The following is a 55,082-nucleotide window of genomic DNA, read 5'->3' as shown; positions in this document are numbered from 1 at the left end:
GATGTGCTGACGACGCTGCCCGCGCGTGAACTGAGCGCCGGGCTCGCCGAAATCATCAAATACGGTCCGATTGCCGACATGGCATTTCTAGACTGGATAGAAGCCAACCTGGATGCGCTGCTGGCCAAGGAGCCCGCCGCGCTGGCGCACGCCATCCGCCGCAGTTGCGAGATCAAGGCTTCTGTCGTGGCGCAGGACGAGCGCGAATCGGGCCTGCGGGCCATTTTGAATTTCGGCCATACCTTCGGGCATGCCATCGAATCCGGGCTGGGCTATGGCGAGTGGCTGCACGGTGAGGGCGTGGGTTGCGGCATGGTGATGGCGGCGCAGCTGTCGCAGCGCCTGGGGCTGGTTGATCAACCCTTTGTCGAGCGTCTGACCCGGCTGATCCAGCGCGCCGGCCTGCCTGTTCGGGCGCCGCTGCTTTCGCCCACGGACAACGCCGGGCGCTACCTGGCGCTCATGCGTGTCGACAAGAAATCCGAAGCCGGGGAGATTCGCTTCGTGCTGATAACCGAACCGGGCAAGGCGGCGCTGCGCAGCGCGCCCGAGGCGCTGGTGCGCGCGGTCATCGATGGCTGCTGCGCCTGACCAACAAGCAGGACGTCCTTTAATTTGCTATGAAATAAATAGCTGCTTGTGCCCGTATTCATTGGGCTAGAGGCTTATTTGGCATGCAGACTCAGGAATAAGTCGCTTTTCCCCGCGGCTGGCGGCCAATTCAAGGCCATTTCACGCCAGCCGGCCCTGGCTGCGCTATCTGCGCCGTAGCGTCTCGACCGGGATGCCCCAGATGCCAATCCCCCTGGACTGGGCGATTTTCTCCAGCGTGCGGTATTCAAAAGGCGCGTCAGGCAGCGCCACGGCCCAGCCGCGCTGCAGCATCCATGCGCTCAGGTCTTCCTTGTCCACCGTGCAACTGGCCGTGATGCTGTCGTCAGGGTGGGTCACCCGGGGCAGGCAGTGTACGAAAGCGCCCGATATCTTGAAGTCCAGTGCCAGCGACGCCCGGGTTCCGCATGGCATAGGTCGGATGAAGGTGTTGCAGGTCTGATCGGTCGGGGGAATGTAAATACCGTAGAGCCGGACCAGCGAGCCCGAGATCCTCATCGAGCCGTCTTCCTGCACGTTAGCGAAGCTTGAAATCTCTGATTGCGCCTCTGCCCTCGGCAGGCTTGCCAGTGTGGCCCATACGGCCAATATGGCCAATATCGCGAACAAGATTTTGCGCATCTGCTTGCCGGTGTTCACTGGGTCGCCTCGCTGGGTGGATGTTAACTGTCGGAGGATTTATGTTAGCCGGTATTCACGGCGCAGGGGATGTCCTAGTCAATGCCCAAAATTAGCCACGGGCGGCCTCAAAACTGGTCCGCCCTGCCGCAGGGTATGCCGGCCTGGAAAAGTTGCTAAAAACAGGCTCTATGCCAATGAATACGGGCACAAGCTGCTATTAATAGCTAATGAAGGCGCTGACTCGGCACCGCCTGCAGTTTGAATGGCCCGAGGGCGCCGGCCTTGTCAGGGCGCTTTTTTCAGGGGGCGAGTTGAGCGTCTCCATCACAAAGGCTGGCACCGTTGGCGGTTTGGCGTCAGTTTGGTGCAAGCTCGTCAAACGTTGATAACTTTTCCACTGTCTTGCACAATGCCAAAAAAACAGCAGGCATTCATTTTTGCGGAACAAGGTACTTCAAGAAAGGGAAAGCAAAATGGTCGACGATCTTCACGAGATGGACGTGCGCGTGGTGGAGGCGCCTGGCATTCTTGATCTTGGCGTGCTGCTGACGGAAAACGCGTGGAGAGTTATAGGCGGTGCGCTGGTCGGCGCCATTCGGGCTTTCTTTTTGGCGCTGGTGCTCCGGCGAACCCACAAGAGCACGCCGCTCTTAAAGTTCACGGAAGCGGAAATGTAAAAATCACTATCACCGTGTAATTTGAGTTGCCACATAAAAGAATATGTCACAACTGACTCAGCTTGTTTATATCAGCCGCTCTAGCTTCGCCGGGCCGGAAAACTTCAAGGGCGGGATAGAGCCGCATGCTGGAAAAATCCTCTTCCAGTCTCGTGGAAATAACAGGAACAGCGGCCTGACCGGCGTCCTTTGTTTTGGAGATGGTTGCTTTATGCAATGCCTTGAAGGCGAGGAAGCGACACTAAACAATCTTCTTTTAAAGCTCAAAACGGATTCCCGGCATAGCCGCTTCACCGTGCTTTGGAAAAAACCAATCGAGACACGTTCTTTCGGGCGCTGGGAGATGAAGTTTGTGGCGGTCAAAGGCCCCATGATGAAATGGCTTGAGTCGCAGGGGTACGAGCGGTTTGACCCTTACCTGTTTGACGGGCAGATGGTTGATCGTGTGATGAATTTCCTGGGTTCCATTGAAGGTATGCGGAATTTTCAGGTCCCCGCAGTTGTCGGGCAGCAAGTAAAAAAAAGTTGAGCTTGTGCTCAGGGTTTGCTGATGCCGCCGGGCAGCGCTGTCCGTGCGCTTGGCATAGAGCTCGGCCAGTGGTCAGAGGCACCCAAAAAAATCTGAAGAAATTGATGGAAATAGGCTCTAGCACACGAAGAATAGGTGTTAGCTGCTATCAAAATCATAGTAATTCAGCGGGCTTCACCGCCCTCATTAAGAATACTCAAATAAGCGTCGAGTAACACTGGTTGCGGCGCTGGCCGGAGAGCCTGAGCGCAATGCCAGTGCAACCGGCGCTACCGGCGCTACCAGCGCGCCCAAGGCTTTGGAGCCAGTCAAGAAGGTGACACCGGCGCCCGGGGCGCATGGTGCGAAGGAGCCGCTCGCGCAACAGGTCCAGCACGCACGACACGCATTTGAAGGCGTGCGGATTGGCACGCCGGCGGGAGCTTCCGTCGAAGCTGTAAAAGGTTGGCAGGGTTGCATCGTCGAAAAAAGCGACCTGCTGATCCGTGACAAAAGTTACCTGGATAACGCGACGCTAAGTGCTGCAACGTACAAACATAATTTGCAGCAGAGCTAACACTACGCGGCTGCGTGTTTAAGTTTTGCTGTCCGAAGCCGCGCGTTACCTTTTAGGATCAATCCAATGAAAACATTCGAGTTCGACTATTCCAGGGGCCGGATATGGTTCATGGCTTTTCTGCTTACCGCTGTGACGGTGGTATGCGGCGCTACCGAGAGGGACGACGGCCGAGATCTTGGCAAGCGAGGCATCAAGAATCTGGCCTCGCCCAAGGTAAGTGCCGTCATACCACTCAATAGAGGTACCGGTGTTCCGGTTACGACGAAAATAATCTCGGTCGCGTTCAGTAAGGCGATGGATCCCGCTACGCTGACGCCGGCAAGCTTTACGCTGGCATGTCCTGCACGAACCGGTTTATCGGGAGCGATCAGCTACCTGGCAGCAGGCAACGTGGCGACCATGACACTTCCGGCCGCACACAATCTCCCGGCGGGTATTGAATGTACTGCGACGGTGACCTCCGCAGCCAAGGACAGCACCGGCACTGCACTGGCCAGAAACTTTGTGTGGAAATTTACAACGGGATTAACGGCAGACACTAGCGCCCCTTCCGTTAGTTCGACAGCTCCGGTTTCCGATGCCACCGGTGTGGAGCCCAACACACGGGTCACCGCCAGCTTCAGTGAGGCAATGGATCCGCACACCATCACAGCCGCTAATTTTGCACTCGCATGCCCTGCCGGCACGCCTGTCGCAGGCGACGTGAGCTACGCCGTGAGCGGCAATGCGGCGATCTTTGCGCCAGCGAGCGTTCTCCCGGCCAACACCACCTGTACCGCCACTATTTCCAAGGGCGTCAAGGATGCAGTCGGTAATGCACTTGCCAGCGCTTTCGTCTGGAGCTTTGCAACCGGAGCGGCCAAAGACACCACCGCACCTACCGTGACCTCCACAGTTCCTGCGAATTTGGCCACGGGCGTAGCGCTAGGCGGGAACATCGCTGCCACCTTTAGCAAGGCGATGAACCCTTCAAGCATTACCACCGCGACTATGACCTTAAAGCAGGGCGTCACCCCGGTTACGGGCACCGTGACCTTCGCTGGAACCACCGCGACCTTCAACCCGACCGACAATCTCGCAGCGAATTCCACCTATACGGCCACCATGGTTGGCGGCGCCAGCGGGTCCAAAGACCTGGCAGGCAACGCGCTCGCAAGCGACTTCACTTGGACCTTCACGACCGGAGTGAGCGCAGACCTTACAGCGCCAACGGTGACTTCCACAGTCCCTGTGCATTTGGCCACTGGCGTGCCTGTCAACCAGAATATCAACGCCAGTTTCAGCGAGCCGATGAATCCTTTGAGCATTACCCGCAGGACGTTTACCCTAACGCAAGGAATGACGCCGGTTGCAGGCTTGGTGAGCTACGTGGGGACCACCGCGACCTTCAACCCGACGGCCAATCTTGCGGCCAACACCACCTACACGGCTGCAATTGTTGGCGGCGCCAGAGGGGCCAAAGACCTGGCGGGCAATCCACTGGCAAGTGGCACTGCACCGAATCCATGGACCTTTACAACAGGCGCTTCAGCGCTGCCAGCCCCAGGCCCAGCGCTGGTGAACCTTGATTGCGCCGCCAGCTTCGCGGTGCTGGCAGGCTCCACTGTTACCAACACGGGTCCTACCATCGTTAATGGCGATCTTGGTTTGAGCCCGGGCTCCGCCGTAACCGGGTTTCCGCCGGGAACGGTAGTTGGGGGGGCGATACACGTCAACGACACCCTTGCAAACGCCGCCAAGCTTTGCTTGACGACCGCGTACAACGCCGCCGCCGGGCGCACCACAGCCCCGATCACCGTGTCCGGCAACATCGGCGGCCAAACCCTCGCCCCCGGCCTCTACAAATCCACCTCCACGCTGGCGATCTCGTCAGGCGATCTCACGCTTGCAGGTCCTGCTGACGGAGTCTGGATCTTCCAGGTGGCATCCACGCTAACCACCACCGCCGGTCGCCGGATTATCCTGACTGGCGGCGCCCAGGCTAAAAATGTCTTCTGGCAGGTCGGTACGTCGGCGACTTTGGGAACCACCTCTGTCTTCCAGGGCAACATCCTGGCTGACCAGTCGATCACGCTAAATACCGGCGCGGTTTCGAACGGCAGAGCATTGACGCGGATTGGTGCAGTGACACTGGACAGCAGTATCGTTACAAGGCCTGCACCCTAGGCCTGCGGCAATCGGCGTGATCGCGCTCCGGGCGCGGGGTGCGATCAGCTGCGCTGGGCGGCTGCCGAGTTCTTTGGTCATTCAGGGCTGTAGCCAATCTAGGACGGGCGCGAGCAGCTATCAAAATGATAGTATTTATGCGCCCGAAAAGCGCTACAGCGCTGGTACAAATACTGCTGAAACCCGACAAATGCCCGTCTGATCTGCTCCGGGCTTTTGAGATGACCTGCACCATGGCTCTGCCCAGCTTTCCCAGCGGTAGGCGTCGTCAAGAATGGCGTTGTACTTTTTGCCGTCCAGCGCGTGCTCCATGGCCTTGTCGGTTTCGAGCGCTTCGAGGTATTTGAGAAACAGCAGCCAGGATGACTGCTCGGTGTAGTCGGGTTAGCTGTTGCAGCCGGCGTCCTTGTGCAGGATGTCGTCGATATTCTTGAAGGTCTGTTCGAACATGCGCTGATTCTTCTTCTGGTGCGGGAGGCAAGAAAACACCCGTCTTCAACCACTGGAAATAATCGGGGCGGAATTTGGCGCCGCCGGAGTGCAAGGCGGTCCGAAACCTTTTTTTTGATGGTCTTTTAGGCCTCTAGACCATATGCCACGGGCGCAAGCAGCTATTAAAATAATACCAAATGACCAACAGGAACCAAAAATTAGGCTGTAACCCGCATGAATGCTGGTTTATTGATTTGTGATTTCGAAAAATACCGCCAAAAGTACCGTCAAAACTTTTTGTGTCTCGTTAGTAACAATGTACAAAGGGTCGTACCGCTGTGTGTCTCGCGCACGCGCACGACGGCGTTTTGTGCGTTAGCGTTGAATCAAAGGGAACTGCCGGTTTCCCGGAAGTCGAAGTGCCAGACTTGTTGCCCGCCCCAGACTGCAGATTTCTCGGCCACGCGTTGTACAGCCGGTCAGCGCTTACGGGTACCCGTCGGCACGTTTGAAGCGCCACCAGATGTTCTTGCCCGTCAGAGTGCCTCAATAAGGCTTGTCAAAATCTTTGGCCGGTATCAAGCGCTGGCCCTTGGCCCGAGGTCGCCGGCAACTTCACGTCGTGATCATGCCGCTTGAGCGGCAATTGTTAATGCTCATGCGCTTGCCGTCCGAGCGGGTCGGGCTCATTGTTTTGGAGGCGTCAGGGATCAGCGCCCATTGCCCGACTTGCGCCTGACCGCAGGCCACATACACACCTTGACTGAGCGGACCCCGGGCCAGCTTGTAAAACTGTAGCGGCAGTTCCACCTGAAAGTGGCTGGATATGTCCTGGGGCTCGGCGTCCTGCAGCAGTTGCACATGGAACTGTTTTAGCGCGGGTTGCGGGCAACGTTTTGCAAGATGCTTGGGCAATGCAAGCGGACTTTTGCGAACCTGAGGCGAGCCAGATCCGTGTGGACTGACGTAATGCTTGTGATTTTTTGGTGCTGGACGTTAACTGAGTGATTGATGAAACCGAATTACCCAGCGCGCGTCAACTTGGGTGCGAGTCTTTCAATCGGTGCCTCTTGAACATGGCGACCAGCACGCTTACAAATCCAGGCAAAGCGCGGTACACCCTGCAAGCCTAACTTGTACATTTGCTGTCCCGGAAAACTCATGTTCTTAACCTAAGAGCAGTCCTACAACGATGTTGGCAAGCGCCGTACCTTTGTGTTGCGCGGTTTTCTAAATACTTTGGGAAGAGACCGCGTTGCAACTGCAATGTGCGCTGTGATGAAAGCAGACTTGTTGGTTTAGTTCCTTTTTTAGGAGACTTCATGTGCAGCCGTTTTCAGTCCGTAACCGACGCAGTAGCATTCAAAAGCTCATTTGGCATCGCTATGCCTCTACGCGAGCAGCACAAGAATGTTCTTGCAGGCACAGAAGGCGTTTTTATAAAAAAACCAACTGGTTCATCTTCTCAAGACGGCGACTCCCTTAAAAAAAATGTGGGTTTTGGTTTTTTCGGCTTGTCACCAGAGTGGGTCGACATAACTTCAGACCACGCCACGTACAACACTCCTTATGAGGCCATCCATAAAAGTGTTGTTTTTGCCCAAGCTTGGGACACCGGTAAGCGCTGCATTATTCCCGCAAGTGCAATCTTCGAACCAGACTTGAAAAGCGGACGAATACAGGAAGCTTGTATTTCTCGGGTAGACGGAACCCCTTTAGGCATCGCAGGAATTTGGTGGTCAATTCCTTCGCCTGACGGCAGATCTGTTCAGTGTTTCACGATGTTGACTGTCGACGCCGAAGACTACCCACTCATGCAGTCTCTATTGATGCCAAATGACGAAAAAAGAATGGTTGTAATTCTGGATCAAGATGATTACATCAACTGGTTAGAGGCAGACGTGAGCGAAGTGGCAAAATTTGTGCAGCTGTACCCTGCTACCCAACTCCAAATCACGTAACAAAAATGAATCTTGCGATAGGGAATGCTTGCGTCAAACTTCCTAACCGCTTTCGCTACAAAAATCAGCTTTTACAATCCGATGCTTTTGTGCTGCGGCCGTATTACCTCATTCATTTCACTAATAGCCTTGCGTAGCATTAGCCAATGGCCGCCCGTCCAAGAGTTGCGCGCCACAGCAGCTCTACCCTCTGCGCTTTTTGGCCCGGTGGACTGATTCCACGGTTTCCACCGCCTGATAGCTTCGCTCTGCTTTTTGCGCCGCTCTGGTGTCCATCCTTTGCCGTTGTTGCCCATGATTCGCATCCAATAGTTTGTTTTGCTCGGGTTCGATTTCTTTTCCGTGCGCGCACGCGCGCGCGTTTTGCGGGGTAGACCCGTTGGGCGCATCGCCGTTGTTCACCTGTTGCGGCCCCTGCGCAATGTTTGTCTGTTTCACAAACATGGCTTGCCGTGGGTGCTTCAGGTTCACCAGCGCCGATATGGTCGCCCGGCTTTGCGCCTGCGCTTTCAGGGCCAGCCCTAGGAAAGTTTGATATTGCGGCAAACGATCCTGAGTGCTCGCACGCCGTGCCAGGCTGGTGAAAATGGTTTGCAATGCCGTGGCCTGACCAAGCAGCATGGCCTCCAGGTTGTGCAGGTCGCCGCCCTTGACTTCGGTGAAGGTGTTGCGCAACCGCTCGATCAAACCGCCCATGTCGGTATCTTTTCCCATCACGTTGCCTTGATAGGCTTCGATCACCGCCGCACCGTTGACCGATGGCAGCAAGGCCATGCGCGCCTTGTCCGCTGTGGTCGGTGCAGGCGGCTTTGGGGCCTCAGGTTTTCTTAGGTTTTTTGAGGTTTTTTTAACCGTTGCCATGCTGGCCTTTCAAAGTTGCGCCGCGAAGCTGTCGCAGCGTTGCAGGACTGTAGAAACGGGCTCAATGGGCTTGCCGCCGGTGGTGACGGCTTTGCATAGTCCGTTGCGCGCCAGGTGAACGCACTCCAGGCATAGCCGCCGCTCGTCTGCTTCACGGTCCCGCGTCACCAGCTTGTCCGCCAGTGCTTCGCCGTCGATCAGTGATAGCCCCTTGTCGGTGAAGCGCGCCAGCCGCGCCGCGAAGGTGTCAATCTCCCGGCCTGTCATGGCTTGGCTGTGTGGCCATGCCCAGCGGTCTAGGTCGGCAATTAACGCCGCTGGGCTGACAACCTGCGTGGAAACCTCGCTACTGGCAACTAGCGCCAACACTTGCGCCGCATCGTTCGCTGCCGGTGAATCACGCCCTGCTTTTTGCATGGGGGCCATCCCCGGGGCTACAGAAACTACAGAAACCCTTTTTGTAGTTTTTGTAGCGTCCTTTTCGGGGGCTGTATCAATTTTCTTGAGTCGTGCCAGCCACGTCATGCCGTGCCCCTTGCCATCGGATTGGTGGTGTAGCGGTCGCTGGGTCTGCCCCGGCCCAATGCGTCGCCAGACTGCACCACGTCCCGTCGCAGCCAGTCGTAATCAGCCAGCACCTCCGCTGCCTTGCGCACGGCGTCCGGCGTGCCCAGCCCGGCCCAATGCTTCAAGGCCATCAGCCGGGGCGTGAAGCTGTCCAACATCACGCCGTCCCTGTCCACCAGCTTGCCCGCCTTGATTCTGGACAGCAGCGTCACCGCGTCCGTGGTCTCAGGCGTCACCGCTGCCGCGTACAGCCGGTTTGCGTGGGTGCGCAGGTAGTCGCCAAAAGACAGCGCCCGGATCAGCTCGCGTTCATGGATCAGGCCGCCGCTGTCCGGCGTGTCGATCAAGGCAAACACCAGCGCTAGCGCCGGAATCAGCTTGCGGTATTTGGACAGGTGCGAAACCATCGCCGGGTGCAAGTCATCGCCGCGAATCTCGGTTTCAAAGGGAACCAGCCACTCGACAAACAAGGCTTGCGCAGCATCATCAAAGCGCCAGACCTGCGGGTCGGTGTCGTTGGCTGGCTGCAGTTCTGCAAGGCGTTCAAACACCGCCCAGGCGGTTTGCTTCGCGGGCGTGTCAGGCCATTGGTCAACATGCACAAACTCCCCGGTGATGTCAGGCCAAACAGCCAACCCGAAGCGCTGCAACAGCCCGTCATCAGCGCTGCCACCGGCCACCGCACCGCGCACATATTCCTGAATGCGGCCCGGCTGAATGCCGCCAATCATCGCCAGGCAGACGCGCGGAATATGCACCGTCCCGCGTCCAATGCGGTCAAAGGTGTAGCCCTGATTGCCGTCATAGCTTTGCAGGTAAAACGCCCTCGATCCCTCTTGTCCTTGCTTGTCCAGTCCGGTCAGCAGCCCGTACAGTTCATCCCGATAGCTCAAGGTGCCCCAGGGGTTTTGCTGCATCAGCTCGCCCAGCTTTTCCACTGTGGCATCGTTGACGATATAGCGCCGCGCCACGGGTTCCGCCGGGGTGTCCACTGGCTCAAGCAAGGCACGCGCCGCCGCCGGGTCTTTGCCTGCCAGCCCCTTGGCTTTTTTCTCGTTCGCATCGTCCTGCATCGCCATGACCTTGCAGTCCAGAGCCCAGGCATCGTGTTCGAGTTGCCAGCGTTCAAACTCGTCAGCTTGCAGCCGGTTCAATGGCTTCAATGCTTCACTGAGCGCCGGGGACTTTTTCACGCCCGGCCTGCCGACTACCGCGCCCCACAGATTCGGCACAACCTGCCAGTCGTCCCGCGCCTTGGGTTGCACCACGGCACGCGCACCAATCAGGCTGCTCAAGGCCACCAGCGCCGCCACCGCCGGAAAGTCCGCCGGGCATTGCATCCGGTGCGCAATGTCCATCACCCAGGCGCGCAATGCCACGGGCAATAGCTCTGCGTCGAACGGGTCCACCGGGGGCAAGGCGTTGGGCAACGGCGTGGGCTCTGCCCATGCATCATTTATGCCTGTAGCCCAATCGGGACGAGCGCAAGCAGCTATCGAATTAATAGCGCCATCAATGCACGCCTTCACCGCATCTGCCCCGGCCAGCAGGTAGAGGTCGTTAAAGTCGGTCGCCTTGTCAGGTCTGCCGTCCTCCGATGTGGGGAATACGGGCACAGCGAGCACCCCGCCGACTGCCAGCGCCGCCGCCGTGGCTTTACTCATGCCCGGATTGCCGTCTGTCAGGTGGTCATCATCGGCTGCAATGATGATTTTCAGCGCCGGGTACTTGGCACGCAAGGCCAGCGCCACGGCGTGCAGGTTGCCCGCGTTGAAGGCCACCGCCACCGCGTGCCCGGTTGCTTCATGAATGCTTGCGCCGGTCGCGTAGCCCTCGCAGACGATCAGCACGCCCGCCGGCTTGCCTATCGAGTGGTAGCAGCCCTTCACGCGCCCGCCGGGGTGAAAGCGCTTGTCACCATCGGGCGCAATGGTTTGCAGGCTGTGCAGCGTGCCTGCCGTGTCGCGCAGGGGGATCAGCAGCTTGTCCGCAAACATGCGCAGGCCGTGGGTCTGTACGCCCTTGCTGCTCAGGTACGGATGCGCTGTCACCGCATCGGCTTGGCCCCACAATGCCGCCGCTGTCTGGCTGGCCTGTAGCTGGGTTGCCAGCAGGTCGGCTTCGCGCTGCGCCTGCATAGCCTTGACGCGCTGCCGGTGGTCGGACAGTTCTGCCGCCGTCATGGTGCTATCTGACTTGGCGCACCAGCTCGATTGCAGGCCAGTGCGCCAGCAGCCAAACGCGCCAGCAGCTGTGCCGTCGGTGTGCGCTATGTACCAGCCCGAATCATCACCGCGCCTGCCGTTGGTACTGAAGCGGTGGATTGCGCCGTCTGCGCTGATGCTGTCCGGCGGGCTCAAGCCAGCCGCTGCAATCGCGGATACGAACTGCTCAGCAAGGTCGCCGCTCATGCTACGGCCCCCGCGTTCGGCCGCAGGGTGTAGACCCCGACACGGTGGCGTTCACCGGCCTCCGTAATGACGGTCTGCCAGTGCGTATCAATCGCGTCGCCTGCATTGCGCAGTTGCATCACCCGCGCCCGGGGGTCGTACACGTCTAGGTAACGCATGGCCTCAAACGTGGTGATGCTGAACCGGCTCAGTGCATTCCGAATGCGGGCGCATTGAACCTCGCTGCTCACGCCCGGGTGAAGATCCCGCAGCAGGTGCAGCGCTTTGATTTTGTCGGGCTCGCTCATGGTTTGCCCCCGATCTGCGCCAGGAAGTGCGCCGCCGCCTGCAGATCGGGCAGGGCACGCGACAAGCCCCAGCGCCCCGCCGTCTGCCAGGTCGCTGCGTGTCAGGGTGTGACCTGCCAGGGCAAAGCGTGCGGCCAGTGCAGCAAAGCGCTTGCCGGTGTCATCCGCAGCCGCTACGATCCGGCGGTCTGTGTGGCCTGCCGGGTAGTTTGCGCTCCCGGTGGGCTTTTCTTTTGGGGTGGTGTCTGTGTGCATGACCGCCCCTTTACACCGTGGCCTGTGCCAGCATCCACGCCCGCACTTCACCGACATTGAACGCGGTGACCCTTTGTGAAAGTTTGGTCGGTTTTGGGAACGTGCCCGCCTTCACCTTGCGCCACAGCGTCGGCGCAGAAAAGGGCAGGGGGGCTGGGGTGTCTGGCCTTTTGGGGCTTTGCACCAATTGGGCTTCTCGAATGAATGCGCTGTTTGGCAGTGCGTCGAAAATCGATTGATGGATGGTTGCCTTTTGCGCCGGGATGCTGGATGCAATGGGCGTTGTATGGGTTGTGATTTTGTTTGACATTGCGTGAATCCTTTTGAGTAAGGCTTCAATGTCGCTTTTGAGCTTGACGGATTCCCGGCAATCTAACTCAACAAAATGGCCCGCCGCTTTCCACCATCGGGATCAGCCGATAGCTAGGCGTGGCTTAAAACAGTCTTTTTTACTTTGCCGCTGGGCGAAGCTGGATCACGTCGGCACCGATGCGCAGCTTGTCCAGGTAGTCCGCCCAGGTCTGCATCATCACGCGCCGGGCTGGCAGGTGTGCGGTGCGGTTGTAGGCCCGGCCGTTGGCATCCTTCACCGTGTGGGCTAATTGGTGCTCTATCAGGTCCACCCGCTCGCCAAGCACTTCATCCAGGATGGTTCTGGCCGTGGCCCGGAACCCGTGGGCGGTGTGAACCTCTTTGCTGTAGCCCATGGCCCGCACAGCGCCGTTTATCGTGTTTTCGCTCATGGGCCGTTCACCCGTGCGCAAGCTGGGGAACACGTAGCGTCCGTGGCCGGTAAGGGGCTGCACGCTGCGCAACAACGCCACCGCCTGCGTGCAAAGTGGCACAAGGTGTTCTGTCTTCATTTTCATTTTGCTGCCGGGAATGCGCCACTCTGCCGCATCCAGGTCCAGTTCTGCCCATTCCATCGTGCGCAGTTCGCCCGGCCGAACAAAAACCAAAGGCGTCAATTTGAGCGCTGCCAGCGTAGTGGGGTGCCCGGTGTAGGCGAATATCGAGCGCATCAGGTCACCTACCTGCTTGGGTTCTGTGATCGCTGCATGGTGCTTTTGCGTTTTCGTTACCAGGGCTTCGCGTAGATCAGTGGTCACGTCCCTTTCTGCCAGCCCCGTCACGACTGCGTAGCGGAACACCTGCCCGCAAAGCTGCTTGAGCCGGTGGGCCGTGTCAATAGCGCCGCGTGCCTCGACCTTGCCTACTACCTTGTCCAGCACGTCACGCGGCCCAATGGTGGAGATAGGCATATTGCCAATGAAGGGGAAAGCGTCTTTTTCTAACCAGGTGGCCACCTTCAAGTGGGTGATGGCCGCCCGCTTGGCTTTGGTCTTGATCAGCCAGTCCCGGGCCACGGCTTCAAAGGTGTTTGCCGCCGCGTCTGCTTTGGCCTGTTTATCCTCTTGCTTGGCTGTGCTGGGGTCTATGCCGTCTGCCAGCAGTTCACGCGCCTTGTCGCGCCGCTGGCGGGCTTTCAGTAGCGATACCGCCGGATACACGCCGAGCGCCAGCGTTTTTTGCTTGCCCGCAAAGCGGTAGTTCATGCGCCAGTACTTCCCGGCCTCCTTGACGTTCAGATACAAGCCCAGCCCATCGGCGTGTTTTTGGCCAGCAGCCCCCGGGCCGGGCTTGATGTTCTTCACGAAGGTGTCTGTCAGCGCCATGATCTGCCCTTTTGTTGGTATCTCGGTTGCTGGTATTTCTGGATACCATCATGAATACCATGATTTTGATGGTATTTCATGTTGGCCGGTGAAACCGCGTGAGACAACAAAAAAACCCGCTATGCCAGTAAACATGCGGGTTTTGAGAGGTTCTGACATGATCTGATTTGATCAAATGGTGCCACCAACAGGAATCGAACCTGTATCTAGCGCTTAGGAGGCACTCGTTCTATCCGTTGAACTATGGCGGCGGGCGTCGCAGTGGCTGCGAGGAGTGGGAATTGTATGCGCTGGCCGGTACAGCCAAGGCAAAGCCGCTCAGTCGTAGGGCACGGTGAAGATCAGGTCCACGGCGCTTTGCTGGCCGGCCTGGGCGCGCACGGTGAAGCGCCGCGACAGGTCATAGAAAACATACAGTGTGCCCAGGGCGCCTGAAATACTGCGTTCGTAGGCGGCGTAGAAGTTGCGCGAAAAGCGCTTGCCTAGCGTGACGGCGCCTTCGCTGGTGCCCCCGTTGGCATTGCTGGCGGCGCCGCGAAACGACAGCTCGTCCAGCCCCAGCGACGCGGCCAGGCCGCCCGACATGCCGCCGCCTTTGCCGCCCAGCAGTGCCAGTGCGGCCTGTTGCAGCAGCGCGGCTTCGGCGCCGCCGGCGGCTGAGGGCCGGCCAATCACCAGCCACGACAGCTTTTCAGCTTCGGGCAGTTCAGGCTGGGCGTACAGGCGCACGCGCGGCAGCAGGGCGGTGCCGGTGATCTGCACGCCGATGCGCTGCCCGGTCTGAATACTGTTGGGGCGAATCGCCAGGATGTCGAGGGCCGGGTTGTCGATGGCCCCGGTAAAGCGCAGCGCGCCTTGCTCGACATCCAGGCGCTGGCCGTAGGCGCGGTATTGCCCGCCGAAGGTGTTGACGGTGCCGGTCAGTCGCGGACCGGCCAGCGAGTCGCCGTAGAGGGCGAGCGTGCCGCGCACCCGCGTGTCAAGGCCTTTGCCCTGGATGCGGAAGTCGCGGCCCAGATCAAGCTGAACCGCCAGCTTGACGGGGCGGTTTGGTCTGGCCGCCGGTGCGCTGGTCTCGGCGGGCGCCTTTTGCCCGACGGCGGCGCCACGGTTGGTGCGCACCACCACGTCATCGCCCAGTTGCGGCGTGCCTTCGTCGGGCAAGATGATGCGTGCCTGGTCGACCTCCAGCTTGCCAGTCAGTTCGGCCTGCTCGCCTTTGAGGCTGGCCTGCAGCTGGCCCGACACGGTGAGCTGCCGGTCGGTGCGCAGGCTGGCGCGCAGCCGCTCCAGCTTGGCGTCGAGCTGTACCTGCGGTTTGCCGTCTACCCAGCCGGCTTCGCCCTGGGCCGTCAGGACGCCGCCGGTCCCCTTGTCGCCGGCGCCCTGCAAAGTGAATTCGCTGATGCGCATGCGGCTGCCGTCGAGCCGGGCGCGCAGCCGGCCGTTTGCAAATTCGATGCCATCGACCACCGAGCGCAAGGCCAGGTCGTTGGCCTGCAAATCGCCCGTCAGCAGCGGCGCGGCGCGAGTTCCGCTTATGGCCAGGTCGGCCGCGAGCGAGCCGCGCAAGCGCCAGCCCGGCGGCGCCAACAGCGACCAGACGCCGATGCGCGGCAATTGCGCGCGCAACTGGCCGTTGAGCGGCGCGTCTGGCGACCAGAGCCAGCCGCCTACGCCTTGGCCGGCTGGCGCGCGTGTCAGGCGGGTCTGCAGCTGGCCGTCGGCCGTGCCGGCGCGTTCGCTGTCCCAGCGCAGGGCCAGCGTCAGGGCGTCGCCGTTGCTGACCAGGGATAGTTGCACCTGTTTAAGCCCGGCCGCCAAGCGCGCGTTGCTGCCCTGCACGTTTTGCGCCTGCACCGTGAGGTCGCCACTGCGGCGCGCCAGGCTGGCCTTGAGCTGCAGGCGCTCGCCCAGCGTGGCGTCCCATTGACCATCGAGCAGTAAGTTACCGCCCAGGCCGGCGCCGGCCAGCTGCGGGCCACCGAGCAACTCGATCCAGGCCATGGGCAGGCCGCTAAGCTGGCCGGCGCTGACCAGCTCGCCGGGCCGCCAGCGCACCGGTTGCCAGGCCAGCGTGGCTTGCGCGGGGGTGTTCGCCGAAACACGCGCCGTTGGCGCGCTCAGCAGGGCTTCGCCGGCGCCGCCCTCGAACGTCGCGCCAGCGCCACCGCGCGCTGGCGTCCACTTCAGCGGCAGCGCGCTGCGCGTGGCCAGCCGCCAGGCCCCTGCTCCCCGGGCGGGGTCTTCAACGCTGACGCTGAACTGATTAAGCAGGCCCTGCCAGGCCGCTTCGCCCCAGGCTGCTTGGGCCGCACCGGCTGGCTGGATGCGCCCGCCGGTGGCTGCCAGTTGCAGGGCGTAGCGGCGCTGCTCCACTTCAAGGCGGCCCTGCGCGGCCAGCTGCGCCTGGCTCAATCGGCCTGAGAGTGTGGCTTGCAGCGCGCGGATTTTGAGCTCGCCCGGCGCGCCGCTGGCAGTATCGGCAGGCGTGGCGGCAGCTGCGGCGGCGGTGCGCCAGTCGAGCGAAGGCAGGTCGAGTCGTGCCTGCACTGCCGGATCGGCCCAGCCGCCTTGCCAGTTGGCCTGCAGCTCGGCACTGCCGCTGGCAGCAGCCGTTTGAAGCGCAGCGGGCAGGCCCGGCAGTTGTTGCAGCCAGCGCAAGGCTTGCGCTGCATCGCGGCCGTGCAGGCTGACAGCCCCGCCACCGCTGCTTTGCCGCAGCTCGCCCTGCAGCGTGGCGTCCAGCCCGGGCGCCGTCAAGGCCAGTTGGCCCTTGCCACCGCGTGCGGCGGGCTGGGCTTCAAGCTGGCCCGCCAGTTCGGCGTCGTCGGTGCGCACGCGCAGCGCAGACAGCAGCAGCGTGCCGCCGCCCTGTTTGGGGTTCCAGCTTCCGGTGGCGTTGGCGTCGCGCAGGCGTAGTTGTCCTAATTGGCTCAGGGGATTCTTCTGACGGGAAGCTGTTCTGGCTGCTGGTGCTTGTTTGCCCGCGCTGACAGCCGTCTGCACGCTGGCTTCAAAGCCGGTGGCTTCACCCTGGCTGCGCACGCTGGCCCGGCCGTTCAGCGGCAGCGCGGCAAATCGGCTGTGCAGCTGGGCCGGGTTGACGCGCTGCAGCGTGGCCTGCAGTTTCCAGGCTTGCGCCGCTGCTGCCGTGCCGGCGCTATCGGCTTGCGTCCATTCACCGCTGGCCAGCAGTTCGCCGCCGCCCAGGCGCGCCTTGAGAGTGCGAACCAGCGCCGTGCCATTGCGCCACTCGCCACCGGTTTCCAGCTGCTCCAGCGGCAGCTTTTTGCGGTCCCAGGGGCCAGCCAGGCGGTTGGCCGCCTGCAGCTGTAGCGCCCAGGCCGGGCTGGCCGTGCTGCTGCCTGCAACGGGCCGCACGCTGGCGCTGCCGCTCAGCTGGGTTTGCGGCGCGTCTGGCCACAGCGCGGCCAGGTCCAGGTCACGAAAGCGTGCATCGGCTTGCGGCAGTGGCTGCGCGGCCCAGGGGGTGACGCGGGCCGTGGCAGTTGCCTGCGGTTGCGCAGCGCCGGCGGCGGGCGGGGCAGTCATCTGCAGCTCGGCGTTGACCAGCAGCTCAGTCAGCGGCCCGCGTGCCGTGGCCTGGAAGGCAAGTGGCAGCGCGGTTTTGCTGGCGGGCAGGGTGGTCGTCATGGCGCCTGCCAGGCTGGCGTTCAGCACCAGCGGACCGCTTGAAGTCAGCACGGCGTGCCCGCTGTAGCGGCCACTGGCGACCTGCGCGCCCAGCAGATCGAGCTGATGCTGCAGGCCGTTGAACTGGTAGCGCCCGGAAATGCCAGAGGCGGTCACGCCGGTTAGCGCCGTCGGCCCGGTCCAGCGCAGCTGGGCGACCGAAAATGCATCAAGCGCAACCGGCAGTGGCAGGCTCAGCGTGGTGGGCGGGGCAGGCAATTTGGAAGGCACACGCTGGTCGTCCACCTGCACGCTGACAGCCGTCAGCTGGTTCAGCGTGAGCTTGCCCTGCAGCAGCGACCAGGGCTGCCAGGCTAGGCTGACATCGCGGGCTTCGACGCGCAAGCCGTCCTTTTGCCACAGCAGCTGGTCAACGTGCCCGCCGGCGCGTAGCGAGCCGGTAGCGCGCCCGGCCAGCAGCGGCTGGGATTGGCTTATCCAGCGCAGTGCGCTGGCGAGCGAGCCTTCACTGCCGGCCCACCACCACAGCGCGCTGAGTGATGCCACGACCAGTAGCACCATGCCGCCAGCGGCGAGCGCGGCGGCTTTCAACCAGTGCGACCAGCGCCGGGGCGGCCTGGCAGTCTTGTCGGTGTTGTCAGATTTGGTAAGGTTCACCGGCGCGTCCATCAAAAGACAAAGCCCACGCTGACATGCAAGCGCAGCTGTTTGACTTTGACGCCGTAGGCCAGGTCCATCTGCAAAGGACCAATCGGGCTGCGCCAGCGCACACCGGCGCCCACGCCGACGGCGGGGCGCAGGTCTTGCGGCTTGTCGGCCACGGCGCCGGCATCAAGAAACACAGTGCTTTCGAATTCGCTGGGCAAATCGCCGCGCAGGATGGGGCGCTGCCATTCGATGCTGGCGACGGCCAGGTAGCGCCCCGGGCCAGTCGCACCATTGGCTCGTTTGATGCCGATGTCGCGCAGGCCGTAGCCGCGCACCGTACTGTCGCCGCCGGTGCGAAACAGCTGGGTGGCGGGAATGCTGGCGCTGTCTTTGGCCAGCACGGCGCCGCCTTCTGCCCGCATGGCAATGCGCCCGCGCTGCAGCGGCCGGATGCCGAGCCAGCGGCCCACCGTGCGCGTAAAAGGCTGGCGATTCCCTTCCAGCGTGCTGCCGCCGCCGAGTTCGAAGCCCAGGCCGTAGCCCCTGCCCGGAAAAGGCAGGCTGTCGAAATAGCGGCCGGTCCAGACATAGTTCGCCGTCAAGGCCGAGCCCTCGCCTTCATCGGCGGCTGAGTTGCCCTGCAGGCCGACGCCACTGACGCGCGCCCGGTCGTACTGCAGATAAATGCTGCGGTCTATGCGCTCGCCGGCCTGGGAGCGGCCAAAGCGCAGGCGCTGGGCGCGTGTGATCAGCTCGTTGTCGTCCAGCCGTTCGGCGCGGCCCAAGGCAACCCAGCGCCAGCTGGCCGCGTCGGGGATGGAGGTCCACTCGGTCTGGGCGAACGGGGATTTCTTCTCCAGCTGCAGCTTGGTCACCGCGCGCCAGCCTATGCCGGGCACGCGGTGGTGGGTGTGCTCCACCGAGGCGCGCGGCCCGCTGTCGGTGGTCAGGCCGACGCCCAGAATGATTTTTTGCAGTCTGGCTTCGCTCACCTGTACCTGCACCGGCGCGGCCAGCGGATCGCTTTCGGGGTCGACAAAAATAGAAGCCGAATCAAAGTAACCGCTCGACGCCAGCCGAAACTGCGCTTCCACCAGTTGGTTCTGGTCATACACCGTGCCCGCATTCAGGCGCGCCAGCCGCGGCACCAGCAGCGGGTCGTAGCGTTCCACGCCGCTGACCTGCATGGCGCCGAGCCGGTAGAGCGGGCCGGAGTCGAGTTGCACACGCAAGCTGGCGCGGTGTTCGGGCGCGTCCACGTCGGCCAGGCTATCGGCTAGTTTTCCGGCGGGGTAGCGGCGCGCCACCAGCTCGCGCAGCGCCTGTGTTTTGGCGCCGGCCCAGGCGTCTTGCGTGAAGCGCTGGTTGGCGGGCAGGCGCCAGTCGCGCCGGATGCCTTCGCGTTGCGCCAGTGCATCGGCATCGGTGGATTGGGCAATGTCACCGGCAAAGTTGATGGAGACGGAGTCTATCAAGGTGGCATCTCCCGGATCGACGGCGACAACGATGGTCGGGCGCTGATTGACCTCCCCCTCACGCGTGATGCGGATGTCGGGGCTGAAGTAACCGAGCGTGCCGACGAGGTTGCGCACATTGCGCTCGGCCAGCACGATCAGGCGCGCCAGTTCGGCCTCGTCCAGATCGGTCACCGCGCGGTAGCGTTGCAGTTCAAGGTGCTTTTCGAGCAGCTCGCGCACCACGGTAGGAGCGCGCACGGCAATGTCGAAAGCGCTGACTTCAGGTTCGGCGCCGGCGGGCCCGACCTCGCCTTGCGGCGTGGCAGGCGGTGCTATTTTTGCTGGCGGCGCTGCGGGGGCTGGTGCGGTTTGCGCGGGTAAGGCCATTTGCGCGCCAGCGGCAGGCGCCAGGAAAATTGCCAGAAGGGCGCAAGCAAGGGCCAAGCTTGCAGTGCTGAGTGCTGCCGGGGTGGCCGTCCGTGCATTGACAGTACTGGAATAGGTCACAAGTCCAGTTTACTTGAGCGCTATTTGGACAGCAGCCGCATGGCCTCTTCCAGCCCGCGCAGGGTCAGCGGGAACATGCGCTGGTTGACCAGTTGCTGGATCACGCTGATGCTCTGGCGGTATTGCCAGACGCCCTGCGGTTCCGGGTTGATCCAGGCGAATTTGGGGAAAGCATTGGTCAGCCGCTGCATCCATTGGGCACCGGCTTCTTCGTTGTTGTATTCAACACTGCCGCCGGGCTGGAGTATTTCGTAAGGGCTCATGGTGGCGTCGCCAACAAAGATCAGTTTGTAGTCCTTGTTGTACTTGCGGATGATGTCCCAGGTCGGAAATTTCTCGGCAAAGCGGCGCCGGTTGTTCTTCCACATGAAGTCATAGACGCAGTTGTGAAAGTAATAAAACTCGAGGTGCTTGAACTCGGCCTTGACGGCAGAAAACATTTCCTCGACGCGGTGAATATGGTCGTCCATGGTGCCGCCCACGTCCATCAGCAACAACACTTTCACATTGTTGTGGCGCTCGGGCACCATCTTGATGTCAAGCCAGCCGGCATTGGCTGCGGTACTTCGGATGGTGTCGTCCAGGTCGAGCTCTTCCTGGTTGCCCTGGCGCGCAAACTTGCGCAGCCGGCGCAGCGCAACCTTGATGTTGCGCGTGCCGAGCTCCTGCGTGTCGTCGTAGTCCTTGTAGGCGCGCTGGTCCCAGACTTTGACCGCGCTTCTGTTGCGACTTTTTTCCTGGCCTATGCGTATGCCCTGCGGGTTGTAGCCATTGGCGCCAAAGGGCGAGGTGCCGCCGGTACCAATCCATTTGCTGCCGCCTTCGTGGCGCTCTTTTTGTTCTTCAAAACGTTTTTTAAGCGTTTCCATGAGCTCGTCCCAGCCCATTTTTTCGATTTTGGCCTTGTCCTCGGCGCTGAGCTGCAGTTCGAGGTTTTTGCGCAGCCAGTCGAGCGGAATCTCTTTCGTGAAGTCAGCGACCATCTCCACGCCCTTGAAGTAGGCCGCGAAGGCGCGGTCAAACTTGTCGTAGTGCTTTTCGTCCTTCACCAGCACGGTGCGGCTCAGGTAATAGAAGTCGTCAATCTTGTAAGCGCCTTCGCCGGGCTCGTCAGGCTTGCCGCTGTTGGGTCCGACCACACCGGCTTCCAGCGCTTCGAGCAGCACCAAAAATTCCTTGACCGAAACCGGCAATTTGGCCGAGCGCAGGGTGTAGAAAAAGTCAATCAGCATGGTGTGTGCAATCTCAGGGGCGCGGTTTGTCCAGCAGGTACAGCAACTGCGCCTTGACCTCTGGCCATTCGCCGGCGCGCAGGCTGTACAGGACGGTGTCGCGGATGGTGCCGTCGCGCCGCAGCGCATGACCGCGAATCACGCCATCTTTGCGCGCGCCCAGCTGTTCGATGGCGCGCTGCGAGGCGTGGTTGAAATTGTCGGTCCGCCAGCCGACGACATGGCAGCCCAGGGTTTCAAACGCGTGCGTCAGCATCAACAGCTTGCAGGTGGTGTTGACGTGGCTGCGCTGGCAGCGCAGGGCGTACCAGGTGTAGCCAATCTCCAGGCGTTTGACCGCCGGCAGTATGTCGTGGTAACTGGTGCTGCCCAGCACCGTGCCGCTGGAATGGTCGCGCACCGCAAAGGCGAAACGGTTGCCGTCCTGGCGGGCTGCCAGCGCGGCTTCAATGTAGGCGCGCGTTTGTTCCGGCTCGGGCACCGAGGTGACGCGCAGCTTCCAGAGTTCACCGTCGGCGGCCGCGGCGCGCAGACCGGCTTCATGCTCAAGCGCCAACGGCACCAGTTCTACACCGCGCGCGGCCAGCGTGACGGCTTCTACAAAACTCATGGTGCTTGCTTCCGTTTTTCCAGCTGACGTTCAGCGTGTACGCGGCGCCAGCGCCGTGCTTGCCGCAGGCCCAGGCTGCCACCCAGAATAAGCAGTGCCACGCCAACCATTCGGCTGGCGCTGTAGCCCTCGGTGGCGACTTCGAAACCCAGCAGGCTGGCCAGCCACCAGCCCAACAACGCGCCGCCCAGGAAGCCGGCGGCGTCGCTCAGCCCCTCAATCAACAATGACTTGCCCATGGTGCTCTAGCTCTGCGTTCGAAGGTTTTGATGGTTGGCTTTTGAAGCGAAGGGACTAGCGGTTGTTGCGCTGCATGAAGACGAGCTTTTCAAACAGGGTCACGTCCTGCTCGTTTTTGAGCAGTGCGCCGACCAGCGGCGGCACGGTCACCTTGTCGTCGCGGCTTTGCAGGGCTTCCAGCGGAATGTCTTCAGCCAGCAGCAGCTTGAGCCAGTCGAGCAGCTCGCTGGTGGAGGGCTTCTTCTTTAGGCCGGGCAGGTTGCGGACTTCATAAAAAGTCTTCATGGCGGCCGCCAGCAATTCCTTTTTGAGGCCGGGAAAATGCACGTCGACGATTTGCTTCATGGTGTCGGCGTCGGGGAACTTGATGTAGTGAAAAAAGCAGCGGCGCAAAAAGGCGTCGGGCAGTTCTTTTTCATTGTTGGACGTGATGAACACCAGCGGCCGGTGCCTGGCCTTGATGAGTTCGCGCGTCTCGTAGACGTAAAACTCCATGCGGTCGATCTCGCGCAGCAGGTCGTTCGGAAATTCAATGTCGGCCTTGTCGATCTCGTCGATCAGCAGGGCGACCGGCTGCTCTGCCGTGAAGGCTTGCCACAACACACCCTTGACGATGTAGTTATGAATGTCCTTCACCTTTTCATCGCCCAGTTGGGAATCGCGCAGGCGCGAGACGGCGTCGTATTCATACAGGCCCTGCTGCGCCTTGGTGGTGGACTTGATGTGCCACTGCAGCAGCGGAAGACTCAAGGCCTGCGCCACTTCCTCGGCCAGCATGGTTTTGCCGGTGCCGGGCTCGCCCTTGACCAACAACGGCCTTTTCAGGGTGGCTGCGGCATTGACGGCCAGCATCAGGTCCGGCGTGGCGACGTAGTTTTGTGAGCCTTGGAATTTCATGTGCTTGGGGAGTCAGAAGTGTGGAAGGGCTGTTGCTGGGGCGTTGAAAGAGCTTGATGGTTGAGGCAGCTCTGGCGCTGGCAACCGGCAAGCGGTGTCTGAAATCCGTCAGGCCCAGATATAATCCAAAGCTGTTCTAAACGATGAATTTTCACTTGATTGTGCGCGAAAAATGAATAAGCTGTTGACCACGATATTCGCTCTGGCTGTCTCCTGTGTGACGGCTTCCAGCCTCGCACAGGAGCTTAAAGGCGACGCCAAAGCAGGCGAAACCAAGAACGCCATGTGTATTGGTTGCCACGGCATCAAGGGCTACCAGGCCTCTTTCCCCGAGGTCTACAAGGTCCCCATGATTTCCGGCCAGAGCGCCAAGTACATCGCGTCGTCGCTGCATGCATACAAAAAAGGCGAGCGCAAGCACCCGACCATGCGCGGCATTGCCGAGTCGCTGAGCGATCAGGACATGGTCGATCTGGCCGCTTATTACAGCGTGCATGGCGTGGTGGTGGGCGCGACGCTTCCGGTCAAGCCATCCAGGGAACCGAGCGCCGAGGTGCAGGCCCTGCTCAGCAAGGCCAATTGCGCGTCCTGCCATGGCGCCAACTTCGGCCAGCCGATTGACCCGTCTTACCCCAAAATTGGTGGTCAGCATGCGGATTACCTGTTTGTGGCTCTCAAGTCGTACAAGATAGAGAACAACGCCAAGGTGGGTCGCGGCAACGCCATCATGGCGGGCATGGCCAAGCAGTACACCAATGCCGAGCTCAAGATGCTGGCTAACTATGTGTCGTCGGTCGAAGGTGAACTCAAGGTGGTTCCGCAGAGCAAATTCCGCTGAAGCGCAAGCACCCCGCCAAAAAAAAGCCGCTGTTTCAGTGGTTTTTTTTTGGCGGGGTGGCGCATACGGCAGAAAATTTTCCGCCGGGCCGCGCCAAGGGAAATTAGTTTCCTCGGGAGGCGGCGTGTTAAACAAAGTGAAAGCCTGGGGCTAAATCTAGTCTCGGGTGGCACGGCGTTGCACGCAGTCGATATAAGCGGCGCCGTCGGGGGGGCGGCCGGCGCGCTGGCTTTCCCAAACCATCTGGCCCAGACAGTCCATGGCCTCGTGGTGCGCGTCGTGCAGCGAGTCACGCCTGGCAGTCAGAAGCTCCACGGCCTGGCGGATACCGCGCGGCTGGTCGATGGAGCATTGCTCGCTGATCGACAGATGCATGGACAGGTGCAGGAAGGGGTTGGTTTTGCCGTCTTCCACGTCGTACATTTTTTGCAGCGCGGCATCGACATCGGAAAAATCCGTTTGGTACTCGGGGTGCTCTTCCAGCCACTGGCTTGCTATGGTTTCTATAGCTTCCAGCGGTTGCCCAGCAAGGCCTTTGGCATAAACAGAGCAGAAAAACCGGCGGACATCGGCTTGCGAGGGGGTAAACATGGGCAAAGCGTAGCACGGGCGCACCTTGCCCTGAAGGCGGCGGGAAATGAAACCGGATCTTGTCCTACGCGAACTTGGCGCGCTGCCTTCTATAGTTGGGCGGTAGCGTGGCGACTTGAAGCCGCCTGTTTTGTCAATCCCTATATAAGAAGGAAATTTCCAATGAAAGCAACCACCATCACAGGCATCGTGTTAATCGTTCTGGGCCTTGTTGGCTTCTTGACTGGCGGCTTCAGCTTTACCAAAGACACGACGACCGCCAAGATCGGCCCGCTGGAGCTTTCGGTCAAGGAAAAAGAGACCGTCAACTTCCCTCAGTGGCTCAGTCTGGGCGCCATCGCCCTGGGCGCTATCGTGCTGGTTGCTGGCACCCGCAAGGGCTGAGGCAAGCCACAGCGCAGCCGTCAGTCCGGCTTGACCGCCAGCAGCCGCGAAATGGTCTGGGCTGACGCCAGCAGGGCCGGCAACATGCTGTCCTGCATGACCCTGGCGCTGCTGCGGTTGGCCTGGCCGCTGATGTTCATCGCGGCGACGGTGTGGCCGGCCCGGTTGGTCACGGGTGCGGCGAGCGACACCAGGCCTTCTTCCAGTTCTTGATTGACCAGGCACCAGCCCTGCTTTCGCACCGCGCGGATTCGCGCCAGCAAGTCGTCAATTTCGGTCACCGTGTGCCGCGTCAGTGCCATGCGCTCCGAAGACTGCAGCCGGCTCATAACTTCGTCGTCGTCGAGTCCGGCCAGCAGCACGCGGCCCATCGACGTGCAGTAGGCCGGCAGGCGCGAACCGACACCCAGGCTGATGCTCATGATCTTGTGGGTCGGCACGCGCAGCACGTACACGATGTCGGTGCCGTCCAGCACCGCGGCCGAGCACGACTCCTTGATTTGCGCTACCAGCGCTTCCATTACCGGCTCGGCCAAGCCCCATATCGGCATGGACGAGAGGTAGGCAAAGCCCAAGTCCAGTATGCGCGGCGTCAGGCTGAACAGCTTGCCCTCACTGCGCACATAGCCCAGCGCCGCCAGCGTCAGCAAGATGCGGCGCGCGCCGGCGCGACTCAGGCCGCTGCGTCCGGCCACTTCGCTCAAGGTTTGCCGGGGTGCGCTGGCGCTGAAGGAGCGAATCACTTCGAGCCCGCGTGCAAACGACTGCACGTAGCCGTCGCCGGGCTTGAGGTCTGCAATGAGGGTGGCTGCGGCATTTGCCATGCGGTTAAAAATCTCCTAAAATTCATTATACGAACGTTTGTTCTAATTACAAACAAAATAGGTCCCTCAAAATTAGGCGTTCCCTTTTCTTGTTTCCTGGTTGGAGTTGCTGGAGACCCTTGAATGATCAACAAAATTGCCCTTTCCATCGCCGACGCGCTGGCCGATGTGAAAGACGGCGCCACTGTAATGATTGGCGGCTTTGGCACCGCCGGCATTCCCAATGAACTGATTGACGGCCTGATTGCCCAGGGCGCCAAGGATCTGACCGTGGTTAACAACAACGCGGGCAATGCCGAGGAGGGGCTGGCCGCTTTGCTGAAAGCCGGGCGCGTTCGTAAGATCATCTGCAGCTTTCCGCGCCAGGTCGACAGCCACATCTTTGACGCGCTCTACCGCAGCGGCAAGCTGGATCTCGAATTGGTGCCGCAAGGCAATCTGGCCGAACGCATTCGCGCAGCGGGGGCGGGCATTGGCGCATTTTTCTCTCCTACTGGCTATGGCACGGAGCTGGCCAAAAACGTCGACGGAAGCGCCAAGGAAACCCGTGAAATCAACGGTAGGCATTACGTGCTGGAAATGCCGATTTATGGCGATGTGGCGTTGATCAAGGCCGAGCAGGGGGACCGCTGGGGCAACCTGACGTACCGAATGGCAGCACGCAACTTTGGCCCGGTGATGGCGACTGCCGCCCGGAAAACCGTGGCCACGGTGCATGAAATTGTCGAGCTGGGCGCGCTCAACCCGGAACACATCGTGACCCCCGGCATCTTTGTGCAGCAGATCGTGAAGATAGAGCGCATGGCGACCCAGGCCGGCGGTTTCAGGAAAGCAGCCTAATCATATTCACATGCTCATGACTTACCAAAAACGCAGCAAAGAACAGCTCGCCGCCCGCGTGGCGCAAGACATTCACGAAGGCGCCGTCGTCAACCTCGGCATCGGCATGCCCACGCTGGTTGCCAACCACATCCCGGCCAGCCGCGAAGTGATTTTGCACAGCGAAAACGGCATTTTGGGCATGGGCCCGGCGCCGGCCGAGTGCGACGCGGACTACGACCTGATCAACGCCGGCAAGCAGCCGGTGACGTTGCTCAAGGGCGGCTCGTTTTTTCACCATGCCGACAGCTTTGCCATGATGCGCGGCGGCCATCTGGATATCTGCGTGCTGGGCGCGTTTCAGGTCTCGTCTACCGGTGATCTGGCCAACTGGAGCACCGGCGAGGCGGGTGCCATTCCCGCCGTGGGCGGCGCCATGGACCTGGCCATAGGCGCCAGGCAAACTTGGGTGATGATGGACCTGCTGACCAAAAAGGGCGAGAGCAAGGTGGTGGCGCAGTGCAGCTACCCGCTCACCGGCATGGCCTGCGTCAAGCGCATTTACTCCGAACTTGCGACGCTGGCCTGCACACCGCAAGGCCTGCAGCTCATCGACCTGGTCGAGGGGCTGCCGCTTGCCGAGTTGGAAAAGCTCATCGGCCTGCCGATTTCCGCCTGAACATACACATTTACCACCGGGACACCTCATGAACCAGGCTTTTATCTGCGACGCCATCCGTACCCCCTTTGGCCGCTACGGCGGCGCCTTGAGCAGCGTGCGCACCGACGACCTCGGCGCGATTCCGCTCAAGGCCTTGATGGCGCGCAACCCGAATGTGGACTGGATGGCGGTGACCGACGTGATTTATGGTTGCGTCAACCAGGCCGGCGAAGACAACCGCAACGTGGCCCGCATGGCCACGCTGCTTGCCGGTTTGCCGCTTGAGCTGCCCGGCGCCACCATCAACCGGCTGTGCGGCTCAGGCATGGATGCGATCGGCACGGCAGCGCGCGCCATCAAGGCCGGCGAAGCCAGCATGATGATTGCCGGCGGGGTCGAGAGCATGAGCCGCGCGCCTTTTGTGATGGGCAAGGCCGAGAGCGCTTTCAGCCGCGCCGCGCAGATGTATGACACGACGATAGGCTGGCGCTTCGTCAACAAGCTCATGAAAGAAAAGTACGGCGTTGACGCGATGCCCGAGACCGCCGAAAACGTCGCCACCGACTACCGCATCAGCCGGCAAGACCAAGACAAGATGGCGCTGGCCTCGCAGCGCAAGGCGATCGCGGCGCAGAAGTCGGGTTTCTTCGATGCCGAAATAACGCCCGTCACCATCTTGCAGAAAAAGGGCGATCCTCTGGTCGTCAGCCAGGACGAGCACCCGCGCGAAACCTCGCTGGAAGCGCTGGCCAAACTCAAGGGCGCGGTGCGGCCCGACGGCAGTGTCACGGCGGGCAACGCATCGGGCGTCAACGATGGCGCCTGCGCGCTGCTGATCGCCGATGAAGAGGCGGCGAGAAAAAACGGCCTGACGCCGCGCGCCCGCATCGTCGGCATGGCAACGGCCGGCGTACCGCCGCGCATCATGGGCATAGGCCCGGCGCCGGCGACAGAAAAAGTGCTGGCCCTGACGGGGCTGAGCCTGGCGCGGATGGATGTGATCGAGCTCAACGAAGCCTTTGCCGCGCAGGGGCTGGCGGTGCTGCGCCTGCTCGGTCTGCAGGACGATGACCTGCGCGTCAACCCGAATGGCGGCGCGATTGCGCTGGGCCATCCGCTGGGCGCGTCGGGCGCGCGGCTGGTGACCACGGCGGTCAACCAGTTGCACCGCAGCGGAGGGCGTTATGCCCTGTGCACCATGTGCATCGGCGTGGGGCAAGGCATTGCCGTCATCCTGGAGCGGGTATGAGCACGATGGCTGCTCTCTTGCCTGATGCCACCGTCGTCACCGGCGCCAGTTCGGGAATAGGCCGGGCCATTGCTGAGGCCCTGCTGGCGCTAGGCAAAAACGTCGTCAACCTCGACTACGTGTTGCCGGACTGGCGTCATCCCCAATTGGTTTCCTACCAGGCCGACCTGACGAAGGAAGCGTCCACGCGCGAGCGCGCCGCCGAGATTGCGGCCAGGCACCAGGTCACCGCGCTGGTCAACAACGCCGGCGCCACCCGTCCCGGCTCAATCGACACTGCGACCATGCAAACCCTTGACGACGTGGTCGGCCTGCATTTGCGCGCGGTCATCTTGCTGACGCAGGCTTTTCTGCCCAGCCTTCGCGCCTGCGGCCATGGCCGCATCGTCAATATGTCTTCGCGCGCCGCACTGGGCAAGGTCGACCGCATCGTCTATTCGGCCACCAAGGCCGGCATGATAGGCATGACGCGCACGCTGGCGATGGAACTTGGACGCGACGGCATCACTGTCAATGCGATTGGTCCCGGACCGATTGCCACCGAACTGTTCCGCAAAAGCAACCCCGAAGGTGCGCCGCAGACGCAGCGCATCCTGGACGGCATTGTGGTTGGCCGCATGGGCACGGCCCAGGACGTGGCACGCGCCGCGATGTTCTTTCTTTCGCCCGACAACGGCTTTGTCACCGGGCAGGTGCTGTACGTCTGCGGCGGCACCACGCTGGGCACCGCGCCAGTCTGATTTTTTGCCTTGCTTTCATGCCGGCTCTGCCTGCTGGTCCAACCGACCTGCAACTGCGCAGTCCGGATTCCTTCCATTTATCGTCATCAAGGACTTTTGTCATGTCGTATCCATCTTGTTTCATCAGCGCTTCGCGCCGTCATTTCAGCCTTGGCGGGCTGGCCTCTGCCGCCCTGCTGGGTACCGGTCTGCTGGCTGCTGGGCCCGCTGCGGCTCAGGCCGCCTATCCAGCCAAAACCATCACCATCGTCGTGCCCTTTGCTGCTGGCGGCACCACCGACATCCTGGCGCGCATCGCCGGCCAGGCGCTGACCGCCGAGCTGGGCCAGACCGTCATTGTTGACAACCGGGCCGGCGCGGGCGGCAACATAGGCGCCCAGGCGGCGGCGCGCGCGCCAGCTGACGGTTACACGCTGTTCATGGGAACGGTCGGCACGCACGCGATCAACGCCAGCCTGTACAAAAAGATGCCGTTTGATCCGATCAAGGATTTCGCGCCGCTGACGCGCGTGGCCAATGTGCCCAACCTGTTGGTCGCCAACCCGGCGCAACCCTTCAAGACCGTCAAGGAACTGATCGCCTACGCCAAGGCTCATCCGGGGCAGCTCAATTTCGGATCGTCAGGCAATGGCAGCTCTATTCACCTGTCGGGCGAGCTGTTCAAGTCGATGGCCAAGATCGATATGCAGCACGTGCCTTACAAGGGCAGCGCGCCAGCCGTGACCGATCTGCTGGGCAACCAGATCGCCATCATGTTCGACAACATGCCTTCGGCCATCCAGCATGTGCGTTCGGGCAAGCTGCGCGCCATTGCCGTGACTACGTCCAAACGTTCCCCTGAACTGCCTGACGTGCCGACCATTGCCGAGGCCGGCGTGCCAGGCTACGAGGCGACCTCGTGGTTTGGCCTGTTTGCGCCAGCGGCCACGCCGCCGGCCGTGATCAGCCGACTCAATGCCGCCATCGTCAAGGTGCTGGCCAATCCCGACGTCAAAAAGCAGATCAATGACCAAGGTGCTGAGGTGTACAGCGAAACGCCGCAGCAGTTCGCCGCCTTCATTCAGAAAGAAACCGTGAAGTGGAGCAAGGTGGTGAAGGATTCGGGCGCCAGCATGGACTGATGTGGGCGGGACAATGGCTTTTTCGTTGATCACCGAGCCTTTTTTTTACGTCGTTGCCATTCCGGCAGTGCTGCTGCTCGGCATCAGCAAAAGCGGTTTTGGCGCCGGCTTTGGCTCGCTCGCGGTGCCGGTGATGGCGCTGGCTGTCACGGTGCCGCAGGCCGCCGCTATTTTGATGCCGGTGCTGCTGCTGATGGACCTGCTGGGCGTGGCGGCCTTCCGCAAGAACTTCGACCTGCCGTTTCTGAAATTTCTGGTGCCCTTCGGTCTGGTCGGCACGCTGCTGGGGGCGCTGCTGTTCAGTGTGCTTGATGCCAAAGTGGTGGCGGGTCTGGTGGGTGTCTTTACCCTGCTGTTTCTGGCGCAGCGCCTGCTGTTTCCGCCCCGGCCTGACAGCGCGCCGCCGCCAAAATGGCTGGGCGCGATCCTGACGGTGACCGCGGGGTTCACCAGCTTTGTGGCCCATGCCGGTGGCCCGCCGCTGAGCGCTTACGTGATTCCGCTGCGGCTGAGTCCAATCAAATTTACCGCCACCATGGCGTTTTTCTTCTTTGTAATCAACCTCTCCAAGTGGCTCCCCTATGCCTGGCTAGGCCTGCTGGACCTGCGTAATATGACGACCTCGCTGGCTCTGCTGCCGCTGGCGCCGCTGGGCGTGTGGCTGGGTCTGCGGCTGGCCAAAAGCATTAGCCCAATGTTGTTTTACCGCCTCCTGTATCTCGGCATGCTGCTGACCGGCTGCAAGCTGGTTTGGGACGCTCTTCGCTAGGCGGCGCTGCGCTGTGACCGCCCCGAAGCGGCGATTCGTCGGTAAAAACCCCGCGTTTCAACTGGCAGATGACGGCTAGAATTACTTTTTTTGTTTCAATTAGTGTCGATCTGTATCAAGATTGAGCCAAGGCTGCCGCCACTCCGTCCCTATCAATGTTTCTTGCCCTATGAGTCTTACCAAGCTAGGTCGCTACGACCTCATCCGCGTGCTCGGCAAGGGCGCGATGGGGTTGGTATATGAAGGGCGTGACCCCAATCTTGAGCGCCGCGTGGCGATCAAGACCATACGGGTTGAAAACCTGTCGGTAGAGGCTGCAGCTGAATACGAGGTGCGCTTTCGCACCGAAGCGCGCTCGGCGGCACGTCTGCAGCACCCGAATATCGTCAGCGTGTACGACTCCGATCGCGACGGCGACACCGCCTTTTTGGTGATGGAGTTCATCCAGGGCGATGACCTTAAATACCACCTGGATCGGGGTGAGCGCTACAGCCTGCAGCAGACGCTGGCCATCATGAGCGACCTGCTGTCGGCACTGGACTACGCGCACCGGCACGGCATCGTGCACCGTGACATCAAGCCGGCCAACCTGCTGATAGAGCCGGGCGGGCGCGTCAAGCTGACGGATTTTGGCGTGGCGCGCATCCATGACTCGGGCGATGCCACGCGGACCCAGGGCACCATGGTGGGCACCCTCAAATACATGTCGCCCGAGCAGGTGCAGGGTCTGCCGGTGGACGCGCGGGCCGACCTGTTTGCCGCCGGCATCGTGCTGTACCAACTGCTGACCGGCAAGCGGCCCTTCGATGGCGAGACCGACTTCGCCATCATCCAGCAAATCGTCGGGTACGCCCCGGCCGCGCCGACCTCCTTTAATTCCCAATTGCCCCCCGCCATCGACGCGGTGATGGCGCGGGCGCTGGTCAAGTCGCGTGACCAGCGCTTTGCCACGGCGCAGGAATTTTCCCTGGCGCTGCAGGCGGCCAGCCAGGACGCGGCCGACCCCACGGTGGTTTCGCCGTCGAGCCCGGTCCGGCCCGGCAGCAGTTCCACCTGGACCGGCACCATGCGTGACAGTGAGCTGCTGGTGGGCCTGCAGTCGGGCAACCACGCCGGCATCTCCGTCGTGACGCAAGAGCTCGAACTGGTCTACTGGAAAGACATCAAGGACTCCAACGACGTGGAAGACCTACAGGTCTTTCTCGCCAAATTTCCTCACGGTATCTATGCCACGCTAGCGCGCCGGCGCCTGCGCATGCTGGGCGTACTGGCGGGCGAGGACACGGATATTGCAACGGCAGTGGCAGTGGCATCTACAACGGCCACCGACACACTAGTCATGCCGCGTTCTGTCAGCCAGCTGGAAAAGACCGTGCTGCTGTCCAGAATCAGTAGCCCGGCCGAAACCGAAGCCAGCAGCGGCCCTGTCGACCTGAGCTGGATGGCGCCTGAACTGGCCGACGTGCAAGTGCAGACCTCGCTTCCAGTTCTGGCGGCAGCGCTGGCGGGCGCCGCGCCCGCGCCCGCTGCCGCACCTTCTGCCCTTTTCGATGCGACCGTGTTGCTGCCAGTTCAGGCCGGCGTGTTGCCAGAAACCCCCGCTATCCCTCAGACCCGGCCTTCCCAGCCTTCCACAATGCCCGAAGTGGTCCCCCCGCAACGCGCTGTTTCGAGATGGTTGACCCGGCGACTCAGCTGGGCGCTGGCCAGCGTCGTGGCACTGGTAGGCGTCGGCCTGGGCCTGGGTTTGTCGGACCCATCGGTCGCGCCGCCGCCAACCGTGCCCGCCTTGGCCGCCATTTCAGCGCCGGGCACTGCCGACGCAAGCGCAACCGCGCTCCCAGCGCTGACGCCCTCGGCATCTTTGACGACGCCGCAAGCTGACGCAGCACTGCCTGTAGCAGCGCGGGCTGCAGTCCCGGTCGTTGTCGCCGATACCCTTGCCGCCGCCACCGGTGCAGCGCCAAAGGCCGCAGCGCTGACAGCGGCCAAGAAATCAGCGAGCGACAAGGACAAGCCAGTTAAAGCCGCGCCGTCAACGGTCGCGATTAACGCAGTGCCGCAGGCCGCTGCGCGCGCGCCTGCCGCGCCTGCCGTCCCTGACGAAGCTGTCGCGTTGGCGGCTCCCCGCAGTGCAGCCGCCACCAATCCGCGCCAAGCCTGCGAAGACCGCATATTGATCGGCTTTCAGATCTGCATGGCGGAGCAGTGCGCCAAGCCGGCCTTCAGTCGGCACCCGGTGTGCCTGGAGCGCCTCGCCATGGAACAGCGACGGCGCGATGCCGAGCAATCGCTGCGCTAGTGAATTGCTATAAAAATAATAGCTGCTTACGCCCGCCTTTATTGGGCTAGAGCCCTATTTGACTAATTTTTTTTAATCGTTCCAGCCGGGCGGCCGGCGCTGCGCCAGTTGTTCGCGCTCTTGCGCCATTTGCGCTTCCAGCTGCTGGCGGCCCTGGGTGGCCAGGGCGATGGCCTTGGCGCGGTCTTTGCGGTGCGGGTACATCTGCTTGAATAGCGCGAGGTTGTGCTGGCGAAAGCGCATGGCGCTTTGCCGGGCCTCGTGCGGTGGCTGGCCCAGCAGTTCCAGCACGCTGCGGGCGCTGCGCAAACTGGACTCAAACAGCTCGCGCTCGACCCGCATCACGCCGCGGTCGCGCAAGGCGTTCCAGTGCGGCACATCGCGGGCGCGCGCCACAATCTGCAACTGCGGAAAGTGATCTTTGACCAGGTCGACGATTTTTAGCGACTGCTCCACGTCGTCTACTGCCAGTACGAAAATTTTGGCGCTGGCGGCGCCCGCCGTGCGCAGCAGGTCCAGCCGGGTGGCGTCGCCGTAAAACACCCGGTAACCAAAAGCGCGTATGGTTTCAATCATCTCGGCATCGTGGTCCAGCACGGTGGGCGCAATGCCTTGCGCCAGCAGCATGCGGCCAACGATCTGGCCGTAGCGGCCAAAGCCGGCAATGATGACAGGTGCCTGCTGCGGTTCGGAGATTTCATCGAGCTGCGGCGTGTTGCAATTGGCATAACGCGGCAGCAGCAGCTTGTCCACGGCCAGCAGCAGTAGCGGCGTCAGTAGCATCGACAGTGCCACCGCGCCTATCAGCAGCGATGCGGTTTCAGCCGAAAACACCCGCGCGCCGGCCGCCGCCTGAAACACCACAAAGGCAAACTCGCCGCCCTGCGCCAGCAGCAGCGCAAACACCGGGCGCTCCTGAAAAGGCAGTTTCATTAGATACGCCAGCCCGTAAATCAGCGCCAGCTTCAGGCTGAGAAAGCCCAGCACGATGGCGGCCATCAGGCCAGGGGACTGCCACAGCACGCCAAAGTCGATGCTCATGCCGACGGCGATGAAAAACAGGCCGAGCAGCAAGCCCTTGAAGGGCTCAATGTCAGTTTCCAGCTCGCGCCGGTATTCGCTTTCCGCCAGCAGAACGCCCGCCAGAAAGGCCCCCAGTGCCATCGACAGGCCGACCAGCTGCATCAGAGCGGCGATGCCGACCACCAGCAGCAGCGCGGCGGCGGTGAAGATTTCGGGCGTGCCGCTGTTGGCGATCCAGCGCAGCAGCGGGCGCAGCAGCAGCCGTCCGCCGAGGATGATGCCGCCTATGACTGCTATTATTTTGATAGCTTCTAGCGCCCGGTTGGTATAGGCTACAGCCTCATTTTGGCCTGAAACCGTGGCCGCGGCGCCAAGCAGCGGCAGCAGCGCCAGAATCGGAATGGCGGCGACATCCTGAAACAGCAAAATGGAAAAGCCCGCCTGGCCGCTAGAGGTCGGCATCAGGTTGCGCTCGCTGATGGCCTGCAGGGCAATCGCGGTGGACGACAGCGCCAGGCCGAGGCCGGCCACCAGCGCGGTTTGCCAGTTCACGCCAAACGCCATGGCGGCGCCCGTCAGCAGGGCGGCGCAGGCCAGCACCTGGGCGCTGCCCCAGCCGAAGATCGGCCGGCGCAAGGTCCACAGGCGTTTGGGTTCGAGCTCCAGGCCGATCAGGAACAGCATCAGCACCACGCCGAATTCGGCGAAGTGAAGAATGTCCTGCACGTTGGTGACCAGGCCCAGGCCCCAGGGGCCAATCGCGATACCAGCGGCCAGGTAGCCGATGATGGAACCGAGGCCGAGTTTTTTGGCCAGCGGCACGGCAATCACGGCCGCCGCGAGGTAGATGAAGCTGTTGACGAGCCAGGCTGGAGCATCTGACATCATTTGTGCCCCAGGTTGGACTCTTCGATGGCCGGTCGATCTTTCATGGGCACCACGCAGGCCGGGCATTGCTCCAGATCTTCGAGCTCTGGCCAGTCCGGGTAGCTTTGCAGGCGCTGGCTGAAGGTGTCCAGATGCCGGGCCAGCGCTGTCTGGTCTATGCTGCGCGCGCCGTGCAGGATCAGCGGCGGTAAAAAGCGCATGCCGCAAAGGGCGGCAGTTTGCTCATAGGGCGGCAGGAAGGCATCGAAAAAATAGCGGTTGTAGCCCTGCGGATGGTAAGAGTCTTCGGGGCCGCCGGTAGTGGCGACCAGCCACAAGTCCTTGCCTTGCAGGGCGCGGCCACGCTGATCTTGGCCCACATCCTGGCCTAGATCCTGGCCCAGATCCTGACCTTCGCCATAAGCCCAGCCATAGGTCAGTACCTCATCGAGCCAGAGCTTTTGCAGCGCGGGCATGGAATACCACTGGATCGGGTGTAGCAGCACCACCAACTTGGCGCGGTCCAGCGCGCTTTGCTCGCTAGCCACGTCAATCGCGTAGTCCGGGTAGCTCGAATACAGGTCTTGCAGCTGCACCCGCGGCAGTGCCCGTGCCGCCTCCATCAGCGGGCGGTTGACGCGCGATTCGCGCCAGGCGGGGTGGGCCGCCAGCACATAAATATCGGCTCTGGTGCCTGCGTCAGGGAGGGTGTCTGTGGTTGTGAGAACGGTGGCCATGCCGTTACCATAGCGGAAAAGCGCTTAAAAAAAGAGGAGGTGCTATGTCCGTGGTCGTCATTGCCAATCCTAAGGGGGGCGTCGGCAAATCGACGCTGGCCACCAATGTGGCCGGATATTTCGCCAGCCAGGGTCATCCGGTCATGCTGGGCGACGCCGACCGGCAGCAGTCGGCGCGGCTCTGGTTAGGCTTGCGGCCACCAGCGGCGCGCCCAATTACCAGCTGGGAAGTGGCTGACGAGCAGCTTGTCAAACCACCCAAAGGCACGACCCACGTGGTACTGGACACGCCCGCCGGCTTGCACGGCCGGCGGTTTAACGAGGTCATGAAGCTGGCCAACAAGGTGATCGTGCCGCTGCAGCCCAGCGTTTTCGACATTTTTGCCACCCGCACGTTTCTCGATCAACTGGCCGAGCACCACCGTGTCAGCAAGGTGAAGGTAGGCATTGTCGGCATGCGGGTGGATGCGCGCACCATCGCGGCTGACCATTTGCGTGAATTTGTGGAAACCCTGGGACTGCCGGTGCTGGGCTACTTGCGCGACACGCAAAACTACATCCACCTGGCGGCCCGTGGACTGACGCTGTTTGACGTGGCGCCCGGCCGGGTCGAAAGGGATCTGGAGCAGTGGCAGGCCGTTTGCAACTGGCTCGATCAGTAGGCTGGCCGCGTCGAGGAGGCTGGCCTGTCGCCCATCTGACAGTTGATTGACAGCCGATCGACACTTGCCTCGGGCGACGGCGCCAAAGTCGTTACAGTCGGCGCATGAAAACCTTTCAAACGCTCTCTGACCTGGCGGCCTGCACCGGTCAGGAAGTTGCCGTCAGCGACTGGATCACCATCACGCAGCAGCAGGTCGACTTGTTCGCCGAGGCCACCGGCGACCGCCAGTGGATTCACGTTGACCCTGAAAAAGCCCGCGCCGGGCCTTTTGGCGGGCCGGTTGCGCACGGCTTCCTGACGTTGTCGCTGCTGCCGAGGTTTTTTGAATCGTCCTTTGAAATTCTCGGCTCGCGGCTGGGCGTGAACTACGGCCTGAACAAGGTGCGTTTCACCGCGCCCGTGCTGGTTGGCAGCCGGCTGCGCGCCCGCATGAAGCTGCTGGCGACCGAGCCCATCGACAACGCCGGCCTGCAGATGACCTGGCAAGTGACGGTGGAACGCGAAGGCGCGGACAAGCCGGTGTGCGTGGCCGAATCGCTGGTGCGCCGTTACCCCTGAGTCTGCAATGCAGCCGGGTCAACCGCCCAGGCCGGCGCGCCAAAGCCGTTCTGCCGCCAGGCCTCGAACACCGTGACCGCGACGCTATTGGACAGGTTCAGGCTGCGCTGGCCGGGCCGCATCGGCACCTTCAGGCGCTGCGCCAGCGGAAAAGATTCGCGCACCGCAGGCGCCAGACCCCGGGTTTCCGCGCCAAACACCAGCCAGTCGCCCGGCAGAAAACGCATGTCGTAGAGGCTGCCGGCGCCTTGCGTCGTCATGGCAAAAAGCCGCCCGACTGGCGGCTGCTGGCTGCCCAGCAGCGCGTGCCAGCTGGCATGGCGCAGCACCTGCGCGTACTCGTGGTAGTCAAGCCCGGCGCGCCGCATGTGCTTGTCCTCCATCGAAAAACCGAGCGGCTCCACCAAGTGCAAGCGGCAGCCGGTATTGGCCGCCAGCCGGATCACATTGCCCGTGTTGGGCGGAATTTCGGGCTCGACGAGAACTATATTGAACATGGCTGGATTGTCGCCCGTGCGCAAACCTGGGAGCGGGCGATGACGCGCAAAGCGTGGGCGATCGGAAGCCGCGCCGGGCCGCCCCCAGCCGGGCCAGCCCCCCGGGGGGGCAGCGTAGTACGCGAAGCGACAAGCGTGGGGGCTTATTGCGTTCTTGCCAGTACCACGGCGGTGATGTGCGCAGCACCCGCGTCGCGCAAAGCCTGCGCTGCCGTGTACAGCGAGGCGCCGCTGGTCATCACGTCATCGACCAGCAGCACGCGCCTACCCCGCAGTTCGGCAACGCGCAGCGGGTCTACCTGAAAAGCGCCCTTGACGTTGGACAACCTGGCCTCGCGCTTTAGCTGGCTCTGCGGACGGGTGTGCCTGACGCGCAGCAGTAGTTGGGCGTCGGCTTGTGCCAATGTGCCGCTTTGCCGCGCCAACGCGCTGGCCAGCGCCCAGGCCTGGTTGAAGCCGCGCGTTTGCAGACGCTGCACTGACAACGGCACTGGCAGCACCCAGTCCTGCGCGTCCAACGCCTCAAAGGCCTGAAGCACGCCAGGCGATTCAAGCAACAAGGCGGCAAAAAAACCGGCCCAACCATGCTGCTCGCCAAATTTGTAGCCTGAAATCAGCATGGACCAAGGGTAGGCGTAGGGCACTGCGGCCAGCGTGCTGTCCAGCGGCGGGCGCTGGCGCGCACACTCGCCACACAGGGGCGGGCCAGTCCTCAGTCCCATCGACAGATCGGCCGGCAAGCCCAGCGCGCAACTGACGCAGCGCGGCTGCACCGCTGTAAAACGCGCCACGCAAGGCTGGCACACCTGGCGCGCCGGCCAGCTGCGGCAGACGGCGCACTGGCTGACCAAGCCAGGCAGCCGGCGCAGCCATAGACCAGGCGTGAAACGAGAGTTGAGCAGCCGTGTAAACACCGTGTCAATATACTTGTTTACCCGGCACTCTCCAGTTGCGGGCGATTGCTGAAAATTGTGCGCAGCGAATACCTTTTCATGAACACCCCCCAAATCCCACCCACGCTGGACCCGCCTGCCGTCAGTCGCTGGCAGCGCAATGCGCCTTTGGCTTCGCCCTGGCTGCACGAAGAAGTGGCGCGCCGCATGCAAGACCGGCTGGAGTGGATCAAGCTGCAGCCACAAACTTGGGCGCATTGGGGTGCCTTGCGCGGTGGCCTGCTGGCCCACGCGCAACTGGCGCGCCGTTACCCGAATTCAGCGTGTTTTGTGGTCGAAGCGCATACAGAACGGGCGCAAGCAGCTATGAAAAGCATAGCAAAGCCGTGGTGGGATCCGAAGCAGTGGCTGAACTCCGCCACGCGCTTTGAGGCGCCGTCGCCCGGCAGTGTCGACATGCTGTGGGCCAACATGGCGCTGCACGAATCGGCTGACCCGCAGGCGCTGCTGGCCAGCTGGCAGCAAGCGCTGAAGGTTGACGGTTTCGTGATGTTTTCATGTTTGGGGCCGGATACCGCCCTAGAGCTGCGCGAGGTTTACGCGCGCATGGGCTGGCCGCCCGCTGGTCATGAGCTGACCGACATGCACGACTGGGGCGACATGCTGGTGCAAGGCGGGTTTGCCGAACCTGTGATGGACATGGAGCGGCTCACGCTGACCTACGACAGCCCGTCACGGCTGCTGCGGGAACTGCGCGAACTGGGCCGCAATTTTCATCCTGCGCGCTTTCCCGCTCTGCGCGGCCGCGGCTGGCAAGCCCGGCTGGAGCAAGCCCTGGGCGAGTACTTGCCGGTTAGCGCCGACGGCCGTCTCTCACTGACGTTTGAAGTGATTTACGGTCATGCGCTGAAAGCCCAGCCCAAAATCAAGGTTAGCGCTCACAGCGCGGTGTCGGTGCAGGACATGCGCGCCATGCTGCAAGGCGGGCGCACCAAGCCTTAAGAGGCCGATGATGACCATTAGTCTGCACGCCCGGTGGGGTTGTGGCGCACCTTGCACGCGCCGACACGCAGGGGTGGTGGTCAAGCGGAAGGCAGGGATCATGACGACAGGCCAGCAACACCCCAACAACCTTCACCTCAAAATCTGGGGGTGCTGTTCTTGCCTATCACGTTGTCCTATTTGGTCAATTACTTCCACTTTCAGGGGGAACCTGCGCTGGAGTCTGATCCTGACTTTCATGCGATAAACGCGGGACTGGTCGTCGCGGCCTTCATACCCACGGCCTGGGAGCGGCTGGCGCTCGTTTATGCCATCTTGCTATCACCCTTGTGCTTGGTCATACTGGTCGTTTTGGTGGCGGCCGAGGCCGATCACTCCTTTGTCACATGATTGTTGTTTTTCCGTTAGCGCCCCGGCTTTTGGGGTCGATGTCTTGGCATTGGGTTGCAGCCTCGCACAAGATAAACGAAACTACGCCCGATGTTGGTTTTAGGTATTTTCCTAAGTTTTCCGCAGTCAATGTTTGGCGTGGCTGCAGATTTTTCAGGGTGGCCACATGTTGCAGCAAACATACGTGTTTCGGTTTGCCACATTGCCCGCGCAGGGCAGTCACAGCCGCGAGGCTGTACAGTGGCTCCTCAAACGTCATTGTTCCATCACTCCAGTCCAATTGGGCTGGTTTTACCTGTCGCTGTGCGTGGTATCTCTGGGTATTGCAGTTCTTTTCTGGCTTCAGGGTGCCACTTTGGTGATCGTTTTCGCGTGGGCTGAATTGCTGGCCGTGGGGCTAGCTTTTCTGGCTTATGCGCGCCATGCGGGAGATGCGGAAAAAATCACGCTGCAAGGCGGGCAACTCGTGGTGGAGTTGGAAATGGCTGGTCTCACGCAGCGGGCAGAGTTCAACCGGGAGTGGGTCCGGGTTGAACCCAGAGGCGGGGACAGATCGTTGATTGAAGTGTCAGGGCAGGGGCAGTCGGTGCGGGTAGGGCGGCATGTACGGCCGGAATTGCGCCCCGCGCTGGCCCGCGAAATACGGTTCGCGCTGCGGGCCCGTTAATTTGGGCTTAAAAGTAGCACATCTTTTTTGCCGACGGCGGATTGACCTGTCGCAAACTTTATAATACTAAGTTGAATTGGTCGGTAATTGAAGTAAAAAAAAGTGATCACGATGAAGCTAAGCAACACCATGAGCAAAAAGTTACGGCTTGGCATGCAGCATGCTGGCTCAATTTTCGTATCTTCCGCTGCCTGGGTCAGCACTACCGCTTACGCTGTGAATGATTTGCCCGGTGGTCCGGCCGTCAACCAGCTCAACTTGCATCCCGCTGTCACCAGGATTGCCCAGGAGCAGCAATGGCTACATTGGTTCATGATGGCCATCTGCCTCGTGATTTTTGTCGCGGTGTTCGGTGTAATGTTCTATTCCATCTTGAAACACCGCAAGTCAGTGGGCCACAAAGCGGCCAATTTTCATGAGTCCACCCTAGTCGAAATTGCCTGGACTATCGTTCCTTTCATCATCGTGATCGCTATGGCGCTGCCCGCAACCAAGGTGCTGGTCGCCCAAAAAGACACCAGCAGCGCCGACCTCACCATCAAAGCCACCGGTATCCAGTGGAAATGGGGTTACGACTACATCAAGGGGGAGGGCGAAGGCATCGCTTTTGTCTCGACGCTGGACAACGCCCATCGCGAGATGTCCAACAATGGCGGTCCGAAAGCGGGTGAAGCGCCTGATGACTATTTGCTCAAGGTCGACAATCCGCTGGTCGTCCCCGTCAATAAAAAAATCCGCGTGATCACCACGGCCAACGACGTAATCCACGCCTTCGCGGTGCCGGCTTTCGGCATCAAGCAGGACGCGATTCCCGGCTTTGTGCGCGACACTTGGTTTCGCGCCGACAAAGTAGGCAACTACTATGGCCAGTGCCAGGAACTTTGCGGCAAGGAGCATGCCTACATGCCGATTCATGTGAAGGTGGTTTCTGCGCAGGATTACAGTGCATGGGTTGCGGCCAAGTCCAAGGAAGCTGCAGCCAAGGCGGACGATCCGGCGAAGGTTTGGACGCTGGCGGACTTGAAGGCGCGAGGCGAGAAAGTCTACGCTGCCAACTGTGCCGCCTGCCACCAGGTCAACGGTAAAGGCGCTGGCCCGATCAAGCCGCTTGACGGCTCGGCCATCGTGCTGAGCGCAGACCACAGCAAGCAAATCATGGTGCTGCTCAACGGCGCAGCCGGTGGTGCGATGCCGCCCTGGAAAGCGTTGAGCGACACGGACCTTGCTGCGGTGATCAGCTTCACCAAAAACAACTGGTCCAACCAGACTGGCCAGCTCGTTCAGCCCGCCGAAGTGCAGGCGGCACGCAAATAAAGCAGTCTGCCTGCCGGCGGGCGAGCAGTCGACAACAACGGCGCCAGCCGCCAAGATAAAGTTACCGGTAAAAGCTACCAAAGGAAGCCAAGATGAGTGTTGTTCTAGATCATCCCGATCATGCGCATGAGGATCACCATGCCCCGACGGGCTGGCGTCGCTGGGTATTTGCCACCAACCACAAAGACATCGGCACGCTGTACCTGCTGTTCAGTTTTACGATGTTGATGTTCGGCGGCGTGTTGGCGCTTTTGATTCGCGCCGAGCTGTTCCAGCCTGGCCTGCAAATCGTCAACCCTGAGTTGTTCAACCAGCTCACCACCATGCACGGCCTGATCATGGTGTTCGGTGCCATCATGCCGGCCTTTGTGGGCTTCGCGAACTGGATGATTCCGCTGCAGATCGGTGCATCCGACATGGCGTTTGCGCGCATGAACAACTTCAGCTTCTGGCTGTTGATTCCGGCTGCGCTGATGCTCGGGACTTCGTTCTTGCTGCCTGGCGGCGCCATGGCGGGCGGCTGGACGATGTATGCCCCGCTGTCCTTGCAGATGGGACCGTCCATGGATGCAGGTATTTTTGCCATCCACCTTCTGGGCGCTTCATCCATCATGGGTTCGATCAACATCATCGTGACCATCCTGAACATGCGCGCGCCGGGCATGACGCTGATGAAAATGCCGATGTTCTGCTGGACCTGGCTCATCACGGCTTACCTCTTAATTGCCGTAATGCCCGTGCTGGCCGGCGCCATCACCATGACGCTGACCGACCGCCACTTTGGCACCACGTTTTTTAATCCCGGCGGCGGCGGCGACCCGGTGATGTTCCAGCACATCTTCTGGTTCTTCGGCCATCCCGAGGTGTACATCATGATTTTGCCGGCCTTCGGCATCATCAGTCATATCATTCCTGCGTTCTCACGCAAACGCCTGTTCGGTTATGCCTCCATGGTCTATGCTACCGGGTCCATCGCGATTCTGAGCTTCGTGGTGTGGGCGCACCACATGTTTACCACCGGCATGCCAGTGACGGGTCAGTTGTTCTTCATGTACTCGACCATGTTGATCGCGGTGCCCACGGGCGTGAAAGTATTCAATTGGATTGCCACCATGTGGAAGGGCTCCATGACATTTGAGACTCCCATGCTGTTTGCGGTCGGTTTCATCTTCGTGTTCACCATTGGTGGACTCACGGGCGTGATCCTGGCGATAGCGCCGATTGACACGCAGTTGCAGGACACCTACTACGTGGTGGCTCACTTTCACTACGTGCTGGTCGCGGGGTCCCTGTACGCCATGTTTGCCGGATATTACTTCTGGTCGCCCAAGTGGACCGGTGTGATGTACAACGAAACTCGCGGAAAAATTCACTTTTGGTGGTCGTTGATTTCCTTCAACGTGACTTTCTTCCCGATGCATTTTCTGGGCCTGGCCGGCATGCCGCGCCGCTATGCCGACTACCCGATGCAGTTTGCCGATTTCAATGCGGTAGCCAGCGTGGGTGCGTTTTTCTTCGGTTTCGCGCAGTTGTATTTCTTCCTCTTCATCGTGGTGCCCGCGATGCGCGGTAAAGGCGCCCCCGCCAGGCAAAATCCTTGGATGGACGAAGGCGGGAAGGGCGCCGAAGGCCTAGAGTGGGAAGTCCCGTCGCCCGCACCCTTTCACACCTTTGAAACCCCACCCAGGCTGGATGCCACGGCAACCCGCGTGATCGGCTGAGGCATAAAGAGGCCGCACCATGACACCCAAGCAAAAGAAACAAAACCTTCGCCTGGCGTTGACACTAGCGTCGGTCGCTCTCGTCTTATTTGCCGGCTTCATGGCGAAGATGATTTTTCTGGGCCGCTAGGCCCGGTTGAACAGACTCAACATTTCAGATCCGGTATTAATTAATGCGAATCAAGCGCGAAAATTTCAGGATGGTGGGCAAGCTGAGCGTTATCGTGCTCGGCATGTTCGCTTTCGGCTACGCGCTCGTGCCCATTTACAAAGCTATTTGCGAGATGACCGGCATTAATGTGCTGGCTCTGTCTGATCGTCAAATCCCTGGTGCGGCGGCCAAACTGCCTGCCAACACCCAGGTGGACCGCACGCGTACCATCACGGTGGAATTTGATGCCAATTCGCGCGGACCCTGGCATTTCAAGCCGGCCCAGAACGCATTGCAGGTGCACCCCGGTGAATTGAATACCGTGATGTACGAATTCCAAAACGTACAGAACCGCACCATGTCGGCGCAGGCGATTCCCAGCTATGCGCCGGCTCAGGCGGCCGCGTATTTCAATAAGCTTGAGTGCTTCTGTTTTAGCCAATACACCTTGGCGCCCGGTGAGAAAAAGCAGTGGCCCGTGGCTTTTGTGATTGATCCCAAGCTGTCCAAGGATGTGACAACGATCACGTTGTCGTACACGTTTTTTGAAGTCGGTGGCAAGACGCCCGCTGCACCGGAAACTTCCAAGCCAACCTCCGCAGCGGCGCTTGGCCAGCAGGCGGGCGCCTGAGCATGGCCGCGAGTCCTCCAAAAAAATCGCTATGGCGTACCGCCAAGACCGTCGCTTGGTCGTTCGTTGGCCTGGGCGGCCGCGGTGCCTACGACGAAGAAGCCAAAAATTTAAATCCCCTCCACATCATCGTGGTCGGGCTGATCGGTGTTTTTTTATTTGTGGCAGCCCTGGTGCTGTTGGTGAACTGGATGGTTGCTCGCTAACAGGCAAAGTACTGAATAGCTAAACGGTTGGATAGCCGGATTGCGCTACGCGCCGAATCCCATCACGGTTTGAATTAATGATTATTGAGAATTCAAGAGAAAAACAGGAGTCGATCGATGTCATCAGCAGCCCACGGGGCAACCCCTTACTACTTTGTGCCCAGCCCTTCCCGGCATCCGGTGATGGCATCCATTGGCCTGTTTTTTGTCATCCTGGGTGCCAGCCAGTGGATCAATGGCGCCGCTTGGGGGGCTTGGTCGCTGGCTGTTGGCATGGTGTGGTGGCTAGGCACGCTGTTTCAGTGGTTCCGCGAGTCCGTCGCCGAAAGCGAAGGCGGTTTGTACGGGCGCAAGATTGACCTGTCTTTTCGCTGGAGCATGAGCTGGTTTATTTTCTCCGAAGTGATGTTCTTCGGCGCCTTCTTTACGGCGCTCTGGTGGGCCCGTTCACACTCGGTGCCGGCATTGGGAAGTCTGGACAATGCGCTGCTCTGGCCCGACTTCAAGGCCGTCTGGCCCAGCCTGGCTGCCGGCGTAACGGCGTCGCCTGCCGACATCATCGAACCCTTCACCACCATGACGCCGTTCTGGTTGCCCACCATCAACACCGCGTTGTTGCTAAGTTCCGGCGTCACCCTGACAATTGCCCACCATGCGTTGCGAGAAAACCACCGTGGCCGGACCATTGCGTTCATGTGGATTACGGTCCTGCTGGGCATTGTCTTTTTGTTGGTGCAAGGCTATGAATATGCGCACGCCTACTCGGAACTCAACCTCAAGCTCACGTCAGGTGTGTATGGTTCGACCTTTTACATGTTGACCGGGTTCCACGGTTTTCACGTGTTTGTCGGCATGCTGATGCTGCTCTTTATTACCCTCCGCCTGCAAAAAGGGCATTTCACGCCCGAGAAACATTTCGGCTTTGAAGGGGCGGCGTGGTACTGGCACTTCGTGGACGTGGTGTGGCTGGGTCTTTACATCCTCGTCTACTGGCTGTGACCTTGAACAGCGAATTAGGCCGAAGCGAGTTATCGGTTCAGCGGCCTAAGGGGGAGTAAAGTCCCAAAGCCGCCCGCGCTGCGCGGGGCGCGCGATAGAAATCAAGGCCGCATAAAGCGGCCTTGATTTTTTAGCCTCTTGTCTTTTTATCTGCCAGCGGGGATGCCGGTGGGTTGTATGTAACCGAGTTTCCACGCAATCAGAATGCAGACAAATAGCAAAATCGAGAAACCGACCCGAAACGCCAGTGCGCGTGCCATGTTGCTGGTTTTGCGCTTGCCGTCGGTCCCGTCCTTGAGCATGAAAAAGAGGGCGGAGCCCAAGCTGGCAATGATGGCGATGAATGCCAGTGCAACGAGGTAAGTCATGAGCCGGATTATCCGCCCATGAGGCCCGCCCTGAACTCTCCCCGCTTTTGGCTGATCACGCTGACGGCCGTGCTGCTCGCGGGCGCCAGCTTCTCGCTGGGTCAGTGGCAGTTGCGCCGCGCTGCGCAGAAAGAGGCGCTGCAAACCGCAATCGAGTCGCGCAGCGGTCTTTCCGTGCTGGATGCGCGCGCGCTGGCCGCTGCGCGAAACGGCAACGATCTCCTGCATCGGCAGGCCACCCTGGCAGGCCACTGGAGCGCCGCACACACAATTTACCTCGACAACCGGCCCATGGACGGAAAAAGCGGTTTCGTGGTGGTCACGCCGCTGCTTCTGGACGGAAGCGCTCAGGTCGTTTTGGTGCAGCGCGGCTGGGTGCCGCGTAATTTCACCGACCGCACGCGACTGCCCGATATTTCGACACCCATGGGTCCTGTCACAGTCCACGGGCGGATAGCCCCGGCACCCTCCAGGCTCTATCAGTTCAAGAATGATGAGAGTGGCCGCATCCGGCAAAATCTTGATATCCCTGCTTTCCGCACAGAAACTGTCTTGCCGCTTCTTGATGTGTCATTGCTGCAGACCGGCGTGGCCAGCGAAGGCCTGCTGCGCAATTGGGCCGCGCCCAATCTGGGTCTGGACAAACACTACGGCTACGCCTTTCAGTGGTTTGCACTTTGCAGCCTGGTGCTGGGCCTTTATGTCTGGTTTCAACTGATTCTTCCCCTACGTACCTCAACAGCTACCCAACACCGCGATCAACTGCCGTGATAAACCATAATTCCGACTCTTACAGCCCTCAAGGCGGCCAACCCGGCAGCGCTGCCGCTGCGCAAGACCAGCCTCTGGGCCTGACCGTGCACGCCATGCCTCAACTGAATCAGCGCAGCACCCGCGCTCCCAACACCAAAGCAGGGCGCTGGAAAATGCTGGCCGTGCTGTTGGTGTGCGCCAGCCCGGTGGTCGCGTCTTACTTCACTTATTACGTGGTGCGGCCCGAGGGGCGCCGCAACTTCGGCGACCTGATTGATCCGCAGCGCCCCTTGCCAGCCCTGGCTACGCAGACGCTCAATGGCCAGCGCGGTAAGCTGACAGACTTAAAGGATCAGTGGTTGCTGATTAGTGTGTCGAGCGGCGCCTGCAATGCGCGCTGCGAGCAAAACCTGTATTTTCAGCGGCAGTTGCGCGAGTCGCTCGGCAAGGAAAAAGACCGCATGGACCGGGTCTGGCTGGTCAGCGATGAAGCACCTGTCTCCACTGCCCTGCAGCCTGCTTTGGCGTCCTCCACGGTGCTGCGCGTGGCGCCTGCTGCCATCGCACAGTGGCTGCAACCAGCCGCCGGCCAGCGCCTGCAAGACCATATTTATGTTGTCGACCCGCTGGGCAACTGGATGATGCGGTTCCCGGCGAACATGGATGCCGCCGCAGCGGCCAGCGCCAAACGCGATCTGGAGCGCTTGATGCGCGCATCGAGCAGTTGGGACAAAGAAGGCAGATAGATATGGCCCCCACGCTTGTCGCTTCGCATATTGCGCTGCCCCCCGAGGGGGCTGAACTTCGCTTGGGGCGGCCCTGCGCTTCTTTCCTGGCCCCCACGCTTGTTACGCTGCCCCCCGGGGGGGGCGCTGCGCCTGCGACCCGGCTAAGCCGGTTCCGCGGCCCCTGCTGGTCCGGAAATCTAGCGCGCATGGCTTCGGCCAGGTCTTTTTAAACATGACAGCGCAAAACCTTTACGATTTGAATCCGGCCCTGCGCCTGATGATGATGGGGCTGGCCGTGGCGCTGGCACCGCTGGCTTGGGTCTGGCTGCGCAATAAAAACGCCTCACTTGCGCAGCGCTTGCGGGTGCTGACGTTGGTCACGCTGTTTTTGACCTTCGATCTGGTCGTTTTCGGCGCTTTTACCCGGCTGACCGATTCTGGCCTGGGTTGCCCCGACTGGCCCGGCTGCTACGGCAGCGCCAGCCCGGTGGGCGCGCAGGTCCACATTGATGCCGCGCAAAGCGCCATGCCCACAGGGCCTGTCACCCATCCCAAGGCCTGGATAGAAATGATCCATCGCTACCTGGCCACAGGCGTGGGCGTAATGATACTCACTCTGACCGTGTTCACCTGGATGGCCTGGCGCGATGAACGGCGCATGAGGCGAGGCGGCCAGCGCGGCGATCAACTTGGGGGCCAGGTCCTCTCGCCCTGGTGGCCCAGCGTCACCCTGCTTTGGGTTTGTCTGCAGGGCGGGTTTGGTGCACTCACGGTCACCATGAAGCTGTTTCCCGCAATTGTCACGCTGCATTTGCTCGGTGGCCTGGTCCTGCTGGCGCTGCTGATGGCGCAGTCGCAACGCTACAGGCTCGCGCATGAAAAGCCCGCCCTTACGGACACGATGGCCTCCTTGAGCCCGCGCATCCGGCGCCTGGTCATGGCCGGGTTTGCCCTGCTATGGCTGCAGATCGCCCTGGGCGGCTGGGTCAGCACCAACTATGCGGTGCTGGCCTGCACCGATTTTCCCACCTGCCAGAATTCACTGTGGCCTGCGATGGACTTCAAACAGGGTTTTACGCTCTGGCGTGAACTCGGCGCCGGCCATGACGGCGCCGTCATCAGCTTTCAGGCGCTCACGGCGATTCACTACCTGCACCGCCTGGCTGCCTACTTCGTGGTCGCATTACTGCTGGCGCTGGCTGTTACGCTGCACCGCAAGCCCGCCTTTCGCCGAGACGCCCGCTGGCTCGCCGGCTTGATCGGGCTGCAGGTGGTCACCGGCGTGAGCAACGTGGTGCTCGGCTGGCCGCTGTTAGCCGCGGTCTTGCACACTGGCGGCGCCGCCGCGCTGGTGGTGCTGCTCACCGGTCTCGTTTTTTCAAGTCACCGCAGCACGGCCACAGCACGTGCGTCAAAATTACCCGCTTCCAGGTCGCCTGCATGAACCCCCTCAACCAGCCACTCGCAGCCGCTTCAGCAGCACATCCCGCCGCCCGGGTACCGTCGCGCCTCGCCCAGTATTACGGTTTGACCAAACCGCGCGTGGTGCAGCTCATCGTCTTCTGCGCGCTGATCGGCATGGCGCTGGCTGTCCCGGGCCTTCCGACCTGGGCCGATCTTAAGCTGGCGCTGTTTGCCAGTGCCGGCATCTGGCTGGTGGCGGGCGCGGCCGCAGCCTTCAATTGCCTGGTTGAGCAACACATTGACGCCAAAATGCGGCGTACCGCCTGGCGGCCCACCGCCAGGGGCGAACTCAGCAATCTACTGACGCTGGCGTTTTCGATCGGCCTGTGTGCTCTGGGCTCGTGGGTTTTGTATGTCTGGGTCAATCCGCTCACCATGTGGCTGACTTTCGCCACCTTTCTCGGTTATGCGGTGGTCTACACCGTGATCCTCAAGCCGCTCACGCCGCAAAACATCGTCATAGGCGGCGCCTCAGGCGCCATGCCACCGGTGTTGGGCTGGGCCGCCATGACGGGCTCTGTTGGCCCTGAAGCACTGATTTTGTTTTTGATTATTTTCCTCTGGACCCCGCCGCACTTTTGGGCGCTGGCGCTGTACCGGGTTGAGGACTACCGCAAGTCGGGCCTGCCCATGCTGCCCGTCACGCACGGCAACGAATTCACGCGCTTGCAGGTGTTTTTGTACACGCTGGTACTGTTCCCCGCGTGCCTGATGCCGTTTATTTTCAAGATGAGCGGTTGGCTTTATCTGCTGGTTGCGGTGGCGCTTAGCGCGGGCTTCAGCTGGTATGGCTGGCGGCTGTGGCGCAATTACTCCGATGCCCTGGCGCGCAAGACCTTCCGCTTTTCACTGATCCATCTGTCGGTGTTGTTTGCCGCACTGTTGCTAGATCACTACCTGGTATAAAACTCGCATGAAATGCTGTTTCCAACTGCCCCTAGTGGCCAGCCGCCGGTGCGCCGTCCAATCCATAGCGGGTGCCGTGGCGCTGGCGCTGAGCACAGTTTTCTTGCAGGCCTGCTCGCCGGATAAGCCGCAGTTCAAAAGCGTCGACCTGACCGGCGCCGACTACGCCTCGGGTTTTTCACTAAGTGACCAAAACGGCCAGACCCGCACGCTGAAGGATTTTGCCGGCAAGATCGTGGTGGTCTTTTTTGGCTTCACCCAGTGCCCCGACGTTTGCCCCACCACCATGACCGAGCTGGCGCAGGTTAAAAAGCTGCTGGGCCCCGATGGCGAAAAGCTGCAGGCAGTCTTCATCACGGTGGACCCCGAGCGCGACACGGCCGAACTGCTCAAAGCCTACATGGGCAATTTTGACTCCTCGTTCATCGCGCTGCGGCCCACCCTGGCCGAGTTGCCCGAACTCGCCAAGGACTTCAAGGTTTTTTACAAGAAAGCCGAGGGCAAGACGCCCGGCAGCTACAGCATGGACCACTCGGCCGGCAGCTACATCTTTGACGCGAAAGGCCGCATCAGGCTGTACACCCGCTATGGCAGTGGCACGGAAAACCTGGTTTCCGACATTCGCCTGCTGCTCAAAAACAGCTGACAAGCCTTTATAGTGACCGGAGAGAGATACGATTAGTTTTGATAAAACTTTGGGAGACGCCATGTTTAACAAACTGACTGCAAGCATCGCCATCGCAATCATTTCTTTGAGTCTTGCGGCTTCGGCCGGCGCCCAGCCGGCCGCGTCAGAATTTCCCAGCAAGCCGATTCGCATCGTCGTCACCTTCACCAGCGGTGGCGCGCCCGACATCATTGCGCGCCTGCTCGGAGAGCGCATGAGCGCCGACTGGGGCCAAGCCGTCATCATTGACAACAAGCCAGGCGCAGGCGGCAATATAGGCGCGGATTTCGTCGCCAAATCCGCAGCAGATGGCTACACCCTCGTCGTCGGCACCGTGGGCACGCATTCAATCAATGGCGCGCTGTACGCCAAATTGCCTTACGACATGGTGAAGGATTTTGCCCCGGTCTCCTTGCTGGCGACCACACCCAACGTGCTGGTCGTGCACAACAGCGTCCCGGCCAAAACCTTGAAGGACTTCATCGATCTGGGCAAGAAAGAAGGCAAAATGTCTTTCGCTTCCTCGGGGCCAGGCACCTCAATTCATGTGTCGGGCGAGCTGTTCAAGACCATGACCGGCATCGACATGACGCACATTCCGTACAAGGGCCGCGCCAGCGCCATTCCCGATTTGCTGGGTGGGCGCGTCACCATGATGTTTGACAACATGCCGTCCAGCCTGGCGCTGGTACGCGAAGGTAAATTGCGCGCGCTTGGCGTGACCAGCCTGACGCGCGCCGCCGCTGCGCCAGACATTCCAACCATCGCTGAAGCGGGCCTGCCCGGCTTCGAAGCCGTCTCCTGGTTTGCCTTGTTCGCGCCCGCCAGCACGCCCAAGCCGGTGCTGGACAAGCTGCAGGCCGAGGTCCACAAAATCCTGAAATCAGCCGACATTTCCAAGCGCCTGCTTGACCTCGGTCTGGAGCCGGTCGGCTCAAGCGCCGAAGAGCTTGCCGCCTACCAGCGCAGCGAAATCACCAAGTGGGCGAAGGTGGTTAAAGATTCGGGCGCGAAAGCCGAGTAAGCGCCCGTCATTATGAAAAAGGCCCGCTCCTTATGACGGGAGCAGGCTTGGTGGCGGGGCGGCGGAGGGGCAAAAGCAGGAAAAGGCTGACTGACGCGAAGCTCAGCCCCTCGCGTCCTCAGGCATAGGCTGCCAGCACCTTTTTCATCTTTTTCATGGCCGCCACTTCAATCTGGCGAATGCGTTCGGCACTGACCTTGTAATCGGCCGCCAGGTCGTGCAGCGTCATGCCGCCCGAGCCATCGTCGTTAACGTTCAACCAGCGTTCTTCGACGATGCGGCGCGCGCGCGGGTCCAGCTCTTCCAGCGCGGCGCTGATGCCGTGGGAGGCCAGGTTGTCACGCTGGCGCGACTCCATCAGCGCCGTCGGCTCTTGCGCGCTATCGGCCAGGTAGGCAATTGGGCCAAAAGCGTCTTCGCCGTCTGCGCTCGGGCTCGGGTCCAGCAACACGTCGCCTCCCGACATGCGCTGCTCCATCTCGATGACTTCTTCGCGCTTGACGTTCAGCGATTTCGCCATCGAGTCAATCTGGCCTTCGGTCAGTGCATCGCGGTGCGTCGCCACATCGACGTCGTCCTTGAAGCCCTGCTTCATCGAGCGCAGGTTGAAAAACAGCTTGCGCTGGGCCTTGGTGGTAGCGACCTTGACCATGCGCCAGTTTTTCAGCACATATTCATGAATCTCGGCCTTGATCCAGTGCATGGCGTAGCTGACCAGACGCACATTGTGCTCGGGGTTAAAGCGCTTGACCGCCTTCATCAGGCCGATATTGCCTTCCTGGATCAAGTCGCCGTGAGGCAGGCCATAGCCCAGATATTTGCGGGAAATCGACACCACCAGCCGCAAGTGCGACAGCACTAGCTTGCCGGCGGCATCCAGATCGTTGTTCTCTTTAAGTTTTTTGGAAAACTCCTGCTCCTGCTCCAAAGTGAGCATGGGCAGACGGTTGACCGCCGAGATGTAGGCGTCGAGGTTGCCCAGCGGGGGCACCATGGACCACGGATTGGCGCTGGCGACGGCTTGGGTAGTAGCGAAAGCCAAATCGGACCTCAGGGCTTGGGGGAAAAGCGCATGTGACACGGCAGAACTCCTTTTTCTCTAAGACTAAATACTAGCACTCGCACTGATCGAGTGCTAAGTGGTAGGTTCAATGGCGCAAATAGCGCAAGGCTAATAAGTACTAACCCTTGATCTCGTTCGAGCAATCCTGTGGGTTTTAGTTCTATTCTCAGGGTTTCCCGGCGGTAAAGATCGAGCCCAGAATGCCGCTACAACGCTCTGAGATTCCTCGCCTAGCGCTGCAACAGACCATAGTTGCTATCGAATTCATAGCTGCTTGCGCCCGCATTGATTGGGCTAGAGGTCTATTTGATGCTAAAAATAGCAGTTTTGAAGACTCACTTTTAGAGTGAAGGTAGTGTGAACTCGCTGCGGTTCGTTTGAGGTAGTCCAATGCCGATGATTCACGTGCATTTTGGCTTCTAGTGAATTACCAAACAGCGAGGCCGGCTTGTGTAGCCTGCCTTCAAACCAATCGCAGACGCCTGTGCCTGAGCACAGACGCCTGGTTTGACAAGGGCCTAGCCTATATCAGACCGTGCGCAGGACGAGTTCGCTATAAATGCGATGGCCCTGGTTATCGCTGACAATCCTGCCACGTCGGCTTGACAGGTGGCCGCGAAAACCAGCGTGCTATGAATTAAATAGCTGCCCATGTCCATGTTTATTGGGCTGCAGACCAAAATGTAATTTTTCCGACTTTCAGCGCGCACCAGCCACGTCCCCGCTCAAAGCATCTCATCGGGCGCCAGCGGCCCGATCAGCGTGAGCAGCATCCTGAGCGCCAGGCTGGCATCCGGTTCGCTGCGCGAATCCTGTAAAGCCGAGCCCTCGGGCGCACGCCAAAGCAGCTGCCCTTCCAGCAGCTCGACGCGCCAGGCGCCCTGCGCCAGCGCCGGTTCGATCATGCGGCTGGCCTCCAGTGATAAGGCGCGGTTGCGAATCACGATGGCGACCTCACTGTTTTGCAGCTTGGAGCGCAAGTCCAGGTTCATCGAGCCCACCACTAGCAGGCGGTTATCTATCACTACCGCTTTGGCGTGCAGGCTGGCACGCGAGGCCCCGGTGGAACTGGCCGCCGAGCCGAAGCTGCTGATCGAGCCCTGCTGCTCGGCATGCATCTCGTACAGCTCAACGCCCATGCCCAGCAGCGCCTTGCGGTAGCGCGCATAGCCGACGTGCGCGGCCGGCGCGTCATTGGAGGCCAGCGAGTTGGTCAGCACGCGTACCCGCACGCCACGCCGGCGCAGTTCGGCAAACTGCTGCATCATGCGCTGGCCCGGGACGAAGTAGGGCGAAACAATCAGCAGCTCGGTTTGCGCCTGCGCCATCAGCTGCAGCAAGCCATCGACAGCGCTGTCCTGCGATTCTTCCACGCTGTCAGCGTCTGCGGCGATCTTAGAAGCCCGATCCACCAGCATCACCGAGGGCGCCCAGGTCCACGGCAGCAGGCGCAGGTCAGTCGACTCCGGCAGGGTCGGCAACGTGGCGGTGGGGGCCGCTGCGGCCGGGTCATCCAACTTGTCGGGATTAACGCCGGTCAGGCCGGTCAGCTTGGGAGCCGGTTTCAGCGCGGCGATTTCCTGGGCTGTCATTAGCGATTGCACCGGATAGGCCAGCGGGTTGTTCCAGTACTGGTCAAAGCTGCGCGACAGATCACGCGCGATGCGGCCGGCCGCCAGCACGTCAATGTCGATGAAATTGGTGCCTGCGCTCTGGCCGAAATAGGTCTCGCCCAGGTTGCGCCCGCCGGTGATGGCCACCGAGTTGTCGGCCACAAAAATCTTGTTGTGCATGCGCCGCTGCATGCGGCCCACGTCCTTCAGGTTGCTTAGGATGCGCAAAAACAAAGAACTGCGCCCACCCGGCAGCGGGTTAAACAGGCGCAACTCGATATTTTTTTCAAAGGCCAACTTCAGTACTTGGGCATTCTTGCCGGCGGTGTTGAAGTCATCGAGCAGGATGCGGATGCGCACACCTCGCGCAGCAGTGGCGCGCAGCGCTTCAAACATGCGCTCGGTGGTGTCGTCGGCAAAGATCGCGTAGTACTGCAGGTCCAGCGTTTTTTGGGCCGCCTGGATCAGCGTCATCCGGCTGGTAAAGGCCAGCTCGGCACTGCCCACCAAGGCAAAGGCCGAGTCATTGCGAGTGCCTGCGCTGCTCGCCCTGGCCGCCACGGTGCGCCCCAGCAGCGTGTCCGACGGGTTGGCCAGCGCCGTCGACTTCGGCCGCTCAACCGCGCTGGGCAAAGACGCGCAACCGACTAGCCAGCCGCTCAGCAGCAGCAGGCCCAGAACGCGCAGCGGCCGCGGCCAACTCAAAGAGGCGAAGGAGGGCAAGGCGGCGTAAGCGGTAATCATCGTTTTAGCCACTTTACCGAAGCCGAGAGCTTTTGGCTGTAGGCGCCCGGCTTGACCCGCCCAGCAGTTAGCTCAAGCGCCATTCAATTGGCCTCAAGCTGCCAGGTTTTCCCAGCGTTGCAGGGCTTGCATGAGGTCTTCCTCGATGGAGGTGTTACGCGCAGTGAGTTCGGCGGCGCGCCTGGCATTGCTGGCGTACAGCGAGCCGTCGAAGAGTTCCTGCGCGATGGCTTTTTGCTGCGCCTCGAGTTGGGCGATGAGCGCCGGCAGGG

55 protein-coding genes, 1 tRNA gene and 1 pseudogene (1 of these 57 running past the window's edge) are annotated in these 55,082 nt (G+C 61.1%); 32 read left to right on the top strand and 25 right to left on the bottom strand.

Features of this window, described 5'->3' with window-relative positions:
* Positions 1-591, top strand: the 3' portion of a protein-coding gene (gene aroB / locus HHJ18_RS18680) for a 3-dehydroquinate synthase (RefSeq protein WP_296917674.1). Its footprint begins 519 nt before the window's first position; 591 of the gene's 1,110 nt are visible here — the last part of the coding sequence; its start codon lies beyond the left edge, outside the window; its stop codon occupies positions 589-591.
* 165 nt (positions 592-756) lie between these two features.
* Here the strand turns inward: aroB and HHJ18_RS18675 are convergent, their stop codons facing one another.
* Complete coding sequence (locus tag HHJ18_RS18675; protein ID WP_296917672.1) at positions 757-1,251, bottom strand: thermonuclease family protein; 495 nt, start codon at positions 1,249-1,251, stop codon at positions 757-759.
* Positions 1,252-1,706: 455 nt separating this feature from the next.
* Here HHJ18_RS18675 and HHJ18_RS18670 point away from each other — a divergent pair, with 455 nt between their 5' ends.
* The 4 genes from HHJ18_RS18670 to HHJ18_RS18655 all read left to right on the top strand — a co-directional run bounded on the left by HHJ18_RS18670 (position 1,707) and on the right by HHJ18_RS18655 (position 5,164).
* Positions 1,707-1,910 (top strand): hypothetical protein, encoded by a 204-nt coding sequence (locus tag HHJ18_RS18670; RefSeq protein WP_296917670.1) that lies wholly within the window; start codon positions 1,707-1,709, stop codon positions 1,908-1,910.
* A 43-nt stretch (positions 1,911-1,953) separates the two neighbouring features.
* Entirely contained in the window at positions 1,954-2,439 is a 486-nt protein-coding gene (locus tag HHJ18_RS18665; protein WP_296917668.1) for a BLUF domain-containing protein, read from the top strand.
* 298 nt (positions 2,440-2,737) lie between these two features.
* On the top strand, positions 2,738-2,995 hold the full coding sequence (locus HHJ18_RS18660) for a hypothetical protein (RefSeq protein WP_296917666.1): 258 nt from the start codon (positions 2,738-2,740) through the stop codon (positions 2,993-2,995).
* 66 nt (positions 2,996-3,061) lie between these two features.
* On the top strand, positions 3,062-5,164 hold the full coding sequence (locus tag HHJ18_RS18655) for an Ig-like domain-containing protein (protein ID WP_296917664.1): 2,103 nt from the start codon (positions 3,062-3,064) through the stop codon (positions 5,162-5,164).
* 1,047 nt (positions 5,165-6,211) lie between these two features.
* Here HHJ18_RS18655 and HHJ18_RS18650 read toward each other — a convergent pair.
* Positions 6,212-6,457: a hypothetical protein gene (locus HHJ18_RS18650; RefSeq protein WP_296917663.1), complete on the bottom strand. Its 246-nt coding sequence runs from the start codon at positions 6,455-6,457 to the stop codon at positions 6,212-6,214.
* 461 nt (positions 6,458-6,918) lie between these two features.
* On the opposite strand from HHJ18_RS18650, the gene HHJ18_RS18645 reads away from it, so the two are divergent.
* Positions 6,919-7,557 carry an SOS response-associated peptidase family protein gene (locus tag HHJ18_RS18645; protein ID WP_296917661.1) on the top strand — a complete coding sequence of 213 codons (639 nt, stop codon included), beginning with the start codon at positions 6,919-6,921 and terminating at the stop codon, positions 7,555-7,557.
* A gap of 183 nt (positions 7,558-7,740) precedes the next feature.
* Here the strand turns inward: HHJ18_RS18645 and HHJ18_RS18640 are convergent, their stop codons facing one another.
* From HHJ18_RS18640 to HHJ18_RS18580, 13 genes are all read right to left on the bottom strand, one after another.
* Positions 7,741-8,331: a hypothetical protein gene (locus HHJ18_RS18640; RefSeq protein WP_296917659.1), complete on the bottom strand. Its 591-nt coding sequence runs from the start codon at positions 8,329-8,331 to the stop codon at positions 7,741-7,743.
* Between the two features lie 96 nt (positions 8,332-8,427).
* On the bottom strand, positions 8,428-8,835 hold the full coding sequence (locus HHJ18_RS18635; protein WP_296917657.1) for a hypothetical protein: 408 nt from the start codon (positions 8,833-8,835) through the stop codon (positions 8,428-8,430).
* Between the two features lie 104 nt (positions 8,836-8,939).
* On the bottom strand, positions 8,940-11,396 hold the full coding sequence (locus tag HHJ18_RS18630; RefSeq protein ID WP_296917655.1) for a DUF3987 domain-containing protein: 2,457 nt from the start codon (positions 11,394-11,396) through the stop codon (positions 8,940-8,942).
* Positions 11,393-11,938, bottom strand: coding sequence for a helix-turn-helix domain-containing protein (locus tag HHJ18_RS18625; protein WP_296917653.1), 546 nt, complete (start codon positions 11,936-11,938; stop codon positions 11,393-11,395). The genes HHJ18_RS18630 and HHJ18_RS18625 overlap by 4 nt, the downstream gene beginning before the upstream one ends.
* Positions 11,939-11,948: 10 nt before the next feature.
* Positions 11,949-12,248 (bottom strand): AlpA family phage regulatory protein, encoded by a 300-nt coding sequence (locus tag HHJ18_RS18620; RefSeq protein WP_296917651.1) that lies wholly within the window; start codon positions 12,246-12,248, stop codon positions 11,949-11,951.
* Positions 12,249-12,387: 139 nt separating this feature from the next.
* Entirely contained in the window at positions 12,388-13,614 is a 1,227-nt protein-coding gene (locus HHJ18_RS18615) for an integrase arm-type DNA-binding domain-containing protein (protein ID WP_296917649.1), read from the bottom strand.
* Between the two features lie 176 nt (positions 13,615-13,790).
* Positions 13,791-13,865, bottom strand: a tRNA-Arg gene (locus HHJ18_RS18610).
* Between the two features lie 67 nt (positions 13,866-13,932).
* Positions 13,933-17,928 (bottom strand): translocation/assembly module TamB domain-containing protein, encoded by a 3,996-nt coding sequence (locus HHJ18_RS18605; protein WP_296917647.1) that lies wholly within the window; start codon positions 17,926-17,928, stop codon positions 13,933-13,935.
* A gap of 11 nt (positions 17,929-17,939) precedes the next feature.
* Entirely contained in the window at positions 17,940-19,763 is a 1,824-nt protein-coding gene (locus tag HHJ18_RS18600) for a BamA/TamA family outer membrane protein (RefSeq protein WP_296917645.1), read from the bottom strand.
* A 140-nt stretch (positions 19,764-19,903) separates the two neighbouring features.
* Positions 19,904-21,115, bottom strand: a complete 1,212-nt coding sequence (locus tag HHJ18_RS18595) for a VWA domain-containing protein (protein ID WP_296917643.1) — start codon at positions 21,113-21,115, stop codon at positions 19,904-19,906.
* Between the two features lie 13 nt (positions 21,116-21,128).
* Complete coding sequence (locus tag HHJ18_RS18590; protein ID WP_296917641.1) at positions 21,129-21,725, bottom strand: GNAT family protein; 597 nt, start codon at positions 21,723-21,725, stop codon at positions 21,129-21,131.
* Positions 21,722-21,964 carry a hypothetical protein gene (locus tag HHJ18_RS18585; protein ID WP_296917639.1) on the bottom strand — a complete coding sequence of 81 codons (243 nt, stop codon included), beginning with the start codon at positions 21,962-21,964 and terminating at the stop codon, positions 21,722-21,724. Before HHJ18_RS18585 ends, HHJ18_RS18590 begins: the two co-directional genes overlap by 4 nt.
* 55 nt (positions 21,965-22,019) lie before the next feature.
* Positions 22,020-22,862, bottom strand: coding sequence for a MoxR family ATPase (locus tag HHJ18_RS18580; protein ID WP_296917637.1), 843 nt, complete (start codon positions 22,860-22,862; stop codon positions 22,020-22,022).
* A 172-nt stretch (positions 22,863-23,034) separates the two neighbouring features.
* Between HHJ18_RS18580 and HHJ18_RS18575 the strand changes: the two genes are divergently transcribed.
* Positions 23,035-23,700, top strand: a complete 666-nt coding sequence (locus HHJ18_RS18575) for a c-type cytochrome (protein ID WP_296917636.1) — start codon at positions 23,035-23,037, stop codon at positions 23,698-23,700.
* A gap of 156 nt (positions 23,701-23,856) precedes the next feature.
* Here the strand turns inward: HHJ18_RS18575 and HHJ18_RS18570 are convergent, their stop codons facing one another.
* Positions 23,857-24,291, bottom strand: a complete 435-nt coding sequence (locus HHJ18_RS18570; RefSeq protein WP_296917634.1) for a DUF1841 family protein — start codon at positions 24,289-24,291, stop codon at positions 23,857-23,859.
* A gap of 162 nt (positions 24,292-24,453) precedes the next feature.
* Between HHJ18_RS18570 and HHJ18_RS18565 the strand changes: the two genes are divergently transcribed.
* The gene (locus HHJ18_RS18565; RefSeq protein WP_296917632.1) at positions 24,454-24,675 is read left to right on the top strand and encodes a hypothetical protein; all 222 of its coding nucleotides are present in this window, start codon (positions 24,454-24,456) and stop codon (positions 24,673-24,675) included.
* Positions 24,676-24,695: 20 nt separating this feature from the next.
* Here the strand turns inward: HHJ18_RS18565 and HHJ18_RS18560 are convergent, their stop codons facing one another.
* A complete protein-coding gene (locus HHJ18_RS18560) occupies positions 24,696-25,499 on the bottom strand; it encodes an IclR family transcriptional regulator C-terminal domain-containing protein (RefSeq protein WP_296917629.1) in 804 nt (267 codons plus the stop codon).
* A gap of 123 nt (positions 25,500-25,622) precedes the next feature.
* Here HHJ18_RS18560 and HHJ18_RS18555 point away from each other — a divergent pair, with 123 nt between their 5' ends.
* From HHJ18_RS18555 to HHJ18_RS18525, 7 genes are all read left to right on the top strand, one after another.
* Entirely contained in the window at positions 25,623-26,339 is a 717-nt protein-coding gene (locus HHJ18_RS18555) for a 3-oxoacid CoA-transferase subunit A (RefSeq protein ID WP_296917628.1), read from the top strand.
* 16 nt (positions 26,340-26,355) lie between these two features.
* Entirely contained in the window at positions 26,356-26,997 is a 642-nt protein-coding gene (locus tag HHJ18_RS18550) for a 3-oxoacid CoA-transferase subunit B (protein ID WP_296917626.1), read from the top strand.
* A 28-nt stretch (positions 26,998-27,025) separates the two neighbouring features.
* Positions 27,026-28,228, top strand: a complete 1,203-nt coding sequence (gene pcaF, locus HHJ18_RS18545; protein ID WP_296917624.1) for a 3-oxoadipyl-CoA thiolase — start codon at positions 27,026-27,028, stop codon at positions 28,226-28,228.
* 5 nt (positions 28,229-28,233) lie between these two features.
* Positions 28,234-28,968 carry an SDR family oxidoreductase gene (locus HHJ18_RS18540; protein ID WP_296917848.1) on the top strand — a complete coding sequence of 245 codons (735 nt, stop codon included), beginning with the start codon at positions 28,234-28,236 and terminating at the stop codon, positions 28,966-28,968.
* A gap of 101 nt (positions 28,969-29,069) precedes the next feature.
* A complete protein-coding gene (locus HHJ18_RS18535) occupies positions 29,070-30,089 on the top strand; it encodes a tripartite tricarboxylate transporter substrate binding protein (RefSeq protein ID WP_296917622.1) in 1,020 nt (339 codons plus the stop codon).
* A gap of 13 nt (positions 30,090-30,102) precedes the next feature.
* The gene (locus HHJ18_RS18530; protein ID WP_296917620.1) at positions 30,103-30,858 is read left to right on the top strand and encodes a sulfite exporter TauE/SafE family protein; all 756 of its coding nucleotides are present in this window, start codon (positions 30,103-30,105) and stop codon (positions 30,856-30,858) included.
* A 169-nt stretch (positions 30,859-31,027) separates the two neighbouring features.
* Positions 31,028-33,160, top strand: a complete 2,133-nt coding sequence (locus tag HHJ18_RS18525; protein ID WP_296917618.1) for a serine/threonine-protein kinase — start codon at positions 31,028-31,030, stop codon at positions 33,158-33,160.
* Between the two features lie 72 nt (positions 33,161-33,232).
* On the opposite strand, the gene kefC is transcribed toward HHJ18_RS18525, so the two are convergent.
* Entirely contained in the window at positions 33,233-35,068 is a 1,836-nt protein-coding gene (gene kefC, locus HHJ18_RS18520) for a glutathione-regulated potassium-efflux system protein KefC (protein WP_296917616.1), read from the bottom strand.
* The gene (locus HHJ18_RS18515; RefSeq protein ID WP_296917614.1) at positions 35,068-35,787 is read right to left on the bottom strand and encodes an NAD(P)H-dependent oxidoreductase; all 720 of its coding nucleotides are present in this window, start codon (positions 35,785-35,787) and stop codon (positions 35,068-35,070) included. Before HHJ18_RS18515 ends, kefC begins: the two co-directional genes overlap by 1 nt.
* A gap of 44 nt (positions 35,788-35,831) precedes the next feature.
* On the opposite strand from HHJ18_RS18515, the gene HHJ18_RS18510 reads away from it, so the two are divergent.
* Together HHJ18_RS18510 and HHJ18_RS18505 are read left to right on the top strand one after the other, a co-directional pair.
* Entirely contained in the window at positions 35,832-36,449 is a 618-nt protein-coding gene (locus HHJ18_RS18510; protein ID WP_296917612.1) for a ParA family protein, read from the top strand.
* Between the two features lie 104 nt (positions 36,450-36,553).
* Positions 36,554-37,009 (top strand): MaoC family dehydratase, encoded by a 456-nt coding sequence (locus HHJ18_RS18505; RefSeq protein WP_296917610.1) that lies wholly within the window; start codon positions 36,554-36,556, stop codon positions 37,007-37,009.
* Here the strand turns inward: HHJ18_RS18505 and HHJ18_RS18500 are convergent.
* Together HHJ18_RS18500 and HHJ18_RS18495 are read right to left on the bottom strand one after the other, a co-directional pair.
* The gene (locus HHJ18_RS18500) at positions 37,000-37,506 is read right to left on the bottom strand and encodes a tRNA (cytidine(34)-2'-O)-methyltransferase (protein WP_296917608.1); all 507 of its coding nucleotides are present in this window, start codon (positions 37,504-37,506) and stop codon (positions 37,000-37,002) included. The two genes, HHJ18_RS18505 and HHJ18_RS18500, sit on opposite strands and share 10 nt — an antisense overlap.
* Before the next feature lie 143 nt (positions 37,507-37,649).
* Positions 37,650-38,420: a ComF family protein gene (locus HHJ18_RS18495; protein WP_296917606.1), complete on the bottom strand. Its 771-nt coding sequence runs from the start codon at positions 38,418-38,420 to the stop codon at positions 37,650-37,652.
* 78 nt (positions 38,421-38,498) lie between these two features.
* Between HHJ18_RS18495 and HHJ18_RS18490 the strand changes: the two genes are divergently transcribed.
* The 9 genes and pseudogenes from HHJ18_RS18490 to HHJ18_RS18450 all read left to right on the top strand — a co-directional run bounded on the left by HHJ18_RS18490 (position 38,499) and on the right by HHJ18_RS18450 (position 45,480).
* Positions 38,499-39,401 (top strand): biotin synthase, encoded by a 903-nt coding sequence (locus HHJ18_RS18490; RefSeq protein WP_296917604.1) that lies wholly within the window; start codon positions 38,499-38,501, stop codon positions 39,399-39,401.
* A 100-nt stretch (positions 39,402-39,501) separates the two neighbouring features.
* Positions 39,502-39,791 (top strand): annotated as a pseudogene (locus HHJ18_RS18485) (cytochrome C oxidase subunit IV).
* A 166-nt stretch (positions 39,792-39,957) separates the two neighbouring features.
* Positions 39,958-40,458: a DUF2244 domain-containing protein gene (locus tag HHJ18_RS18480; protein ID WP_296917601.1), complete on the top strand. Its 501-nt coding sequence runs from the start codon at positions 39,958-39,960 to the stop codon at positions 40,456-40,458.
* 153 nt (positions 40,459-40,611) lie between these two features.
* Positions 40,612-41,772, top strand: coding sequence for a cytochrome c oxidase subunit II (gene coxB / locus HHJ18_RS18475; RefSeq protein WP_296917846.1), 1,161 nt, complete (start codon positions 40,612-40,614; stop codon positions 41,770-41,772).
* A 92-nt stretch (positions 41,773-41,864) separates the two neighbouring features.
* Positions 41,865-43,493, top strand: coding sequence for a cytochrome c oxidase subunit I (ctaD, locus tag HHJ18_RS18470; protein WP_296917600.1), 1,629 nt, complete (start codon positions 41,865-41,867; stop codon positions 43,491-43,493).
* 19 nt (positions 43,494-43,512) lie between these two features.
* On the top strand, positions 43,513-43,623 hold the full coding sequence (locus HHJ18_RS18465) for a cytochrome oxidase small assembly protein (protein ID WP_296917598.1): 111 nt from the start codon (positions 43,513-43,515) through the stop codon (positions 43,621-43,623).
* A 43-nt stretch (positions 43,624-43,666) separates the two neighbouring features.
* Positions 43,667-44,275: a cytochrome c oxidase assembly protein gene (locus HHJ18_RS18460; RefSeq protein WP_296917596.1), complete on the top strand. Its 609-nt coding sequence runs from the start codon at positions 43,667-43,669 to the stop codon at positions 44,273-44,275.
* A 2-nt stretch (positions 44,276-44,277) separates the two neighbouring features.
* A complete protein-coding gene (locus HHJ18_RS18455) occupies positions 44,278-44,481 on the top strand; it encodes a DUF2970 domain-containing protein (protein WP_296917594.1) in 204 nt (67 codons plus the stop codon).
* Positions 44,482-44,598: 117 nt separating this feature from the next.
* Positions 44,599-45,480 (top strand): cytochrome c oxidase subunit 3, encoded by an 882-nt coding sequence (locus HHJ18_RS18450; protein WP_296917593.1) that lies wholly within the window; start codon positions 44,599-44,601, stop codon positions 45,478-45,480.
* Between the two features lie 146 nt (positions 45,481-45,626).
* Here HHJ18_RS18450 and HHJ18_RS18445 read toward each other — a convergent pair whose 3' ends face one another.
* Entirely contained in the window at positions 45,627-45,848 is a 222-nt protein-coding gene (locus HHJ18_RS18445) for a twin transmembrane helix small protein (protein ID WP_296917591.1), read from the bottom strand.
* 18 nt (positions 45,849-45,866) lie between these two features.
* Between HHJ18_RS18445 and HHJ18_RS18440 the strand changes: the two genes are divergently transcribed.
* The 6 genes from HHJ18_RS18440 to HHJ18_RS18415 all read left to right on the top strand — a co-directional run bounded on the left by HHJ18_RS18440 (position 45,867) and on the right by HHJ18_RS18415 (position 51,390).
* On the top strand, positions 45,867-46,619 hold the full coding sequence (locus tag HHJ18_RS18440; protein ID WP_296917589.1) for an SURF1 family protein: 753 nt from the start codon (positions 45,867-45,869) through the stop codon (positions 46,617-46,619).
* A 95-nt stretch (positions 46,620-46,714) separates the two neighbouring features.
* Positions 46,715-47,347, top strand: coding sequence for a hypothetical protein (locus tag HHJ18_RS18435; protein ID WP_296917588.1), 633 nt, complete (start codon positions 46,715-46,717; stop codon positions 47,345-47,347).
* A 214-nt stretch (positions 47,348-47,561) separates the two neighbouring features.
* Positions 47,562-48,773, top strand: a complete 1,212-nt coding sequence (locus tag HHJ18_RS18430; RefSeq protein WP_296917586.1) for a heme A synthase — start codon at positions 47,562-47,564, stop codon at positions 48,771-48,773.
* A complete protein-coding gene (cyoE, locus tag HHJ18_RS18425; protein ID WP_296917584.1) occupies positions 48,770-49,699 on the top strand; it encodes a heme o synthase in 930 nt (309 codons plus the stop codon). The genes HHJ18_RS18430 and cyoE overlap by 4 nt, the downstream gene beginning before the upstream one ends.
* Positions 49,700-49,706: 7 nt before the next feature.
* Positions 49,707-50,345, top strand: a complete 639-nt coding sequence (locus tag HHJ18_RS18420) for an SCO family protein (protein WP_296917583.1) — start codon at positions 49,707-49,709, stop codon at positions 50,343-50,345.
* A gap of 61 nt (positions 50,346-50,406) precedes the next feature.
* Positions 50,407-51,390 (top strand): tripartite tricarboxylate transporter substrate binding protein, encoded by a 984-nt coding sequence (locus tag HHJ18_RS18415; protein WP_296917581.1) that lies wholly within the window; start codon positions 50,407-50,409, stop codon positions 51,388-51,390.
* A gap of 118 nt (positions 51,391-51,508) precedes the next feature.
* On the opposite strand, the gene rpoH is transcribed toward HHJ18_RS18415, so the two are convergent.
* From rpoH to HHJ18_RS18400, 3 genes are all read right to left on the bottom strand, one after another.
* Positions 51,509-52,384 (bottom strand): RNA polymerase sigma factor RpoH, encoded by an 876-nt coding sequence (rpoH, locus tag HHJ18_RS18410; RefSeq protein ID WP_296917844.1) that lies wholly within the window; start codon positions 52,382-52,384, stop codon positions 51,509-51,511.
* A 794-nt stretch (positions 52,385-53,178) separates the two neighbouring features.
* On the bottom strand, positions 53,179-54,810 hold the full coding sequence (locus HHJ18_RS18405; RefSeq protein WP_296917579.1) for a phospholipase D family protein: 1,632 nt from the start codon (positions 54,808-54,810) through the stop codon (positions 53,179-53,181).
* A gap of 93 nt (positions 54,811-54,903) precedes the next feature.
* Complete coding sequence (locus HHJ18_RS18400; protein WP_296917842.1) at positions 54,904-55,068, bottom strand: ABC transporter C-terminal domain-containing protein; 165 nt, start codon at positions 55,066-55,068, stop codon at positions 54,904-54,906.
* Between the last annotated feature and the right edge of the window lie 14 nt (positions 55,069-55,082).

Source organism: Polaromonas sp. (assembly GCF_012927455.1).
In the GTDB taxonomy this organism is placed as follows: Bacteria; Pseudomonadota; Gammaproteobacteria; order Burkholderiales; family Burkholderiaceae_C; genus Polaromonas.
Note: the sequence above shows the minus strand (reverse complement) of the source record. Positions and strands in the feature narration are given on the sequence as shown.

What these genes read in the sequence shown, in the direction of transcription:
- HHJ18_RS18525 (WP_296917618.1), top strand. Translation starts at nt 31,028, where the DNA reads ATGAGTCTTACCAAGCTAGGTCGCTACGACCTCATCCGCGTGCTCGGC.
- cyoE (WP_296917584.1), top strand. Translation starts at nt 48,770, where the DNA reads ATGAACCCCCTCAACCAGCCACTCGCAGCCGCTTCAGCAGCACATCCC.
- HHJ18_RS18510 (WP_296917612.1), top strand. Translation starts at nt 35,832, where the DNA reads ATGTCCGTGGTCGTCATTGCCAATCCTAAGGGGGGCGTCGGCAAATCG.
- HHJ18_RS18440 (WP_296917589.1), top strand. Translation starts at nt 45,867, where the DNA reads ATGAGGCCCGCCCTGAACTCTCCCCGCTTTTGGCTGATCACGCTGACG.
- HHJ18_RS18515 (WP_296917614.1), bottom strand. Translation starts at nt 35,787, where the DNA reads ATGGCCACCGTTCTCACAACCACAGACACCCTCCCTGACGCAGGCACC.
- HHJ18_RS18445 (WP_296917591.1), bottom strand. Translation starts at nt 45,848, where the DNA reads ATGACTTACCTCGTTGCACTGGCATTCATCGCCATCATTGCCAGCTTG.
- pcaF (WP_296917624.1), top strand. Translation starts at nt 27,026, where the DNA reads ATGAACCAGGCTTTTATCTGCGACGCCATCCGTACCCCCTTTGGCCGC.
- rpoH (WP_296917844.1), bottom strand. Translation starts at nt 52,384, where the DNA reads ATGGTGCCCCCGCTGGGCAACCTCGACGCCTACATCTCGGCGGTCAAC.
- HHJ18_RS18665 (WP_296917668.1), top strand. Translation starts at nt 1,954, where the DNA reads ATGTCACAACTGACTCAGCTTGTTTATATCAGCCGCTCTAGCTTCGCC.
- HHJ18_RS18530 (WP_296917620.1), top strand. Translation starts at nt 30,103, where the DNA reads ATGGCTTTTTCGTTGATCACCGAGCCTTTTTTTTACGTCGTTGCCATT.
- HHJ18_RS18585 (WP_296917639.1), bottom strand. Translation starts at nt 21,964, where the DNA reads ATGGGCAAGTCATTGTTGATTGAGGGGCTGAGCGACGCCGCCGGCTTC.
- HHJ18_RS18430 (WP_296917586.1), top strand. Translation starts at nt 47,562, where the DNA reads ATGACAGCGCAAAACCTTTACGATTTGAATCCGGCCCTGCGCCTGATG.
- HHJ18_RS18550 (WP_296917626.1), top strand. Translation starts at nt 26,356, where the DNA reads ATGACTTACCAAAAACGCAGCAAAGAACAGCTCGCCGCCCGCGTGGCG.
- HHJ18_RS18415 (WP_296917581.1), top strand. Translation starts at nt 50,407, where the DNA reads ATGTTTAACAAACTGACTGCAAGCATCGCCATCGCAATCATTTCTTTG.
- HHJ18_RS18460 (WP_296917596.1), top strand. Translation starts at nt 43,667, where the DNA reads ATGCGAATCAAGCGCGAAAATTTCAGGATGGTGGGCAAGCTGAGCGTT.
- HHJ18_RS18590 (WP_296917641.1), bottom strand. Translation starts at nt 21,725, where the DNA reads ATGAGTTTTGTAGAAGCCGTCACGCTGGCCGCGCGCGGTGTAGAACTG.
- HHJ18_RS18635 (WP_296917657.1), bottom strand. Translation starts at nt 8,835, where the DNA reads ATGCAAAAAGCAGGGCGTGATTCACCGGCAGCGAACGATGCGGCGCAA.
- ctaD (WP_296917600.1), top strand. Translation starts at nt 41,865, where the DNA reads ATGAGTGTTGTTCTAGATCATCCCGATCATGCGCATGAGGATCACCAT.
- HHJ18_RS18600 (WP_296917645.1), bottom strand. Translation starts at nt 19,763, where the DNA reads ATGGCCTTACCCGCGCAAACCGCACCAGCCCCCGCAGCGCCGCCAGCA.
- HHJ18_RS18630 (WP_296917655.1), bottom strand. Translation starts at nt 11,396, where the DNA reads ATGAGCGGCGACCTTGCTGAGCAGTTCGTATCCGCGATTGCAGCGGCT.
- HHJ18_RS18670 (WP_296917670.1), top strand. Translation starts at nt 1,707, where the DNA reads ATGGTCGACGATCTTCACGAGATGGACGTGCGCGTGGTGGAGGCGCCT.
- HHJ18_RS18580 (WP_296917637.1), bottom strand. Translation starts at nt 22,862, where the DNA reads ATGAAATTCCAAGGCTCACAAAACTACGTCGCCACGCCGGACCTGATG.
- HHJ18_RS18645 (WP_296917661.1), top strand. Translation starts at nt 6,919, where the DNA reads ATGTGCAGCCGTTTTCAGTCCGTAACCGACGCAGTAGCATTCAAAAGC.
- HHJ18_RS18625 (WP_296917653.1), bottom strand. Translation starts at nt 11,938, where the DNA reads ATGCACACAGACACCACCCCAAAAGAAAAGCCCACCGGGAGCGCAAAC.
- HHJ18_RS18560 (WP_296917629.1), bottom strand. Translation starts at nt 25,499, where the DNA reads ATGGCAAATGCCGCAGCCACCCTCATTGCAGACCTCAAGCCCGGCGAC.
- coxB (WP_296917846.1), top strand. Translation starts at nt 40,612, where the DNA reads ATGCAGCATGCTGGCTCAATTTTCGTATCTTCCGCTGCCTGGGTCAGC.
- HHJ18_RS18465 (WP_296917598.1), top strand. Translation starts at nt 43,513, where the DNA reads ATGACACCCAAGCAAAAGAAACAAAACCTTCGCCTGGCGTTGACACTA.
- HHJ18_RS18450 (WP_296917593.1), top strand. Translation starts at nt 44,599, where the DNA reads ATGTCATCAGCAGCCCACGGGGCAACCCCTTACTACTTTGTGCCCAGC.
- HHJ18_RS18435 (WP_296917588.1), top strand. Translation starts at nt 46,715, where the DNA reads ATGCCTCAACTGAATCAGCGCAGCACCCGCGCTCCCAACACCAAAGCA.
- HHJ18_RS18500 (WP_296917608.1), bottom strand. Translation starts at nt 37,506, where the DNA reads ATGTTCAATATAGTTCTCGTCGAGCCCGAAATTCCGCCCAACACGGGC.
- HHJ18_RS18655 (WP_296917664.1), top strand. Translation starts at nt 3,062, where the DNA reads ATGAAAACATTCGAGTTCGACTATTCCAGGGGCCGGATATGGTTCATG.
- HHJ18_RS18620 (WP_296917651.1), bottom strand. Translation starts at nt 12,248, where the DNA reads ATGTCAAACAAAATCACAACCCATACAACGCCCATTGCATCCAGCATC.
- HHJ18_RS18615 (WP_296917649.1), bottom strand. Translation starts at nt 13,614, where the DNA reads ATGGCGCTGACAGACACCTTCGTGAAGAACATCAAGCCCGGCCCGGGG.
- HHJ18_RS18575 (WP_296917636.1), top strand. Translation starts at nt 23,035, where the DNA reads ATGAATAAGCTGTTGACCACGATATTCGCTCTGGCTGTCTCCTGTGTG.
- HHJ18_RS18455 (WP_296917594.1), top strand. Translation starts at nt 44,278, where the DNA reads ATGGCCGCGAGTCCTCCAAAAAAATCGCTATGGCGTACCGCCAAGACC.
- HHJ18_RS18535 (WP_296917622.1), top strand. Translation starts at nt 29,070, where the DNA reads ATGTCGTATCCATCTTGTTTCATCAGCGCTTCGCGCCGTCATTTCAGC.
- kefC (WP_296917616.1), bottom strand. Translation starts at nt 35,068, where the DNA reads ATGTCAGATGCTCCAGCCTGGCTCGTCAACAGCTTCATCTACCTCGCG.
- HHJ18_RS18405 (WP_296917579.1), bottom strand. Translation starts at nt 54,810, where the DNA reads ATGATTACCGCTTACGCCGCCTTGCCCTCCTTCGCCTCTTTGAGTTGG.
- HHJ18_RS18640 (WP_296917659.1), bottom strand. Translation starts at nt 8,331, where the DNA reads ATGGCCTTGCTGCCATCGGTCAACGGTGCGGCGGTGATCGAAGCCTAT.
- HHJ18_RS18540 (WP_296917848.1), top strand. Translation starts at nt 28,234, where the DNA reads ATGGCTGCTCTCTTGCCTGATGCCACCGTCGTCACCGGCGCCAGTTCG.
- HHJ18_RS18505 (WP_296917610.1), top strand. Translation starts at nt 36,554, where the DNA reads ATGAAAACCTTTCAAACGCTCTCTGACCTGGCGGCCTGCACCGGTCAG.
- HHJ18_RS18490 (WP_296917604.1), top strand. Translation starts at nt 38,499, where the DNA reads ATGAACACCCCCCAAATCCCACCCACGCTGGACCCGCCTGCCGTCAGT.
- HHJ18_RS18565 (WP_296917632.1), top strand. Translation starts at nt 24,454, where the DNA reads ATGAAAGCAACCACCATCACAGGCATCGTGTTAATCGTTCTGGGCCTT.
- HHJ18_RS18480 (WP_296917601.1), top strand. Translation starts at nt 39,958, where the DNA reads ATGTTGCAGCAAACATACGTGTTTCGGTTTGCCACATTGCCCGCGCAG.
- HHJ18_RS18595 (WP_296917643.1), bottom strand. Translation starts at nt 21,115, where the DNA reads ATGCTGATTGACTTTTTCTACACCCTGCGCTCGGCCAAATTGCCGGTT.
- HHJ18_RS18570 (WP_296917634.1), bottom strand. Translation starts at nt 24,291, where the DNA reads ATGTTTACCCCCTCGCAAGCCGATGTCCGCCGGTTTTTCTGCTCTGTT.
- HHJ18_RS18555 (WP_296917628.1), top strand. Translation starts at nt 25,623, where the DNA reads ATGATCAACAAAATTGCCCTTTCCATCGCCGACGCGCTGGCCGATGTG.
- HHJ18_RS18420 (WP_296917583.1), top strand. Translation starts at nt 49,707, where the DNA reads ATGAAATGCTGTTTCCAACTGCCCCTAGTGGCCAGCCGCCGGTGCGCC.